Raw genomic sequence first — 57,671 nt, forward strand, 5'->3', positions numbered from 1 at the left:
GCAACAGGAGAATTGGCGTGACCGTCCGATGAATCAACGCAATCCGCTGTGCGCCGGCCTGTCTTCAGCCGGCGTCACTCATTCGCGCCCGCTTCTCACACTCCCTTCTCACACACGTTTCGAGCTGCTCGTAAGTAGCTCGCCCATGGCTCGTACGCTCATTTCACATTCAGCCGCAGGCTGCCCACAAACGCCGCGATCCGCTCGCAGGCCTCCACCAGACGCGCTTCGTCGACCACGAAGCCGAGCCGCACGAAGCCCGCCGCCGTGTCTCCGAATGCACTCGCGTCGAGCAGCGACACGCCCTGCGCGCGAAACAACTGCCAGGTGAAGTCCACCGTATCGAGCCCGCAACCGCTGACATCGACCATCATGAACATGCCCGCCTCGGGCAACAGGCAGCGCAAACCGGGCACCCGGCTCAGGCGTTCGTAGACCACGTCGCGGCGGCGCCGGTAGACCTCACGCATGTCGGCGACGATCTGCGCCTTGTGTTCGAATGCGGCAATGGCCGCCTCCTGCACGAAGCCGGGCAAACCGTACAGCATGCACAGGGCGAGCCGCGTGAGATGTCCAATCAGCGTTTCCGGCCCGATCACCCAGCCCACGCGCCAACCCGCCATCGCATGGGATTTGGACAGGCTCGCGACCGTCACGGTACGCTCGGCCATGCCCTCGAGCGCCGCGATGCTGACATGCTCGCGTTCGAACGTGAGATCGGCGTAGACCTCATCGGACAGCACCCACAGGTCATGCTCACGCGCGAGTTGCGCAATGCGTTCGAGGTCGGCGCGCGGCATCACGACGCCGGTCGGATTGCATGGCGTCGCGAAGAAAATCGCTTTGGTACGCGGGGTGATGGCGGCGGCGAGCGCGTCGCAATCCAGGTGAAAGCCACGCGCCGGATCGACCGGCACCGGGACCAGCGTGGCGCCGGAGGCGCGAATGCAGGCCTCGTACGTGAGGTAGAGAGGTTCGGGCACGATGACTTCGTCGCCGGCTTCGCACAGGCACAGCGAAGCCGCGAAGATACCGTTTTGCGCACCGGCGCACAGCACGACGTTCGCCGCGCTCACGGTGCGGCCGGTAGTCCGCGCATGTTCTTTCGCAATCGCTGCGCGCAACGGCTCGCGGCCGACTACGGCGGTGTAGTGCGTGTCGCCCGCGCGCAATGCATCGACTGCGCGCTCCACGATTGGCTCCGGCGTGGCGAAATCCGGATCGCCCACGCTCAGCACGATCACGTCTTCGCCGTTCGCACGCGCCACCTGCGCGGCATGATGAATTTCCCACGCGGACGTGCGCTTGCCCTGCAGGCGCTCGACCAGACTTGCATACTTCATCCCTTCGCTCCTCTCGCGTTCGGCAGAGGTCGCTCTGCCCGGCCATCAATGTAATGGGGCAGGCGTTGTACGTCTAGGTGGCGTGTGGGAAGAGGAATAGCACGGCAGAAACAGCACGGCGCAGGGGTGAAGCGGCGACGCCATAAACGGCAACGGCGGCCGGATTGCGCCGGCCGCCGTTTTTAATGCGTCTTCGATGCGACTACAACCAATCGCGTCCTTAAATCTGGCGACGCAATTCCGCCGGCGGCACCTTCATCAGATGGCGATACTTCGCCACCGTCCGACGCGCCACCAGCACGCCCTGCTCGGCGAGCATGCGCGCAAGCGTCACATCGGAGAGCGGATCGCTGGTGTTTTCCGCCGCGATCATTTCCTTGAGCAACGCGCGCACGGCGGCTGCGGAACACGTGCCACCGCTTTCGGTGCCCAGTTCACGTGGGAAGAAATGCTTGAATTCGAAAATGCCGCGCGGCGTGGCCATATATTTGTTGCCCGTGGCGCGCGAGATGGTGGATTCGTGCAGGCCGAGTTCTTCGGCCACGTCACGCAGCACCATCGGTTTGAGTGCGATCTCGCCGTACTGGAAGAACGCCTTCTGATGCGCGACGATGCACTCGGCCACGCGCTGAATCGTATCGAAGCGTTGCTGCGCGTTGCGGATCAGCCAGCGCGCTTCCTGCAACTGCTGAGCGAGCGGCGAACGGCTGGCACCGGCCGACTGCGCGAACAGCTCGGCATACATGCGGTGAATGCGCGCGCGCGGCTGCACGGCCGGATTGATCTGCACTGTCCACTTGTTGCGCACCTGACGCACGATCACGTCCGGCACGACATAGTTGTCTTCCGTGCGGCCATAGAAATTGCCTGGCTTCGGATCGAGCTTGCGCACCAACGCGCATGCCACCCGCAGCTCTTCTGCCGAGCAGCCAATCTGCTTTTGCAGTTCGGCCTGCTCGCGGCGAGCGAGTCGTTCCAGATGATGTTCGACCACTTGCAGCGCGACGTCCCGGCCCGGCACATCGGCAGGCATAGCGTGCAACTGCAGCGCGAGACATTCGGACAGCGAGCGCGCACCGAGGCCCGGACGATCGAGCGACTGCACGAGGCGCAGCGACACCAGCAATTCCTCTTCGGTCAGTTCCGGATCGAGATCCACAATGGCCGCGAGGTCGGCGAGGTCCTGACGCAGATAGCCGTCGTCATCGAGCGCCTCGATCACGAAGCGCGCCACTTCACGATCGCGCGCGTCCAGTCGATAGAGCCGCAATGCGTCGTGCAGCTGCTCGCGCAGGCTCGGCTGCGAGCGGGCCCAATCAGCGGGATCGCTGCCGTCCGAATCGCCGTTCTGGCGCGACGAACTGCGGCTGTACGAATCGCCGGAAAACTCGGACGCATAATCGCCGGAGTCACCCGACGAATCGTCGGAGCCCATGCTGTCCACTTCGCTTTCGCGCGAGTCGGCAGCCGGCGCTTCCATGATGGTTTCCGGCTCGCCGGCAGCGGAGATTTCGCCCGTCGAGACGGCAACGCTCTCTTCGCCTGTCGAGGAGGTTGCCAGCGCAACGTCTTCGGTGTCGGTCGAGTCGTATTCGAGGAACGGATTGGTGTCGAGTGCCGTGCGCAATTCTTGCTGGAACTCGAGGGACGACAGCTGCAGGAGCCGGACGGACTGTTGCAGGCGCGGAGTAAGCGCCAGCGACTGCCTTGTGCGTAGTTCGATTGACGGCATTGTAGTGAAGTCCTCTGAATAGATCGAAAAGGTGGTTTTCGCTCTATAGAGCAACTGTCGTACCAGCTCGCGCAAACCGCTGTTTTTCCACGGCTTTGTTTTTTTCGACCGGGCCTGAAGACTGCTGTGGCCGTCGCTTTTTACAAGCGGCCGGAAAAATGCGGACGGCGCCGCCAAGCCAGTGGACGGGCGCCGTCGGGCAACGCGACCCTTCCACGAGTTGCGCCGCAGCATAAGAGGGAGCGCTCCAAAATTCTGCCAGCGCCCCGCGCCACGTACTTCTTGCCGATCTCACGACGCCGCGTTTCGCGAACGATCACCGCTGCGATTGCTCAGCGGGCATGCCGTTTGCGAATTGAGCAGGTGTGGACGGATGCGGTCTTTCGCCCGGCTTCGCGCGCGCTGCGGCTCACTGGTGGAGTGATGCTGCAACGAGTACGGGCAAGAGGCTGACATCCGGTGTCGACAACGGGCCTGACGGAACCGTAGCGGCAGCGATCCCACGCGTGTCATCAGCGGCTTGCCCGAGTCGATTGAAATTGATTTAAGGCGACCGGCCGCATCGACCGCATAGGCAACAAGACCGCCATTTTTCAACAACACGAAGGAGCATTCATGAAGACCCTCCATATCCTCAAGGCCGCTGGCAGCATCGCCGTAGTCGCATTCGCTCTCAACGCCAACGCGCAGAGCGCCTCGGCACCGCCGGCCGCTTCGGAATCGATTGGCCAGCACGTCGATGACGGCACGATCACCACCAAGGTGAAAGCCGATCTGCTTGGCGCGAAGAACGTCAAGTCGACCCATATTCACGTGAAGACGCGCAAGGGCGTGGTGTGGCTCACGGGTACGGTGCCGACCTCGGATGACAAGGCCGCCGCTGCCGAAGTCGCCCAGAACGTGGGCGGCGTGGAAAGCGTCAAGAACCATCTGAAGGTGGTGGCTGAATAAGCGTCCTTTAACGGATGCATGCGCCCGCCGGTGACTCGCCGGTGACTGTTTAAGACTGCGGTTGATGCGGTCACTGGCGGACGCAGAAAAAAGAGCCGTGTGCGACGCACACGGCTCTTTTGCTTTGACACGATCGCTTTGGATTTAAACCCGCTTATGAAGCGGTCGCGCATTAGGGCTACACGATAGGGCTACGCGAACTACCTGCTTGCAGGGTCATGTGCCAAGGAAGCCAGTTCGCGACGGACGCGGCGGAGAACCACCGCATCGATCACGAGCCTCGCGACGAAGGCTTAGTGCTTCGCAGCCGCAAACTGGTCACGCAGATCGCGGATACGGTCGTGATTGCGGATCACGCCCTGGAACTGGCGATCCACCACCATACGAACGTCAGCCGGCAAGTCCTTCTCCAGCGCATCGCTGTAGTTCTTCTTGGCGACGTCCTCGCCCTTCTCGCACTCGGCCAGAATGTCGTAGTCGCTGCGGCCACCCACCGCCGACTTGATATCGGCCCAGCCACGACGCAGCGCGCCGCCCACGGTGCCGCCCGTCTCCGGCTTGCCGCCCAGCTTCTGCACCACATCCTGGAGTTCACGCGCGCCCTGCGTGCAGTCGTCCGCGCGCGAGACGAAGAGCGCCTTCAACTGCGCGTCGCGCGTGTCTTCCGCGGCTTTGCGAAAGCCACGCTCGCCGTCCTTCGACGTTTCAACCAGATCGTTCAGTACTGCGGTCACGTTGGTAGACATGCTGTTCCTCCGGGGTTTCATGATTGATCAACTGCCGCAGCCATTCGGCTACGGTTTGCCTCCATCAACGCCGCATGGGGCGTGCCCGATTGAGAGCGCCGCCGCTCACCGGCCACGCACCAGCCACCTCACCGACCACGAGGCGGATCGCAGCGCGGCCTCCGGCGTGCGGCAGCAAAAAACGGCAAACAAGTTTTCGAATGAGCGAGTAATTCTTCCAGGCCGAAATGACGCTCGAGGACGCCGAGCACCGCCAGACGGGCCTCGCAGCGGGATAGACGGCCAATTCGTGCATGGCACAGACGTTGCTTAACTAGTGCTGCCCACACGGCAGGGCACTGCAAAAAACAGCAGCCCGCCGCGAAATCGAAAAGTAACGGGCGCCAACGACACAGGGAGCTTGAACATGAAAAAAATCAGGAGAGCGGAATTTTTGCTGGCCGTGGCGATTGTCACTTCCGCTGTCGTGTTGCAGGTCCGTGAATACATGCTCAAGGCGCCGACACAGGAACAAGGCAGCGTTGCCACGTTGTCGTGTGATTCCACCCAGCCGGGCCTGGCGCCCGCTTCATGCGCGACGCCCCGCAACCAGCAGCCTGTGGATGGCGCTGGCCGCCCGCATCACGCCACCTCACAAATCTGGGTTTAATCAGCTTAGGCGCGCGGCGGCCAGATGGCAGGCCGCCGCTTTTTGTTTCCGCGCTCTTTATTCCAGCAATTTGTTTGTGCAATATCCCGCGATTTCTCAGGCGCGCCTCTCGACAAACTCGTTGAGAGGCTTCGGCGGTTGCGTCGGATCGAAGTCGGCCCAACGACCTTGCTGCCAGCGTCCCGTGGCACGCTCGACGGCAGCACCACCCGCGTCACGCAAAATACGCGCGGCGTCATACTGACTGTCCGGCGTGACGTGAACCGCAATCAGCACCCCCGACTCACGAATCTCCTGGTCCGGGGGATCGCGTCGGCCAAGCACTCCGCCGCTACGCGTGTGCGACATGGCGCCGACCAGTGACCCCACATAAGCGCCGACGCCCGCTGCAATCAGCGAGACCAGCATCGGCGCGCTGAAGAACGCGAAGATACCCACGCCGACCACCGCGCCAACTGCTGCGCCTATCGTGACGCCCTTGCCCGCGCCTTTCGGCGCTTCTCTTGCGTTGGCATCAGTACCGGTGTCACCGCCGAGCGGGTGACGTGCGTGCTGTCCGCGTGGATTGACGAAGAACAGCGTCACGTCCTCTTCGACGAAACCGCTGTTGAACAGTCGTTGCGCGGCGTCTTCAGCCGCGGGGAATGTGGTGAAACGTGCTGCGACGATGAGTGACATAAAACCTCCGTTCATCGCTGAAGTTGGGGTCGAGTGCACGGCCAGCGCGATGGAGCCGTGCCACTCGCGGCCCTCTGCTCAGGGCCCTGCGCAAGCGTAATAACGGTGACGACGATGCGCGTCAGGCAGCATGTCCATGACCTGCATCGAGGTCTTCGATGCGAAACAGTCCGCTATGCAGCACGACGCTCTCGCCATCGTTCTGGTCGAGCGCCTCCGCGCACACCGAACGGATGCGCAGGCGGCCGCGCTGGAATGCGGCCAGCAAGGCATCTTCCAGCGCGGATGGCGCGCCGAAGTGATCTTCGAGTGCCTCGGCAGTGATCGCACAGATCACCGGCTCACCGTCCACGGTTGCCGTGAATTGCACGCTCAGACTCGAGCCGTCAAAGCCGGGCGTTTCGTCAGGAAAAGTAATGCGCATGGTGGCGTCCTCATAGGCCGGCCGCAAAAGAATCGCGTTCATGTGTTGCTCTGCTCGCAGAAGACTCCGCTCGGGGACGACGCATGCCGGTGCCTGTGCGACCTGCACGGCGCTCTCGTACGCGCGCTGCGTCAAACCCGCGTCGCGCACAGCGCTTTCGTACGCGCCTGCCTGCATACGCGTCGCAGCAGCCGTCTCTTGTAGGGAATACCGGAATCTCATGCACTTTCTCCCTGGGTTAGCGCTCTTGCACTATGCCTGGCTTCGCGTCTGGCTTCGTGTTTGGCTTCGCGTTCGGCTTAGTTGTGCGATCAACGTTCGGTTGAAGGCGGGCAGGTCATCGGGTTTGCGGCTGGTGATGAAGTTGTCGTCCTCGACCACCTCCTGATCCACCCACGTCCCGCCTGCATTGCGAATGTCATCCTGCAGGCTTGGCCAGCTCGTGATCGTGCGACCCTTGATGATGCCGGCCGACACCGGCAACCATGCGCCGTGACAGATGACGGCGATCGGCTTGTGAGCGTCGTTGGCCGCCTTTACGAACGCCTGCGCCTGCGGCAGCGTGCGGATCGCGTCGCCGTTCACCACACCGCCCGGCAGTACGACCGCGTCGTACTCTGCGGCGGTGGCCTTATCGAACGTCACATCCACATCCACCGCATCGCCTTTGTCCACATGCCGGAAGCCCTGAATCTTGCCGCCCTTGGCGGAAATCACGTGCACCGTGGCGCCCGCTTCGACGAGCGCGCGTTTCGGATCGTCGAGCTCTGCCTGCTCGAAACCATCGAGCGCGAGGACCGCAACCTTGCAGCCTTGAAGTGCTTTGTCCATGTTCGTTTCTCCATCGCGCGGAGCTGGGGGCAATGGGCCACGCTTCACTTGCTGGCCGCTGTTGCACTGCAGTTCCGCTTCGTCAATGTGTCGTGATGCGCTCAGCAATTGGCTCTTGATTGGCTAATTCAGTTAGCCGAATGCGGCGCCAGTTGCTGCACCGGTTGCTGCATCAGGGGTAAAGGGGCAAAGGCCCGCTGCATCGTTCAAAACCCGCTCAAAAGCATTAGCAGCAAAACCTATGCCCAACGTGCATCAAGCCTCGCCCGGGTCGAGCGTTTCGTCCATCTCGTCGGCGTCGGTGGTGCCGTCCGGTTCATCGGGGACGAGCAGATCGTCGACCCGGTCCGGTTCGATGTCGGCGTTAGGCGCGAGCGTGCCGTCGCCATCGGCCGCAGCGCGCTCCCCGGTGCCGTAGCGATCTGTATCGCTGCCGAGTTCGGTGTCGCCTGTTTCGAGCGCGTGGTTGTCCAGTTCAGAATCGACATCGAATGCATGACGCTTCGCGCCCGCCACGTCGCTGCCGCTGTCCGAGGAATCGCTCGGCCCCAGCGCACCCGTGGTGCTGCCGGTCTCGTGGATCTGCTGTGTTTCGCTCTGCGGTTCGTCATCGGGATTCAAGGTGCTGCTCATTGCAACCTCCGTGGTGTGCGTGTCAGTCCAGTCGTCGTGACCAGGCGTCGCCTGCGAACGTGGACATTCATCGTTCATCGGGAGAGTTCGCAAGGACCGTTCCGCGCAATGCGACGACACCACGGCGACACCACGGCGACACCGTTCGACCCCACGGGCACCGCCCTTGCTTTGAGCTAGACGTCAGCGACCGCCGTGATCCGGCGTTTGCGGCACTAGGCAGGCGTTTCATGCTTTGCATGCGCCTGACACGCCGCCTAACCCGCAGCGATTACCGGCAAAACAGGCACAACCATGAATACACCGTCCCGTTCCGCTCAACGCTCGTCCGATGCCGCCGCCGCGGCCACCGACGCCGCCATCGTCCACGCCGTGATGCCCACCGGCCTGCGCCATGCGGACGACACGCGCCCCGGCTATAGCCGCAAACAGCTCAAGGACGGCTTCGCCTATTTCGACGTGAACGGCAAACGGATCGACGACGCGGATGAAATCGCCCGCATCAATGCGCTGGCCATTCCCCCTGCGTACGCCGACGTGTGGATCTGCCCCGACCCGCGCGGCCACCTGCAGGCCACGGGGCGCGATGCGCGCGGGCGCAAGCAATACCGCTATCACCCGCGCTGGCGTGAAACGCGTGACGCGGACAAATATGAGCGGCTCGCCGCGTTCGGCCGGGCACTGCCCAGAATCCGCGCGCGCGTGGCGCGTGATCTGAAACTCGACGGCATGCCTTGCGACAAGGTCGTGGCGGCAATCGTGCAGTTGCTGGATTCCACCTTGATACGGGTCGGCAGCGCGGAATACGCGCGTGACAATCAATCGTATGGGCTGACGACGCTGCGCAAGAAGCACCTGAAAATCAAGGCCGGTCAACTGCGCTTCCAGTTTCGCGGCAAGAGCGGCATCGAACACGACGTGAGCATCGACAACCCGCGCGTCAAACGGATCGTGCGACGCTGCGCCGAATTGCCGGGCCACGATCTGTTTCAATACATCGACGACGATGGCACGCGTCACACGGTCGGCTCGGCGGACATCAACGACTACCTGAAGCGCGCGAGCGACGCCGACTTCACCGCCAAGGACTACCGCACGTGGGCCGGCAGTGTCTACGCCTTTGCCGCCTTGCGCCGGTTGCTCTGCACGAGCGCGGCGGAAGCGCGGCGCCATCTGGTGGCAACCGTCAAGGAAGTGGCCTCGCTACTGCGTAATACGCCCGCGGTGTGTCGCAAGTGCTACATCCACCCCGTCGTCATCGCGGCATTCGAAGCCGACGAGCTGCAAGGCATCGGCGCCTGCCGTCCGCGTCGCGGCCTGCGGGTCGACGAAACAGCGTTCGCGACATTGCTTACGCGCACCGCCGCACGCGCCACTAAACAGGCCGCGCGGCAGACAGTGAAACGTGCGGCGAATGCCGCACAGGGCGTACGCGGCAAGCATTTGCGCGCGGTCGCCGAAGCGGGCGTCAAGGCATCTAATGGTTGCGATGCCATCGCGGCGGCCGCCGAAAAAGATCTCACAGCACTCCTGAAGAAATCACGCGCGGTGCGCAAGAACGCTTCCGGCAAGGGCACGGCGAACAAACGGCCTGCGCGCGGCGCGCAGGCGCCGGCCGCCTCCTCACGTGGTGCGGTACGACCCGCTTCCACCTGACTCCGACAGTCGACGTGCATTTGGACTGAATTCGAGCTGATTAACGAGCCCGCTTGAGCGGTTCACGTCGCTCCGTCATCAAAGCATGCGGGTGGCAGGCGCAGCATGAACGGGGCCGCTCGTGCTGCTCGTGCTACATGAACGGCACAGCATCACCATCGCCGCATGCCCACAGCCGCACTCAGGCGATTTACCATAGCGGGTAAGTTGCCCACACGCCTACCACTCATGCCCTGCTCCGGAGAGCCCCATCATGCGCATTGAAACCGCTTTTCTGTTCGACCTCGACGGCACCCTGGTCGACAGCGTTTATCAACACGTGCTTGCGTGGAAGCAGGCGCTGGATCAGGAAGGCATCGAGTTATCGGTGTGGCGCATCCACCGCAAGATCGGCATGAGCGGCGGGCTGTTCACCAATCAACTGCTGCGCGAGACCCACAGCGAGATGAGCGCCGAGCGTATCGAGCGGCTGCGGCAGGCGCACGCCGAGGCGTATCAGCGGTTGGGCAGTCAGGTCCGGCCGCTGCCCGGCGCGCGCGAACTGTTGCTGGCGCTTTCCAAGAGCGGCACGCGTTGGGCCATTGCGACGAGCGGCCGAATGGAAACCGCCGCGGTCAATCTGAAGGCGCTCGGTGTCGATCCGAACCGGACCGTGGTCGTGACACGCGACGACGTCAAGTACGCAAAGCCCGATCCGGATCTGTTCATCGCGGCGGCGGACCGCCTTGGCGTGCCGATCGATCACAGTGTGGTGGTGGGCGACAGCATCTGGGACATGCTCGCGGCACGCCGCTGCCGGGCGTTGGGGGTCGGGGTGCTGTCCGGCGGCTACGGCTCGGATGAACTGGAGCGCGCCGGCGCACTACGCGTCTATGAAGACCCGGCTGATCTGTTGCTGCATCTGGACGAGGTGGCCGCCCGGCCATAAACCGTATTCAGGCAACAGGGTCACGCGGGCAGGCTCTGCTTCGGTTTTGAAACCGGCCTTGACGCGTGCTACCGCAGCCCGCACGGCGCGATCAACAGCATGGCGACATCCGTGGCCAGCAGTCCGAGCACGAACATCGTGCCGGACAGCGCACTCACGCGCGACAGGAACCAGTCGCGCTCGGCCCGCGTGCCTTTCAGCGCAGCGGGAAAGCGCCATGAAATCTGCGCCGTGCGCCACAGATTGCGCCACGCGAGCGCCGCGCCCGCAACCGCAAACACGAGGCAAACCAGGCTCGCCACGCCGAGGCCAAGCGGCGTCCAGGGCATGCTGCGCGCGAGGAACATGGGACCGGCGGCGTGGCATCCCCGCTCGAGGACGAGTTCCGCCATTGCCACCTGCGCGAGCCAGGCGAGCGGCGCGACCAGCAGCGCGAACAGGGTCCGTGGTGCGCTGATCGTCGCGCTGGTAGTGTTGGTAGTGTTGGTCGTGCCGCTGGAAGGTGTGTCTCGCGCAGTGCGGCGGTCGCGCGCATTCTGGATGAGCTGCGGTTGATGAACGGTGCGATGGTCTGGGCCATGCCGCGAAGGGGCGCGAGGGTGGTATCGGTCCGCGGTCATGCTTGATCCGGTGGAATCATGCGAAAGCTCTGTCGTGCAAATACGTGCAAATGCCCTTTGATACGAAAGCGCCCGGGCGGACGAATCCGTTCAGACGTGCAAACCGACCCGCTCAGTCCTCGATGTCGGACCTGGTGTCGGGTCTTCTTGCATTGCAGTGCAGCAAGATTCGGGCCGATTCGGGCCGTCTTTGCGGTCGGCGGCCTCCGCACATGATGAGCGGCACCCTGTCAGCCTTATGGAGCAAGGCGCGGCAGTACGCCTCGACGCTCACCGTCGCGCTTCCAGACGCTCGCTTTGGCGTCTTCGGCCTCGAATAATTCGCGCTGGCCCACCTGCAATAGCTGCAATCCGCGCAAGAATTGCAATGCTCCCGGCAGCGCTTACCGGCCGGTTTTCACGCTCAGTTTTCACACACACCAGGAACATGCGTTGCTGAATTCGGGGTATCTCAACCTTCGACTGGAGCACATCATGCCCCTGCTCAACCAGACACCCGGCGCACATGATGAGGTGGGCGCGAAAATCGTTGGCGCAGGCGGCGCGAGTGGAACGGGCTCGGGCCCGGGCCCTGAAGTGATGGCCGCGAGCACGCTCGGCGGCGACAAGGTACTCAGCACGGAAGGCGACGACATCGGCAAGATCAAGGACATCATGCTCGACGTGCGCTCTGGGCGGATCGCCTACGCGGTGCTGTCGAGCGGCGGCTTTCTCGGCATCGGCGACAAGCTGCTGGCCATTCCCTGGCACGCGCTGACGCTCGACACCGCCCGCCAATGTTTTCGCGTCGCGATGTCCTCGGAAAGCATCCGTAACGCACCCGGTTTCGACAAGGATCACTGGCCCTCGATGGCCGACGAAACCTGGGCTACCTCGATTCATCAGTTCTACGGTCGTGAACCGTACTGGAATCGTAATTCGGACCCCGTAGCAATTCGCGAGCGCAACGACCTCGGCGTCGAGCCGATTGCGCCAGGCAGCTCCGATGCACCCGAAGCCGGCGGCGTGAAGTTGTGATAACTGCTTTTGGACCTTTTGACAAGGCACGCAGGACGGTCCACGCTCACGTCGACGAGGCACATCATGGTTAGCAGGAAATCGAAGCAATCCGCGAAACGACCAGCGAAGCATCCCGCCGCTCGCGCACGTTCGGGCCGGCCACCCCGCCAGCGACATGCTCAGGCGCACGCGCACCGGCGCGCGAAATCAGCAGGCGGTTCCACGTCGCAACGGTCACAGCAGTCACAGCAGTCGCGGCATGGCTCGGAAAAGTGGTCCCATCAGGTCATGGAGACCAGCGATGCGATGGACCTCGAAGCGGATATCTTCAAGACGGGCAGCGCCCATGCCATCGCGGAGTCGTTGAAGCGCTCGTCGACGCACAGCCGTCGCCGTAAAGGCACGCCGTTTCAGTCGGCGATGTCGATGCTGAACTTCTACATCAATCGTGCGGGCAAAAATCTGCCCAGGACACGCAAGGCTACGCTGGAAAAGGCCAAACGCGAGTTGCGCATTGCGTTTGGCCGCGCGCCTTGAGCGCTGCAAACGCGGAGTGACGAAGACACTTCGAGCGGACCTGGCCGCATGGAATAATGGACTCCTGTTCGAGCAACTCGAGGCGAGTCCATTCAATGCCGTCATCCCGTGAACACCGGCGCGCCGCGCAGATCAGTGCCGCCAATTCGCTGTTTGCGTTTCTGAAAGCCATCCCCCTGCCGGACCGGCTGATCGAAGGCTGCATCATGGCTTTTCAGGCGGTGGTGGGCGCAAGTGCCGCGTACTGGATCGCGACGATGCTCAACGCCGAACAGCCGTTCTGGGCCGCCATCACCGCCATTGCCGTTTCGCAGCACAGCTATGTGGATACTCGCAAGCTGTCGCGCGACCAGTTCATTGGCGCGATGGTCGGCGGCGTCTGTGGGCTGGCTGGCGCGGTATTGGGCGGCGATCATTTTGTCGCTTACTGCGTGACGGTGGCCGCCGCGATCATTCTCTGCTGGGCGTGGAATATCGGCAGCGCGGCGCGGCTGGGCGGCATCACGGCCACCATCATGCTGCTGGTGCCGCGGGTCGGGCCGCCCTGGCAAGTGGCGCTGTTGCGGCTCGGCGAGGTGACGCTCGGCACGGTCTGCGCGATGCTGGTGTGCTGGATCATCGGTTGGACCGAGCGTCGCTGGTTCAAACGCGCCGAAGCGGACGAAGCGGCAGAGCGAACCGCGCCCTAAGTGCTTCCAGAGCGTGTGAGACGTCTGGCTGCCGCGGCGCAAACCCCCACACCCCCCTCACCCGCGGCTCGCCTTGATCTGATCGCGACGAATCTCGCCCTGGCGCTCCAGCATCCAGCCCGGATACTCGGACGGCAACGCGCTCACCGCATCGAGCTTCGACAGTTCGTCGGCATTCAGTTCGACCTGTGTCGCGGCGATGTTGTCGTCCAGTTGCTCGACCTTCTTCGCGCCGACGATCACCGACATCACCGAGCGCTGATGCAGCAGCCAAGCGAGCGCGACCTGCGCCACCGAAACTTTCTTCGTTTCAGCGATACCGCGCATCACGTCGATGCAGTCGTAAGCACGCTCCTTGTTCACCGGCGGAAAATCGAAGGTCGTGCGGCGGCTGCCCTGCTCGCCTTTCTGTTCGCGGCCGTACTTACCGCTCAGCAAGCCGCCCGCGAGCGGGCTCCAGACCATCAGACCGAGTCCTTCGGCGACGAGCATCGGGCCGAGTTCGCGTTCCAGATCGCGGCCCGCGATCGTGTAATACGCCTGCAGCGTTTCGAAGCGCGCGAGCCCATGACGTTCCGCGATACCCAGCGCCTTGACGATCTGCCACGCCGCCCAGTTCGAGACGCCGACGTAGCGCACGTGACCGTGCTGCACGAGGGTGTCGAGCGCGCGCACGGTTTCTTCAATCGGCGTGGCCGGATCGAAACCGTGTATCTGGTACAGATCGATGTGATCGAGTTGCAGCCGCGCAAGGCTCGCCTTGATGCCGTCCATGATGTGATAGCGCGAGGCGCCGCGCATGTTCGGCCCCTTGCCGGTCTCGCCGAATACCTTGGTCGCCACCACCACCTTGTCGCGCGGCACCTTGAGGTTTTTCAGCGCCTGGCCGGTGATCTGTTCGGAAATGCCTTGCGAGTACACATCGGCGGTATCGATGAAGTTGATGCCGGCGTCGAGTGCGCGACCCACTAGGCGCTCTGAATCGGCCTGCTGGAGATCGCCGATCTGCCGCCAGATGCCCTCGCCGCCGCCGAATGTCATGGTACCGAGGCAGAGTTCGGAAACAAACAGGCCCGTGCGGCCTAGCTGGTTATAACGCATTGCATGCACTCCATTGACGGGTGGGATTTTGCAGAATAGTGCATGTGCGGCGTTCCGGCTGGCGATATGCAAAATCCCATTCGAGCTGCTTCGCGCATCAGTCAAAACTGAACGCGGTCTGCGGCCATGTCGTCGTAGCACGGTCATTTGTGCCGGAAGCGCCGTGAGCATCGCCAGTGCCGTGCCGTTCTCGTTGCCGCTGCGCTGCGCGCACCCTCGACGGCAGGTTTGGCGCGCGCCGCCGAAACCTGCGAGACTGCTGATTCAACCTGCAACCGGACGGCCGCCCCGCCGCCCTCTGGATATGGCTCGCCGCGCCCCCAACTACGTGAGCATGACTCCCGCCTCGTCCGTACCCTCCGCGAGCGACGTGCTCGACAGCTTTCATCCCGTTGTCGCCGCCTGGTTCCGCAACGCGTTTCCCGCGCCGACGGATGCGCAGTTGGCCGCGTGGCCGGCGATCCGCAGCGGCCGCTCGACGCTGGTCGCGGCGCCGACCGGCTCCGGCAAGACCTTGACGGCCTTCCTCTCGGCGCTGGACGAACTGGTCCAGCAGGGCCTCGCCAACGGCGGCGCGCTGCCGGACGAAACCCTGGTGGTGTACGTCTCGCCGCTCAAGGCGCTCTCCAACGACATTCGTCTGAACCTGCAACGGCCGCTGGAGGGCATCGCCGCCGAGCTGGCGCAGCGCGGCCTGCCGCCGCTCGCGATCCGCACCGCCGTGCGCACCGGCGACACCACGCAGCAGGAGCGCACCGCGCTGCGCAAACGCGCGCCGCACATTCTCGTGACCACGCCCGAGTCGCTCTACGTGCTGCTCGGCTCGGAGTCGGGCCGGCGCATGCTGTCGACCACGCGCACGGTGATCGTCGATGAAATTCACGCGCTGGCCGGCAGCAAACGCGGCAGCCATCTCGCGCTCAGTCTGGAACGGCTCGACGCGCTGTGTGGCCGGCGCCTGCCGCGCATCGGCCTGTCGGCGACGCAAAAGCCGATCGGCGCAGTGGCGCGCTTTCTGGTAGGCGGCGCAAGCGTGACGAGCGAGACGCCGGCGGATTGCGCGATCGTCGACGTCGGCCACGTCCGTGAGCGCGATCTCGCGCTGGAGATTCCGCCGGTACCGCTCGAAGCGGTGTTGCCCAACGAAGTGTGGGAGCTGGTCTACAACCGTCTCGCCGAGCTGATCGCGCAACATCGCACCACGCTGATTTTCGTCAACACGCGCCGCATGGCCGAGCGCGCCGCGCGTCATCTGACTGAACGGCTCGGTCGGGACGTGGTGGCCGCGCATCATGGCAGTCTCGCCAAGGAGCATCGTCTCGATGCCGAGCAGCGGCTCAAGCGTGGCGAGCTGCGCGTGCTGGTGGCAACGGCGTCGCTGGAACTGGGCATTGATATCGGCGATGTCGAGCTTGTCTGCCAGATGGGTTCGCCGCGCGCCATCGCGCCGTTTTTGCAGCGCGTGGGCCGCTCGGGGCATCACGTGGGCGGCATGCCGAAGGGGCGGCTGTTTCCTGCTTCGCGCGACGACCTGATCGAATGCGCGGCGCTGCTCGATTGCGTGAGGCGCGGCGAACTCGACGCGCTGCGCATTCCGCGCGCTCCGCTCGACGTGCTCGCGCAACAGATCGTGGCCGAGGTGTCGAGCACGGAATGGAGCGAGGACGCGCTGTTCGACATGCTGCGGCACGCCGCACCCTACGCGGAGCTGTCGCGCGAGCAATACGATGCGGTGCTGCGGATGCTCGCCGAGGGTTATACGGGCCGCCAGGGTCCGCGTGCCGCGTATCTGCATCGCGACGCCGTGAGTGGCACGCTGCGCGGACGGCGCGGCGGCAAACTGTCGGCCGTGACCTCGGGCGGCACGATCCCCGAAAACTCGGACTACACGGTCGTTCTCGAGCCGCAGGCGGTGAATATCGGCACCGTCAACGAAGATTTCGCGGTCGAGAGTCTGGCGGGTGACGTGTTCCAGCTCGGCAATGCGTCGTACCGGATTCTGCGGGTGGAAAGCGGCCGCGTGCGGGTGGAGGACGCGCAGGGACAGCCGCCGAATATCCCGTTCTGGCTCGGCGAAGCGCCGGGACGCAGCGACGAGTTGTCGTTCGGCGTGGCGCGCTTGCGCGCGAAGATCGACGAGTTGCTGGACGATGACGGCCTTCGAGGCGACGCTGAGGTGGTTACGCCGCCTGCCGGGCCTGGCGTGAAACGCGCGACGCGTCGGGGGCGGCGCCTGGCGGTGGTGGAGGCGTCGAACGTGGCATTGGCCTCGGCGTCTGCTGCAACGGCTCAGACTGCTCTGGTCGCGCCACCCACGAGCGCGCAAGATTCCGCCCTTCCCGTTGCGATGACCGCCGCCCCCGGCATTGAACGCGCGATCGACTGGCTATGCGGCACGCTCGGGCTGAGCGAAGCCGCCGCGCGCCAGATCGTCGATTATCTCGCGCGCGCCCGTGCTGCGCTGACGGCCCTGCCCACTCAGGACACGCTCGTCATGGAGCGTTTCTTCGACGAGTCCGGCGGCACGCAACTGGTCATTCATGCGCCGTTCGGCAGCCGTGTCAATCGCGCATGGGGCCTGGCGCTGCGCAAACGCTTTTGCCGCACCTTCAATTTCGAACTGCAAGCCGCCGCAACGGAAGACGCCATCATCCTCTCGCTGACCGGCGCCCACAGCTTCGTGCTGGATGAAGTGTGGCGTTATCTACATTCGAATACCGCCGAACACATCCTGATTCAAGCGCTGCTCGACGCGCCGCTCTTCGGTGTGCGCTGGCGCTGGAACGCCACGACCTCGCTCGCGCTGCCGCGTTACAGCGGCGGGCGCAAAACCGCGCCGCAATTGCAGCGCATGCGCAGCGAGGATCTGCTGACGGCGGTGTTTCCGGATCAGGCGGCGTGTCTGGAGAATATTGTCGGCGAGCGCGAACTGCCGAGTCACCCGCTCGTCGATCAGACCGTGGACGACTGTCTGCACGACGCAATGGATGCCGAAGGCTGGCTGCACCTGCTGCGGCGCATCGAGCAGGACGAGGTGCGGCTGATCACGCGCGAGCTGCCGGCCCCCTCGCCGCTGGCAGCGGAAATTCTCACCGCAAAGCCGTATGCGTATCTGGACGACGCGCCGATCGAAGAACGCCGCACTCAGGCCGTGTTGAACCGGCGCTGGTCCGATCCGGCTTCGGCGGACGACCTCGGTGCGCTGGATGCGAATGCCATCGACGGCGTGCGCGAAGAGGCGTGGCCGCAGCCGCGTAGCAGCGATGAAATGCACGAAGCGCTCACGGGTCTGGCCTGCATCAGCACGAGCGAAGCGCAGCAAAACGCCGGCTGGCCCGCATGGCTCGCGGGCCTGGCGCAATCTGGCCGGGCCACGCTGATGCACGTGAGCCCCGAGGTTTCGCTGTGGCTCGCAGCGGAGCGTCTGACGACGCTGCGCGCGCTCTATCCGGACGCTCGCATCGAGCCGCCAATCCAGCCGCCCAAGGGCTTTGCGGATACATGGAGCGCTGACGAAGCGCTAGTCGACGTGCTGCGGGCGCGCTTGACCGGCTTCGGCCCGCTGCCCGTCGCGGAGATTGCCGGCGCGTTGGCCTTGCCTGTCGCGCCGGTCGAGCAGGCGCTCATCACGCTCGAAGCCGAGGGCTATGTGATGCGCGGCCGCTTCACGCCGGGCGTGAGCGTGGAGGAATGGTGCGAACGGCATTTGCTGGCGCGGATTCACCGCTACACGATGCGCCGGTTGCGCCGCGAGATCGAGCCGGTGGAACGGCACGACTACATGCGCTTTCTGTTCCAGTGGCAGCATCTGACGCCCGATACACGCGGCGAAGGACGCGAAGCGCTCGCGGCCGTGCTCGAACAACTCGCGGGCTTCGAGGCTGCCGCCAGCGCATGGGAAGAAGACATTCTGCCGGGCCGCCTCAAGGACTACTCGGGCACTTCACTGGATGAACTGTGCCGCTCCGGCAAGCTCGTCTGGACGCGCCTGACCGAACGCTCGCGTGCTGCCGCCGCGCCCGTACGCAGTACGCCCATCGTCTTGCTGCCCAGACGCGACATCGCATCGTGGAGCGCGCTGATCGAGCAACCACAAGACCTGCAACTGTCACCGCGTGCGCAAGCCGTCTACGATGCGCTGACGCAGCACGGCGCGATGTTCTTCGACGAACTGCTCGCGGACCTGCGGGTGCTGCGCATCGAACTGGAGAACGCGCTGGGCGAACTGGTGGCCGCCGGGCTGGTGAACTCGGACAGCTTTGCGGGGCTGCGTGCGTTGCTCAAGCCGGTCGCGCGGCGCAGCGCACATCATGCGAGCCGGCGCGGCGCGCGTGCCGGGGCGCTGATCGGCGGCATGGACGATGCGGGACGCTGGGCGCTGGTGCGGCGCCGTACCGCTTTGGTGGATAACGCGTCCGCGGCAGGTGATGAGATCGCGGCGAGGACCGCACCGCCGCGCGCCAGCGGACGCCCCACGCCGCTCGCCCCCGAGGTGCTCGAACAACTGGCGCTAGCGTTGCTGCGCCGTTATGGCGTGGTGTTCTGGCGTGTGCTGGAACGCGAGGCGCAATGGCTGCCGCCGTGGCGTGATCTGCTGCGGGTCCTGCAACGGCTGGAGGCGCGCGGTCTGGTGCGCGGCGGACGGTTTATCAATGGCCTCGCGGGCGAACAGTTCGCGCTGCCCGAAGCGATTCCCGTGCTGCGTGAAGTGCGCCGTCATGCGAATGACGGGGCGTTGGTGTGCGTGGCCGCCACCGACCCGCTGAATCTGGTCGGCACGCTGCTGCCCGGCGACAAGGTGCCGGCGGTGGCCGGCAACCGCGTGCTGTTCCGCGACGGCGTCGCCGTGGCGACACTCGTGGCGGGTGAGTTCAACTATCTGATTGACGCGGACGGCGCCACGAAAGACACACTGCGTATGCGGCTCGCGCACCGCTATTGATCGGTGTGCCTAGCGGGAACTGCCTTGCCAGCGCCGCACCTGCTCCTCTGGCATGCCCACCGCTCGCGCCGCGTCAGCAATCTGCTGCCAGGTGTTTGGGTCGACCGGCACGCCGTGCGCCTCGCGTTCCGCGCGCGTAGCCCGCTCGGGCTCGCCAGGCTCCTGGATGTGCGCAGTTCCTTCGGCCAGCGGCGAGGCCTTCACCCAGTCGACGAAGGCCTGTGCTTCGGCCTCGGCGTTGGGTGCATCGAAGGCAGCCGGGTTGATGATGACCGACAGCATGCAATTGATGATGGCGTTGTTGGTGCCCAATGTGTCCGCATGGGTGGTAAAGCCGCCGGAGAGCGCGCCGCCGAAAATTTCGCACATGGTTGCGAGACCAAAACCCTTGTGTCCACCGAATGGCAGCAAGGAGCCGTTGGGCGGTTCCACCATGTCTTTCGGTTCGATGGTCGGCTGACCCGCGTGATCGATCAGCGCACCCGGCGGAACCTGCTTGCCCTGGTTATACGCCACCCGTACCTTGCCGAACGCCACCGCGCTCGTGGCGAAGTCGAGCACCAGCGGCGCTTTGCCGGCCCGCGGATAAGCCGCGCAAAACGGATTGGTGCCGATACGGCGATCGATACCGCCAAACGGCGCGACCAGCGGATCGCCCGCCACATTGACGAAGTGAAACGAGACGAGGCCCGCCCGCGCACATTGCTCGGCCCAATGTCCGATACGCCCAATGTGATGGGCGCCGCGCAACCCCACCGCGCAAATGCCGAGTTGCTGCGCGCGTTCGATGCCCCGCTGCATGGCCTCGTACGCCACCACCTGACCAAAGCCCTTGTTGCCTTCGATGGTCAACACCGCCCCCGCATCGCGCACCACCTCTGCATGCAGGTTCAGCTTGAGCTCGTTGTCGCGCAGCGAGCCGACGTAACGCGGAATCATGCCGACGCCGTGCGAATCGTGCCCCGTCAGATTGGCAGCCAGCAGATGATCGGCGACCAGTTGCGCCTCACGCGGCGCACTGCCCGCCTGTTCCCAGATGGCGCGCACGTAGGCATGCAGAGCGTCGGCGGGGATCCGCAGGGGCGCGCCTTGAGCGACGCGCTGGCCAGCGGGGATCACGTGGATATCGGTCATCGATGCGCGCACCTCGTCATGGGTCCGGGTGGATCAGGGTCGATCGGGGTCGATCAAGGTGCAGCGGCGATCACATCCGCCACTGCGGCCGTCAGCTTTTTGCCGTAAGGCACGTGCAAAAACTCGTTCGGGCCGTGCGCATTCGACTTCGGTCCGAGCACACCGCACACCATGAACTGCGAATGCGGGAAGCCTTCCTTGAGCGTGTTCATCAGCGGGATCGTGCCGCCCTGCCCCATGTACGCGCAGTCCGCGCCGTAATGCTGGCGGGACGCATCGTTCAATGCTGAGGCCAGCCACGGCGCGAGATCCGGCGCGCTCCAGCCGGTGGCGGCGGCCGCTTCCGGCTTGAACGTCACCTTGGCGTTGTAGGGCGGATCGAACTCCAGCAGCGCCTTGAGTTCGTTCACGGCCTTGACCGCATCGACCAGCGGCGGCAGGCGCAGCGACAGCTTGAACGAAGTGCGCGGACGCAGCACATTGCCGGCGTCGGCGATGGACGGCAAGCCCGCCGCGCCCGTCACGGAAAGCGACGGACGCCACGTGGAATTGAGCAGCGCTTCCTTCGGGTCCGTGGTGGTGGGCAACACCTGACGGCCGTCCTGACCGCATGCCCACGGGATTTTCTTCCAGACGTCGTCGCCGAGAATCTTCGCCGTGGCCTCCGCTTCGAGCAACCGATCCGGCGGAATCGGGCAATGGAAGCCCTTGGGCAGCAGGTTGCCGTTCGATGCGTCTTCGAGACGGTCGAACAGTTGCCGCATGATACGGAAGCTCGAGGGCGCAATGCCGCCGTAGCCGCCCGAGTGAATGCCCTCGTCGAGCACGTGGACTTCGAGCTCACCCGCCACCACGCCGCGCAATGACGTGGTCAGCCACAGTTGATCGTAATTGCCCGCGCCCGAATCGAGGCACACCACGAGGCCGACCTTGCCGAGCCGCTCGCGCAACGCATCCACATACGGCAGCAGGTCGTAGCTGCCCGATTCCTCGCAGGTTTCGATCAGGCCCACGCAACGCGGACGCTCCACGCCTTGCGCGTCGAGCGCGGCGAGCGCCGTCAGGCTGGCGTAGATTGCGTAACCGTCGTCCGCGCCGCCACGGCCGTAGAGCTTGTCGTTTTCCAGCTTCGGGGTCCACGGGCCGAGATCGTTCCGCCAGCCGTCGAACTCTGGCTGCTTGTCCAGATGGCCGTAAAGCAGGATGGTTTCGGTGCTGCCCGAGCGCGTGGCCGGGGCTTCGAAAAAGATCACCGGCGTGCGGCCCGCGAGGCGGATCACTTCCAGCTTGAGGCCCTTCACCGGCTGCTGTTCGGCCCACTGCGCCGCGTCCGTCACGACGCGCTCGATGAAGCCGTGCTTGACCCATTCAGGATCGAACGCCGGACTCTTGGCCGGCACCGCGATGTAATCCGTGAGCGCGGGGACGATTTCGTCGTTCCATTTGCGATCGACGAACTCGCGCAGTGTGTCGTGATCGATGGCCTTGGCTTGATGAAGGGTGTCGGCGGAAATCATGGTAGCGGTCCGGAACGGTCGAAACGCACATGATAGCCCTCCCGGCCTTCGGTCTGAAGCCCCCATTCGGCTAAACGAAAGGCCAGGGGCATGGCATACCCACAATCAGACGAGCCGCGCGGCAAAGACCCTCTGAAGCGGGAAAATGTGCAGATTGGCTGCGCGAATCGGGTAATCGCGAGACAATCGAGACGATCTATTACATTTTCTGGAGCGCCGTCATGGGAAGCAGCATCGTCGTACAGGCGATCGGCGCGGTGGTGGCGCTGACTCTGTACTTCCTGCCGGCGATCATCGCCGACAGGCGCAAACGTCACGACCTGCTGACCCTGGCGCTCTTCAATGCCTGTCTCGGCTGGACCGGCTTCGGCTGGCTGGGCGCGCTGTATTGGGCGGTGCAGCCCAATCCGCCGAAAGACGTTGCTGTAGAAGTGGAAAAGACGCGCCGCACCGTGCGCATGAAAACCTTCTCCGTGATGCTGGTGCAGCGCGTGCAGAGCCGTGCAACGCGCGGCTTGCGCGGCAAGAGCGAATAACCGCGGCGCCGCTCATCGGATCACATCATTTCAGACGCACAAGCAACGCAAACGCATCCAAACTGAACACCCTCAACGCAGCCCCGGACACTCCACATGCCTGAACTCGCCAAACTATTGACCTTCGGTCTCGTCTCCCTCGGCATGGCGCTCACGCCTGGCCCGAACATGATCTACCTCGTTTCGCGCTCCATCTGCCAGGGACGTACCGCCGGCATGATTTCGCTGGGCGGCGTGGCGCTCGGTTTCGTGGTCTACATGCTATGCGCCGCGCTCGGCATCACCGCGTTGCTGCTGGCCGTGCCGTACGCCTACGACGCGCTGCGCTTCGGCGGCGCGCTCTACATGTTGTGGCTCGCGTGGCAAGCCGTCAAACCGGGCGGCCGTTCGCCGTTCCAGGTGCGCGACCTGCCGGCGGACAGTCCGCGCAAGCTGTTTGCGATGGGCTTCGTGACCAACCTGCTGAATCCGAAGATTGCGGTGCTGTATCTGTCACTGCTGCCGCAGTTCATCGACCCGCAACACGGCAACGTGCTCGGGCAGTCGATCGTGCTGGGGGCGGTGCAGATTGGCTTCAGCCTGACCATCAACTGCATCGTCGCGTTGATGGCAGGCTCGATCGCGGTGTTTCTCGCGAAACGTCCCGCGTGGCTCGTCGTGCAGCGCTGGTTGATGGGCACCGTGCTGACTGGCCTCGCGGTGCGCATGGCCACTGAAGCCCGGCGATAGTCGATCGCGCAGGTTTGCAGTCAGGTCTTGCAGCAGGTCGGGGCAGAAAGACAGGTGGACAGGCAGACGGCCGGGAGCCTTCCCGGCCCGATTTCAGGCAGATTGCGCGAACCCTCTGACGTGGCGCAGTTTCACCGATCCGGCAGGGATAGAGCGCGGTTCGAGGCGAACCTGGGTCTGCTCGAAGCTTTCCTGGCGCAACTCGCCATGTTCGTCGAACCACTCGCACATCACCCAGCCGTCCGCACTCAGTGCGACCGGACCGACGGCGGTCACCGTCATGCGCAATCCGCCCGATTTCAACGTGACGACGTCGCCGACGTTGAATGAGGTCATGGATGGCGTATCAAAGGCATCGAGCGTGGCAGTTAGCATGTGAATCCCCGGTGCGAAAGCGTGGCGATGTATTAACCCATTGCGGAAGGTGACCGATGAGCAAAAGAGGTTTTAGAGTCTGCCAAGGTTATCAATCGAATTTAATGCTCGCAAGTGATTTTTAGCTGAACCGTTTTCAGCAACAGGCAATTGCGATTTTGAACATCCGCCCGTGCGGCGAGATTATGCTCGATTGAGTGAAAACCCTTGCGGTCGACGGGTTGAGGCCGGGTCAAAGGCGCTTCCAGCGGGCATTATTTGCTTTGCGCCGCCGGGCAGATGTAAAACATGCCTGACTCATTTGTCAGGCAGCCGATTTTATTTTTTAAATGCCTGACGGATTTTTTATATGAACAATTATTGTCAAAACCACCAATAAATTTTTCGATCAACCGTGAATAAAGCTGGCATGCGGGAGAATGCGATTAAATGCTGTGCTGCAATACGGGCGTCATAATCGTGCCGTTTATATGGGTTGCCTACCCCTTACTCCCACCGTGATTTACCCAGCAAGTTGCGGACCTCAGCGGCTTCTGAGCTCTTGCCGGTAGCGCCAGACGCAATTCGACCCGCGCCGATTGCAGCGCAGCGAGAGGCCGAAGGGCTTTAAGGGCGAGCGCGCCAGCCGCTCGCCCGAGCCATGCTTATTGGGGTCGCCGGTGGTGGCGGCCCACTGACGCTCAGGTTTCGAGCGTCGCATCCATCGTGATGGTCGCCTTCAGCACCTTCGAGACCGGGCAACCCGCCTTGGCGTCAGCGGTGGCTTTGTCGAACGCCGCCTTGTCGCCGCCAGGAATCTTCACTTTGACGTCCAGATGCACGGCCGTGATCGCGAAGCCGCCGTCCACCTTGTCGAGCGTCAACGCCGCCGAGGTGGCGATGCGTTCCGGCTTGATGCCCGCCTTGCCCAGTTCCGCCGAGAGCGCCATAGAGAAGCACCCGGCATGGGCCGCCGCAATCAGTTCTTCCGGATTGGTGCCGATGCCGTCCTCGAAACGCGTCGCAAACGAATACTGGGTGTCTTTCAGAACCCCACTGTCAGTAGAAATCGTGCCCTTGCCGTCCTGCAGGCCACCTTGCCAGACCGCTGATGCCTTGCGCTTCATCGTCCTCTCCTGTGTCGACCGGCGTGAGCGCGTAAGCGCCTGTTCCGGTCCTGACCTGCCAGCGCTGTTCTGCATTCGACCATGCTGCCTGCCGCAACGGTCCAGCCCGGGTGCTTGCGGTTGCGATGTCGCTTCGATGCTGGTCAATGCGGTTTACACGACGCGAACAGGTGTGGGCGTAGACCGGGTTTCATCATAGGCGCATATCACATTCAGCGTTGGGGGCCCTGGCGGACGGCCTGTTTATACCTTAGCATTGGTTCGTAAGGTATAAATTTGCGGCGTCACAGTTTATACCCTATGATCGTTTCATAAGGTATAAATTCGCGTCGGCGGCTTATACCCTATCGTCTAATCACAAGGTATAAACCGGCCACTCCCGATGACCGACTTCCACAACGACGCCCTTCAGGCGCTGTATTCCTCCGTTACGGAGCGGGCCGGCGCGCTTGCGCACGTGCCGCTGCATTCGCCGGGCTCCGCGGCGCGCAAGACGGTGGACGGGAAAACGTATCTGTATTGGCGGGTGTATCTGGCCTCCGGCAAGCACATGGAAACCTCCCTGGGTCGTGACGGAGAACCCGCCACGGAGGCCGCCCTCGAAGCCAGGTTGCAGGAGAGCGCCGAAATGCGCACCCTCGCCGCAGATGTGCAGCTTCTGCGCAAGGCGGGCTTCGCCGCGGCGGACAATTCGTCCGCGCTCACCATTGCGACGCTCTTCAACGCCGGCATCTTCAGTCACGGTGGCGTACTGGTCGGCTCGCATGCCTTTGGCGCGTTGCAGAACAGTCTTGGCGTGCGGCTCGCTGCAAGCTACCGCACGGAGGATATCGACATTGGCAGTGCGGGGAATATCTCTGTGGCGATTCCGCAGAATCGCAGTTTCCTCGAGATTCTGCGTGACAGCAGTTTGCCCTTTCTCGAAGTGCCGGATCTGGATTCCCGCAAGCCCGCCACCTCGTTCAAGGCACGCGGTCAGCATCTCAAGGTCGACCTGCTCGTGCCGGGCACCAAGGCCTATGAGACCAAGGCGCTGCCACATCTGCGCGCGCACGCCACGGGGCTGCCCTATTTCCGTTATCTGATGTCGAATACGTCGCGCGGCTTCGTGCTCGGCAAGGAGCACGCCGTTCCGGTGATGCTGCCGGACCCGGCAAGGTTCGCGCTTCACAAACTGATCGTGAGCACGCTGCGCACGGCGTCGCACGCGCTCAAGGCGGACAAGGACCGGCGTCAGGCCGCCGTGCTGATCGACGCGTTGCTGGAAAAGTTTCCGGAGTGGCTCACGGCGGCCGTGGACGCACTCGAAGCCCGTGCCCGCCCCAGAGTCGCCACCGCCGCTGGCCGGACGCTCAATCTCACGCTCGGCCTCTCAGAGCGGGCGCAGGATTTTCTGGCCGATCTGGCGGCTCAGTCGTAGTTTTACTTTGCCCTCACTGCTGCGCAGTTCCGCGTGCGTCGAAGGATGCCCGCGGAACTGCGCGCGTCACGTCAGGTCACGTCAAGTCACGTCACGTCACCTGGGCGGTCACTCCGCGAACGGCAGGGTGTCCTGACCGTGCGCGCGCATGTCGAATACATTCAGCGTCATCGCCACCAGCGCGTAGTAGCCGAGGAGCCCAACCAGGTTGATCGTCACCTTATGCCCGAAGCGCGCCACGGTCGCCGCGTAGGTCGGATCGGAGACGCGTCGGGCGTCGTACAACTCGGTAGCGAAGGTGTAGATCAGCGCATCGTCGGGGTCTGAAAAAGCGGGAACCTGACCCACGCGGATCGCCTCGGCGTCGTGCGGCGAGACGCCTGCTTCGAGCGCGATCGGATAGTGGATGTACCACTCCGCCTGCGCCTGCCAGCGCGCGGCCGTCACGAGAATCGCCAGTTCGGAGAGGCGCAGCGGCAAACCGGTGTGATAGCGGCAAAACGCGCCCAATCGTTGCGCCTGTTGCGCGAGTTCCGGGCTATGAATCCAGCCCAGAAACGGCCCATTCAGATTGCCACGCGGACCCGACAGAATCTCCTCGAGAACCGCCTTCTGCTCGGGCGTGGCGTACGATGCGTCGAAATGCGGCAAACGGTCAGTCATGGAAAGTCTCACTAGTCATGGAGAAGCGCGCTACGGGTGTCCCTGGTTCGGCTCACACAGGGTCACGCCGCAGCACGGGTCACGCCATATCACGCGCTGTCACGCTTCACGCGGCATTGAGCGCGCCGCTGGAAATCAGCGCGACGTCGATGGCATCCGCGAGGCGGCTGACAATGGCGTCGATGTCCTGCGCCGTGCAGATGAACGGCGGCGCGAGCAACACATGATCGCCCTCTTTGCCGTCCACCGTCCCGCCCATCGGATACACCATCAGGCCGCGCGCGAAGGCCTCGCGTTTGATGGCCGCATGCAGTTTCAGGCGCGCGTCGAACGGCTGTTTGGTGGCGCGCTCGCGCACCAGTTCAACGCCGACAAAGAGTCCCCGCCCGCGCACGTCACCGATATGGGGATGCTGCGCATAACGCGCGCGCAGCGCCGCGCGCAACTGCTCGCCACGCGCCTGCACGTTGTCGAGCAACCTGTCTTCCGCGATGACCCGTTGCACCTCGAGCGCCGCCGCGCACGCAGTAGCGTGACCGATATACGTATGTCCATGCTGGAAAAAGCCCGAGCCGCCGACGATGGTCTGATAGATGCGATCACTGACGAGCGTTGCGCCAATCGGCTGATAGCCCGCGCCGAGCCCCTTCGCGATGGTCAGCAGATCGGGCGCCACACCGTCTTCCTCGCACGCGTAAAGATAGCCCGTGCGCCCCATTCCCGACATGATTTCATCGAGAATCAGCAGCACGCCGTAGCGGTCACACACTGCGCGGATCTTGCGGAAATATTCACGCACTGGTGGCACGGCGCCGGCCGTTGCTCCGACCACCGTCTCCGCGACGAACGCGGCCACGGTGTCCGCGCCGAGTTCGAGAATCTTATGTTCGAGTTCGTCGGCGAGCCGCTGTGCAAAAGCCTCTTCTGTTTCGTCCGCGCGTTGCTCACGGTACGCGTAACACGGGCTCACGTGATGCGCTTCGATCAGGATGGGCAGAAACGGCTCGCGACGCCACGCGTTACCGCCAATGGCCAGCGCGCCGAGCGTGTTGCCGTGATAACTCTGGCGGCGCGCAATGAAATGACGGCGTTGCACCTCGCCCTTCTCGACGAAATACTGCCGCGCCAGCTTCAGGGCCGCTTCCATCGCTTCAGAACCGCCGGAGACGAAGTACACATGGTTCAACCCCTGCGGTGCGTCGGCCACGAGGCGCTCGGCCAGTTCTTCAGCGGCCTGCGTCGTAAAGAACGCCGTATGCGCATACGGCAGTTGCTGCGCCTGACGCTTGATCGCGTCGATCACGCGCTGATTGCTATGACCGAGACACGACACTGCGGCGCCGCCCGAAGCGTCGATGTAGCGCTTGCCAGTGGAATCGATGATCTCGATGCCGTCGCCCGCAACGGCAACGGGTAAAACCTGTTTCGGGGCACGGTGAAAAACGGTGGACATGAGCGTTCCTTATCGCATGAAGGTACGGGGCCGCAGCGCGTTAGCGCGGCCCGGTGGGCGTGTGAGCGGTGTTCGGGATAAACGTATCGAAAGCGCAATGGCTCTGCTGGTACACCTGCATCGCCACGCCGTCCGCTTCGAGGCGAAAGAGCGCGGTGGCAAGGGTGTTTTCGTCGTCGGGGTCGTTGGGGTCGTCGCGGTAGATCGGCAAGCCAGCCGGTGCCCGATCGTGCAGCACGCGCAACAGTGCCTGGTCCGTCACGCTGCCGCGCAATGATGCGAGCAAGGTGTCGACGCGTGCCTGCCGGTCGCGCGACGAGTCGGTCACGATCTGCGCTTCGGCTTCGCAACCTGGATGGATCATGTGATTGGCGTGTCCCGACAGCGTGATGTCGGTCACGATCGAGCAGCGCGCGGCGCTAGCCTCGATGCTCAGCAAACGGGAATCGCCCGCGCTGCCCAAGGTGTGGTGAAAGCCGCTCGCGCGAGGCGTGTCGCGCAGCAGGTGGACGGCTTCATCCAGTGAACTCGCGTCGAGTACGGCGCGCGCGAGCAGCATGCGCGGTACGCCCGCAGCCGGTTCGCGAATGCGCAGATTGTTGATGGCCTGCACGAGGCCCGCGCGACTCGCGGCGAACGTGTGGCCAGGCAATGAACCAGGGTAGTAGAAGCTGACGAAGCCGGGTTTGCCCACTGGCTGCACGTCCACCAGAAAGCAACGCGAACGCAGATACGGGTCGCCGTCTTCGTTATGCGCAATGAGGCGCGCATGCTCCGACGCCGCCGCGAGCGTGGTGCAGCCGTCCGGCGCGTTGTGGATCAACTCGCCACGGCAGTTCCAGAGAAACACGTCTTCGACGGACCAGCCCAAGCCGGCGGCCATGCCTGCGAGTTCGGCCATCAGCCCTGGAAAATGCGCTTCAGCCGCGTCGCGCAGCGCGTTCACAAAAGGATGGCCACGCCATTGACTGACCCGCTGCCAGGCCGAGCTTTGCTGCATGTAACCGGCCATGATCGGCCGCGCCAGTTCGCCCAGCCGGTAACCAATATCGTCCGGCTGACCCGTCACCCGGAAAAGACTCCATTGCTGCATCGACACTCGCCTCGCTTACGTCACGTTCCTGATTGATTGCTCACTGGTTGATGGTGCATGCATCGCAGTATCTGCAACGCTGAAACCCATCAATACGATCAATTCAACACTCGATACTAATTTATACATACAAACAACATATGTTGTCAACGTGGATATGCGCGTGCACGTGAGTGAGTCACGCAGGTTTAATTCAAGGCTTAAGGAACGTACGCGCCCTTGGCATGGAGCGAGCGCTCGGCAATCTCGAGCTGGGCGACCGCATCGCCGCCTTCGAGCGCGAGCAGATGCGCGACCAGCGATTCGGCCAGGCCCGTGGCCGCCACCAGCGAGGGGAAAAACGAGGGACTCTCGTGCGAAAAGATCAACACCTTGTCGGCATTGAGGGCGATCGGCGCGACCGCGCTGTCAGTGATCGCGATCAGTTTGCTGCCCTTCTCCAGCGCCGCTTCCGCCACCCGCGCCGCTTCCATCGAGTACGGCGCAAAGCTGATCACGATGGTGGCGCTGTCACGCGTGATGCTGCGCAACTGCATTTCCAGCGTGCCGGCTTCGCCAGTCAGCAGCGAGACGGATGGGCGAAACAGCCGGTAGCCATACACGAGGCCGAAGGCCACCGCATAACAGGAGCGGAAGCCGGCGACGTGCACGTGAGACGCGCGTCGCAGCAGACGCGCCGCCTCGATCACGACACGTCCGTTGTGCGCTGCGGTGACATCCAGATTATGTTGCTGTGCAACCAGCAGATCGTTGGCAAGCGCGTCTTTGGCATTGGCCTTGACGAGCGAACGCGCGCGCGTGGTGAGCGGCTCGGGACGCGTGCGAACGCGTGCCACGAAAAGATTGCGCAGCTCGTTCCAGCCAGGAAAGCCGAGTTGCTGCGAGAGCCGCACCAGCGACGCCGGTTGCACCTGAGCGCGCTCGGCCACCTTGCGCATGGACGACACGGCGACTTCGTCGGGATGGTCCAGCAGGAACGCCGCGCCCATCTGGAACTGCGGACTCAGTTCGGAAAAGCGCGCCCGGATCAGGGCGGCGAGCTGGTCGAAACTGTCGGGCATGCGGTGTTTCCGGGAAGTAACTTGACAACAAATGTTACCACCCGGCGTGCGACTGGAAGCGTACGGTTGAGGGGGGCGCCGCTCATTGCGAGGCGATCCCCGGCACCTTGCTGACCGCCACGGTATCGTTCGCGCTCCACCCGCCTCCCAGTGAGCGATACAACGCCACCGCCGCCAGCGCCTTGTCCCGACTCGCCAGATTGAGCGCATCCGAGTCGCGCAAAAACACTTCCTGCGCGGACAGAACGTCGAGGAAGTCCGTCGCGCCGCCCTTGTAAAGCTCGTTGGCAAGCCGCAGCGATTTGTCCGACGCACCCAGTGCCGACCTCAGGTTGGCCGTCTGGTCGTTACGCCCAATCAGGTCGGCGCGTGAATCCTCGACCTCGCGCAGCGCCTGCAGAATGGTTTGCTGGAGATTCAACTGCGACTCCTGCATCCTGCTTTCGCTCTGATTGATATCCGCCGTGATTCGCCCGGCGTTGAAGATCGGGCTGGTGGCGCTAAGCGCGGCGCTGAACAGGTTGTCGGTCAACGTCGGTGCGCCCACATACGAGGCAGCCAGCAGGCCATCAGCCAGATTCAGATTGAACTTCGGATAACGCTCTGCCTTGGCTACGCCCACCTGGGCCGCCCGTTGTTCGACACGCGCGTACGCGGTGAGCACGTCGGGCCGCCGCAACAACGCTTCGGATGGCAACGTGGTGGGTGCCGTGCCGGCTGGCGTCGGAATGGCCGCGGGCGTGGACAACACCAGCGCATCCACCGACTCAGGCGTTCTGCCCGAATACACGGCGATCAGGTCGAGTTGCTGCTGGATGGTGGCCTGTGTCGGTGCGATGCGCGACTTCAGCGCATCCAGTTGATTCTGAGCGCGGCTGACGTCGAGCTCCGTGGAGAGACCGAAGTGCAGGCGCTCCTGCGTCAACTGCAAGGCGCGGTTGCGAATCTCCAGATTGTCCTGGAGGATTTTCATTTCCGCCTGGGCCCAACGCAGGTCCACGTAGGCGGCGGCGGTATCGGCGGCGAGCGCGAGTCGCACTTCGTCCTCGGCGTGCTGCTGCCCCACCAGGGTGGATTCGGCCGCAAGCAGGTCGAGACGTTCGCCACCAAACACGTCGGGCGACCAGTTCAACGCCAGTCCGACACCGCCCTGGCGCACGTATCCCAACGGCGGCGGCGTGTTCTGCCGGGCATCCGCCACCTGGGCCGTCGCGTCGAGTTCCGGCAGTAGCACCGCGCGCTTTTGCGTGGTGAGCGACTGCGCCTGCTTCACGCGTTCCTCGGCTGCCTTGAGATCCAGATTGCCGGTCAGCACGGTGTCGATCAACTTGTCGAGCGTCGGGTCGTTGAACTGCGCCCACCAGACTTTCGCATCCGTACCGCTGGCCGGTACATCGACCGACCACGTGGACGGCGCCACCGTCGATACGGTGTCTTTCAGTTCGGGATGGGTGGCCGGCTGCACGGCACACGCCGCCATCAACAGGCTTGCCGCCGCAGCGATCAAAAGCTTTTTCATGACTGACCTCGATTAATGTGCGTCCGGCGGAGGGGCCGAATTGGAGAACGGATTCGAGAAGAACACGCTGAACACCGCGACGACAAAACACAGGGACAGCACGTAAAAGGTGTCCGAGAAAGTGAGCGTGAGTGCTTCGCGATAAATCAGATGCTGCAAGGAGGCGAGACCGGACTGCGATGCGTTGACCGCATCGCCCGCCGTCAGCGCCCAGTGCTGAACCTGCTGATTCAGCACGCTCACCACTTGCGGCGCACCTGCGGTAACACTCTCGTTCAGCCGCAGATAGTGGAAATTCAGGCGGTCGTTGAGCATGGTCGCGCTGACCGCAATGCCGATCGCGCCGCCGAGGTTTCGCATCAGATTGAACAGGCCGCTGGCCGACTTGAGACGCGAGGCAGGCAGCGAGCCGAGCGCCATCGTCACGATCGGTGCAATACAGAACTGTTGTCCGATACCGCGCAGCGCCTGCGGCAGCAGCAATTGCTGCCAGCCCCAGTCGTGCGTCAATGGCACGTACAGATAACAGCCAATGCCGAACAGCACGAGCCCGAACACCATCAGGACGCGCAGGCTGATGTAGCGGGTCGCGAACGCGTACACCACCAGTCCCAGCAACTGGAATCCGCCTACTGACAGCAACGCAATGCCGATCTGCAGCGAATTGAAGCCGCGAACCTGCGCGAGGAACAGCGGCGTCAGGAACACCGACACGAAGATGCCGATCCCGGTGATGAACGACAGCAGGCTGCCAATCCCAAAGTTACGCACGAACAACGCGCGGATATCGACGATGGTCTCTTTGGCCGTGAAGGCGTGCACGATGAACAGGAAACCACAGATCGCCGAAATCCACGTACAGGCGATGATGATATGGTCTCCGAACCAGTTCTTGCGTGGCCCCTCTTCCAGCACATACTCCAGACAGCCGAGAAAACCCGACATCAAAAGAATGCCCAGATAGTCACCCGACTTCAGCAGCTTCAGATCCGGCGCATCGATATTGACGTACTTCGGTACGAGCGCGGCGACGAACACACCAGGGATGAGATTCAGATAGAAGAGCCAATGCCACGACCACTGATCCGTGATCCAGCCGCCAATCACCGGCCCCACGGCCGGCGCAAGCGACGCCAGCGCGCCGATCGTGGTCGAGGCCACGATGCGTTGCTTGCCGGGAAACAGCACGAACGCCGTGGTAAAGACGGTCGGGATCATCGCGGCACCCAGCGCGCCTTGCAGTCCGCGAAACAGGATCATCGAGTTGATGTCCCACGCAATGCCGCACAACATGCTGGTGATCGTGAATCCCACCGCGGACGCGACGAACAGCCAGCGCGTCGAAAACACTTTGGACAGCCAGCCCGACATCGGAATCACGAGAATTTCCGCGATGAGGTAGGCAGTCTGCACCCAGGACAGCTCGTCCTGACTTGCCGACAGTCCACCGCCAATGTCGCGCAGGGACGAGGCCACGATCTGGATATCCAGCGTTGCCATGAAAAACCCCAGGCACATCAGCGCGAAAGCAAACACGCGTTGCTTTAACGGCTGTAAGGCGGGGTCAGCGAATTGGGTCGTCATGATGGGCTCCGGGCTTCTCAGTTGCCGCTCATTTGCCGTTCAGTTGCCGCTCTGCTCATCACCGCCAACCGTATGGACGGTGACGACCGACGAGAGTCCGGGGCGCAGCACCGCTTCCATGCCTCGCGGCGTATCCAGATGGATGCGCACCGGCACGCGCTGCACGATCTTCGTGAAGTTGCCGGTGGCGTTTTCCGGTGGCAGCACGCTAAAGGTCGCGCCCGTCGCCGGCGCGAGGCTTTCCACGCGGCCATGAATGACGAGGCTCGACGCGTCCAGTTGCACATCCGCCGTGTCGCCCACGCGCATCTTCTTGAGCTGGTCTTCCTTGAAGTTGGCGTCCACCCAGAGACCTTGCTCGGGCACCACGGAGAGAATCGGCACCCCCACGTTGGCCAATGCGCCGATACGGGCCGTGCGGTTGCCGATGTAGCCATCCACCGGGGCGCGAATGACGGTGTATTCGACGTTCAGTTGGGCGACCCACTCAGCGGCCAGGCTCGTATTGACCCGTGCGTTGGCATCGTCCAGTTGCGCTGCCAGCACGTCCAGTTCGCGTTTGGCCGCCGCGACCGCTGCGTCGCTCTTCTGCACGGCCGCCTGCGCCTTCGAGAAATCCGCGTTGGCGCGCTCTACGATCTGGTTGGACACGGCATCGTCCTTCACGAGTTCGCGGTAACGCGTCTGGTCTTCGCTGCTGCGTGTCAGCTCGGCCTTCGAGGCGGCGGTCTCCGCCTCGTTCTGATTGATGATGGCTTGCTGAAGCACCTGCCTCGCCTTCAGCTCTTCTACCGCCGAGCGCGCGCTCTGGACCTCGGCGCTCGCCTGCGCCAGCTTCGCGTCGTAATCGCGCGAGTCGAGACGCACCAGGATCTGGCCGGCTTTCACGTGCTGATTGTCTTCAACCAGAATCTGGTCGATGAAGCCGCTCACCTTGGGCGCCATCACCGTGACGTTGCCGCCCACATACGCGTCGTCGGTGCTTTGCTGAAAACGCAGCACGAAATACCAGTAGCCGGCGGCCGCGGCCAGCACGACCACGACCGCCAGCACCGCCAGCTTCATCCACGGCAGCGGCCGGGCTTTGGCCGCTGCCGTGGCCGGGACAGTGGCAGCGTCGGAGACAGGAGTTACCGGGGTATTCATCAGGACACCTATAAAATGGATGGGGATTTTTTCGAAAATTTCTAACCAGAAGCTGCGCGGTTTACTCGTGCGGCGACAGTTCCGTGCCGATCCGGAACAACTCTTCTCGCAGACGCACTGCCGCCGGCGCGCCGAACCGCTCTTCGAACTCCATCTGTGCCGCCTGCCAGTACTGCGCCGCCTCTTCCTGCTTCGCCCGGCCTTTTTCGGTCAGGCTCAGCAGCAACCTTCTGCCGTGATCTTCGGCGGCGCTGCTGACGTAGCCGCATTTCAGCAGAGGTTTCAAGGCACGAATCACGGTGGTGCGTTCCATCACCATCGTGGTGGACAGGCATTGCATCGTCTGCCCCCGTTGCAAGCCCAGCGCCGTCAAAATGCTGAACTGCGTCGGGGTAACGCCGGCTGCGGATAAATGACGTTCGTAGAGCTGGGAGACCTGCCGCGCGGCTTGCCTGACAGCAAAACAGTCGTCGTTCTGGAGGATTCGAGTGTGCATAAGCACACTGTACGGGGCGAGCGGGACCACATCAACGCGATCCGCTGCATCTGATTCTCACCGTTTTGACAAGAATCGCTGCATTAGCGCATCTGAACCCGGCGGCGCCGGGATGCCCAAAGCTCCGGCGCTGGCCCGTCAGGCGTGGTCGGCGCCTGCCAAGGCCTCGTAGAACGCGGCCGCGTGCTCGATGAACACGCGCACTTTGGCCGGCATCAGCGTGCGGGTGTTGTACGCAAGACGAATTTCGATGGCGTCGTCCATGAGCGGAAAATCCGGCAACACGGGCACCAGTTTGCCCGCGTCGAGTTCGTCCTGTACCAGCGCCTGTGGGATGACGCCCAGCCCGAAACCTTCGAGAATCATCGTACGGTTGAACATGGGACTGTTCGACGATACGTCGCCGTTGAGCGGCACCGTCACCTCCTCCTCACCGATCCGAAACCCCAGTTCCTGCTTGCGGATGGCTGGCGACATGGTGACGAACGTATGTCCGGCGAGGTCCGCCGGGTCGCGCGGCAAGGCGTGGCGCTCCAGATAGGCGGGCGCGGCGACGAGCAGCTGCGGGATGCGTTCGAGCAGCCGCGTGACGGTCAATTCGCTGGAGAGCATGTAGGGGACGACGATCCCGAGATCGTAGCCGTCCGCGACGAGATCGACGGGACGTTCGGACAGCGTCACATCCAGAATCACCTTGGGTTGCGCGCGCTTGAAACTGGCGATGAGCGGCACGAGCCGGTTGACCGTCGCCGTGGTGTGTGCGACGAGCCGCAGTATGCCGGTGGCTTCCGCTGTGTGACCGGTGGCGTCGGCCTCCAGCGCGTCGATTTCGTCGAGCACGCGAATGGCCCGCTCATAGAGCCGCTCGGCCGCTTCGGTGGCGGACATCTGGCGCGTGGTCCGGTGAAAGAGCCGCGTGCCCAACTTTGCTTCGAGGCCGGCAATGGCCCGCGACACGACCGGCGTCGTGACACTCAGCATGTCCGCCGCCTTCGTGAAGCTGCCCGCTTCCATGACGGCGCGGAAGTGCCGCAGGTTTTCGATGTAGTCCATCGTCGTGATTCCCAATGAGCACGGGTATGAAACTCGGGTGGCAAGGTATAACCTGTGGCTTGAGCATGCCCGCTCGCGAGTCCCGCCCGAAGCCAGCGCTGGAGATGCTCAGCGTCGAGGTCCGTATCTTAGCGTGGCGGCGGCAGTTCTGGCGACAAGCGCGCTTGCGCAATGTTCACAACCCCCGCGGCCTCCGCAACCTTCGTCGTCTCCACAGCTGCAAGGACACATGCGCATGAAGGAATACGATATCTCCGTCAACGGCATCACGTTGCACGTAACCGAGCAAGGCGATGGCGAGGCCGTGCTGTTCTGCCACGGCTTCCCCGATACGGCCTACACGTGGCGCCGTCAGATGGAGACTGTCGCGCAGGCGGGCTACCGCGCCATCGCGCCCGACATGCGCGGTTACGGACGCAGCTCGGCGCCCGCTGACGCGACGCTCTATACCCCGCTTCACACCACTGGCGATCTGATCGGTTTGCTGCACGCGCTCGAAATCCCGAACGCAGTGCTGGTTGGCCATGACTGGGGCGCGAGCCACGCGTGGAATGCGGCCCTGCTGCGGCCGGACAAATTCAGGGCCGTGTTTTGCCTGAGCGTCCCGTATGCGCCGCGCGGGGAAGTCAGCGTGCTCACACGCATGCGCAGCGCAGGCCACGAGAACCATTTCTATATGTTCGCGCAGATCAAGCCTGAGGCCGACGAGGTCTGGTCGAATGCCGCCGTGACCATACCCGGCGTGCTGTACTGGGCGTCCGGTGCGGCCCCAGAGGAGCAGCGCTGGCATCCTCTGGACCCGGCACGCGGGCTCGACCGTCCGGCACCCGGTCCACTGCCGGCATGGGTCGCGCCCGACTATCTCGCGCACAATATCGCGGAGTTCACGCGCACGGGCTTTCATGGCGGCCTCAATTACTATCGCGCGGTTGATCCTTACTTCGAGTTGTCTGCGGCGTTGAAAGGCGCCAAGGTCACGCAACCGTCATTTTTCATGACGGGGAAAGCCGATGGTCTGGGCGCGTTGTACCCGCCACTCGAGAAACTACGCGCGGGCCTGCCCGGACTCGTGGGTCTGATCGAACTCGATGACGTGGGACACTGGGTGCAGCACGAGGCATCCAATGAAGTGAGCTCCCATCTGCTCGAGTTTCTTCATACGGTAGCGCCGGTTTGAACGCTCCGCACCCTTGAGGCAGCGCGCGCGCCGCAGACCCACGACGCGCCCCCACCCCGCTAAAACAGATGCCGCAGCCCGACCCGGAACAGGAACTGGTGATTGCCGTTCGCGTCGCCCACATTGCCAATGTCCGCGACCGCGCTGCCGCCCGTTGACGAGATGCCCGAAGCCCGTTGATACGCACCTTCCAGATAGACGTCGGTTGCCTTCGAAAGCAGGTAGTCGCCCATCAGGCTGAACTGGTTGTAATGCTGATTGCCGATTTTCACACCGCTGCTCGTCGTCACGCTCTCGCCCTTCAGATAATCATAGGCAGCTGACAGCGAAACGGCGGGTGACGGCAGGTACTTGATGGAAAAATCGAGGTTGTTGAAATGCGCGCTCTGCCCGTTGAATCCCGCATTCATGTTGCCGTACTGGATGTTGGTGTAGGCAGTGGCCAGCGAGACCGTGCCAACCGTATACCCCGCGCCCAGCCCTATGACCTGATAGGACAACGCGCTCGTATAGCCGTTGTTCAACGAGTTTCGCAGGCTCGTGCTTCCGTTGGCATTGCCGGTAAAGAAACCCGTACCGGCCGTCGTCGAAGTCGGATCCTTGAAGTATTCATAGGCCACGGCCAGCCGGACCGATCCGTTGGCATACGACATCCCCATCGAATAACCGCTGTTCGCCGTGACGTCGCCCGCCTGGCCGCCCAGGCTATATTCGCCGCCGACGGTGAAGCCGCCATAACTCGCGCTGATGTACTGCACGGCGTTGTTCGCGCGCAGTGAGTTGGCGGTGTTGTCGAGATCGCCGGGATGAGCGAACGCGGTCGATCCCGCCTGGCTTCCCACGGAGGTGAGAGGCTGGATGAAATACAAAATCTCATCGTACTGACGGCCGAGCGTCAGGGTTCCATACTGATCGCTGCCGAGGCCCACGAAGGCGCGCCGTCCGAAGAAGGTTCCGCCCTGCCCCGCCTGCCCCGTGTTGAGGTTGACGCCGCCTTCCAGCGTGAAAATGGCGTGCAGCCCGCCACCCAGATTCTCGGACCCTGTCATGCCCCAACGGCTGCCGCTCATGCCGTTGACCGAATCTACCGTAATCAGCTTGCCGCCGGCAGCACCGCCCGTGTGGCTCAGAAACATCAAGCCCTCGTCTAGCACGCCGTAAAGCGTCACGCTGTTCTGGGCATGCGCGCAGGGAATCGCCGCGCCGGCGACCGCCACGGTAAACACTGATTTCCTCATTTTTCAGCTCCTTTCTCCATGTTTTATATTTATCCAGTACAACGAATTATCTAGATCACGCTGCGAGCGCAAATGTGATGACGCTGCTGCCTTTCTTTTCGAAAGCGCGGTCTGAACTCCGGCGCATGGTCGCTGCGGTTGGAGACGACGCGCCTGCGCAGAAGGTCTACGCTAACTTTGCCTTCGGGGACGCCGCAAAGCCGCGTGTCGGGCGCAGGCCCGCGTAGCGCTGTGCGAACGCACGTTTGCCGCAGCATCGGCGCTGCCCCAGTCGTGCAGTTCCTGCCCCGCGAGCTGCGTGAGTGCCGTCTCGGGCAGTGCCAGCACCGCCACCAGCGAAATCACCGCCGTCAGGGCGACGCATATGGCGATGCCAATCGAGCCGCCGTGCGCAATCTGAATGAGCTGGATGGAGAGCACACTGAAGATGCCGCTGCCGATCAGCGCACCCACCTGCCAGATCAGCGCGATACTGGCGAACGCGGCGAGCGTGCCGACAAGCGGGTTCTGGCTCGGAAAGAACAGCTTGCCGAACACCAGCGCCGCCGCCGTGCCATACACGAAGAAATCGTAGTACTCAGCGATCGTGCCGATGGTCGATGCAAGCGCTACACGATATGACTCGGACAACGAACTATTCGATCGCTGCATAAGCATCTCCTGTGATTCTCGATCTGGCGTTTCTTCAGACTTTTAGCCTGAGCAATACTACCATACAAGAATTCAGGATAATCCCTGTTGCGGCTTTGCGTCACTCGTTTCAGAACACCGTTGACCACAACCCCCAAACAAAAGCGCCCCGCCCCCGTCATGGCGGGCGAGGCACTTTGTGCACCTCTTTGTGCACCTCTTTGTTGACCTGATACTTAGGCCAACTCAACTCACGAGCGAGGCGTCACGGGCAGTTGGATCCTCAAAGCAGCGCGATCACCCGTACATCCCCCTGCTCCGCGGAGGCCACCACCTTGCCCGCCACTCGCCGGAACGTGATGGTCACGCTCGAATCGCCAACGCGCATGTCGCCGATCTCCAGCCAGTCGATACCCTCCGGCAGCATGGGCTGCTCGATCAGCACCTCGCGCCGGACGGCATCCACCGTCACGCCAAGGCACGCTTCGAGCATCATGAACGGCGAACCCGCCGCCCACGCTTGCGGCAGACACGCAACCGGATAGGCGGTGGGCGGCTCACCGCGCCGACGCGGGAAACCGCAGAACAGCTCCGGCAGACGCATGTCGAAATTGACCGCGGCCTGGAACAGCGCCTGCAACAGGCGCACGGCTGCAGCCTTGCCGCCGTAGCGCGCCACGCCACGCGCGCACAACGCGTTGTCATGCGGCCAGACCGAGCCGTTGTGATACGCCATCGGATTGAAGCGCGCCTGGCCGGCGGCGAGCGTGCGCACGCCCCAGCCCGTGTGGAACAGCGTCGACTCCAGACCGCGCACCACCGCTTCGCCACGCTCGCGCGACGGCAAGCCAAAGGCCAGTAGATGGCCGGCATTGGAAGCCATCACGCGACACAGTTCGCCATGGCCGTCCAGCGCGATACCGTAAAAGCCGGACTCTTCCATCCAGTACTTTTCTTCAACGCATTGGCGGATCGCGCTCGCGCGCTCCTTGTATGCCTTGGCCTCCTGGTGCTGGCCGCGCAGCGTGGAAAAGTGCGCCATCGTGTCGAACGCGGCGCTCGCGTAGGCCTGCACTTCCACCAGCGCGATCGGCCCGTCGGGGAAGCGGCCGTCCGCGTGAAAGACCGAGTCGTGGCTGTCCTTCCAGCCTTGATTGGCGAGCCCGCCATCCGACTCGCGCTGATAGTCGAGCAGGCCGAAGCGGTTCTTGTCGCACACACCCGCCACCCATTGCGCGGCGCGTTCGAGCGCCGGCCACAGTTCGTCGATCAGACTCACGTCATTGGTGCGTGCCACGTAAGCACCGGCCAGCACGATAAAGAGCGGCGTGGAATCCACCCCGCCGTAATAGAGCGCGAACGGCACCTCGCCGGTGGCCGCCATTTCGCCCTTGCGCATTTCGTGCATGATCTTGCCGACGGCGGCATCGCGGAACGCCGAATTCTCGCGCGCCTGATGCTCGGCCAGGAAGCGCAACACGCCGCGCGCGAGACCCGGTTGCAGCCACAGCGTTTGCAGCGACGTGATCAACGCGTCGCGGCCAAACGGCGTCGAGAACCACGGAATGCCGGCGTACGGATACGGACCGGTTTCGAGGTCGGTGGTCAGCAGACCAAGATCGGCCAGCGAGCGGTCAATCCAAGCGTTGAAGAGCGGATTACTGGAGCGCACGCGCGCCGTAGCACGGCGGCGTTCACGCATCACCAGGTGGGCATCCACCAGTGCCGCGCGCACGGCGGCCCGGCCCACTCGAGGACGCGCCGCGTCGATCTGCGACAGATGCGCTTCGCTCACCGCATGCACGGGCTTCGCAACCCCCGTGTTGGCGCCCGGCTGTTCCGCCTGCACCTTCACGGCCACCGCGAGGTAGATGGACACGCACGCCTGCGCCGGCAGTTGCACCGTGTAGTCCGCGCGATTGGCCAGCAGCTTGTCGGGGCTCGGCGAGAACGCCAGTTGCACCTGCCGCTCCACGTTGTCGAGCCCGACGTAGCCGAACACCACCTCGCCGTTTTCCACCTTGACCGTTTCGATCTTGCCTTGCTTGTCGCGTTTGAGGCCGCGCACTTCGAACATATCGCGGAAGTCGCTAGCAAACGAAATGGACAGCGGCACCACTGCATCACTCGTGCCGTAGTTGGTCAGCTCGATGGCCTCGTTGAGCACGGTGCCCGACAGCACCCGCACGCGCTCGACGTGGATCACACCTTCCGGCGTGCTGTCACCGCCGAGCGGCGGCAGCGGACGGTTGGTCAGATGAGCGGTGAATGCGGTGTTATCGCTGCTCACGCTGCCGGACAGCAGCGAAGGCGCGCGCCCGCCGAAGGTCAGGCGCAGTTGGGAGAGCACACGCGTGTCGTTGACGAACAGGCCGTCGTCGCGGCCCGTGATGTCGCCGAGCGGATCGTTGACGATAAACGTGTCGCCCGACTTGAGCACGAACTGCTGGGCCGCGGCGACATTCAGATTTTCCGGCGGGATAAAAGCACCGTCGGCTTCGTGTTGATCAACATGATCCGCACCGCTCGAGTGCGAGATTCCGCCAAGTGCTTCTGCTTGCTGCATCAGCTTGCTCCTGTGTGCTAAGGGCTTCGTTCCGGAAGGGGCCTGGGGCCATCAAAAGAACTTAACACAGGAGTGTGGTGAATTCACGCCCGCGCGCGTCCCGGAAGGCGTAACAAAAAGCTACGGGTCCGCGTGAGACGCAAGGCGCGAGCTATTGGCACGCGTCGTGCAGTTTTGCTGGCGGCGGATTGACCGTGAAACTACAGAATTGACGGCGCGCTTTCTTGATTCGACGCGTAAACGAAGGGCGGGCGCCGCTCCGGGATCGGGAGACGGCGCCCGCCTTGACACGCATTTAACGAATGCTTGACGAACGCTTGGCGAAAGATCGAACCGCACGCGAAGCGTGCGGTCCCGTTCATCTCATGAACACATTAACGCTTGTCGACCGGCTTGGCTTCACGCGGCGTGTTGCCAACAAATAGCTGACGCGGACGGCCAATCTTCTGTTCCGGATCCGCAATCATTTCGTTCCACTGCGCAATCCAGCCCACCGTGCGGGCCATCGCGAAGATGCACGTGAACATGGCCGTCGGGATGCCCAGCGCGCGCTGCACGATGCCCGAGTAGAAGTCGACGTTCGGGTACAGCTTGCGCGACACGAAGTACTCGTCTTCCAGCGCGATCTTTTCCAGTGCCATGGCCAGCTTGAACAGCGGGTCGTCGTGCAGGCCCAGTTCTTCCAGCACTTCGTGGCAGGTTTCGCGCATCAGCTTGGCGCGCGGATCGTAGTTCTTGTAGACGCGGTGACCGAAGCCCATCAGCTTCACGCCCGAGTTCTTGTCCTTCACCTGCTTGATGAACTCGGGGATGTTGTCCACCGAGCCGATCTCTTCCAGCATGTTCAGCGCCGCTTCGTTCGCGCCGCCGTGCGCCGGGCCCCACAGGCAGGCGATACCCGCTGCGATACACGCAAACGGATTGGCGCCCGACGAACCCGCCAGACGCACTGTCGACGTGGACGCGTTCTGTTCGTGGTCAGCGTGCAGGATCAGGATACGGTCGAGCGCGCGCACCAGCACGTCGTTGACCTTGTACTCTTCCGCCGGATTCGCAAACATCATGCGCATGAAGTTCGCGCTATACGACAGGTCGTTCTTCGGATACACGAACGGCTGACCCACCGTGTATTTGTACGCCATGGCTACCAGCGTGGGCAGCTTCGCAATCATGCGCGCTGCGGACACTTCACGGTGCTGCGGGTTATTGATGTCGAGCGAGTCGTGATAGAACGCCGACAATGCGCCCACTGCGGCAACCAGAATCGCCATCGGGTGTGCGTCGCGACGGAAACCGCGGAAGAAGAAGTGCATCTGCTCATGCACCATCGTGTGCTGCGTGACGGTGTTGACGAACTCTTCCTTCTGCTTTGCGTTGGGCAATTCGCCCTTCAACAGCAGATAGCAGGTTTCGAGGAAGTCGGCATTTTGCGCGAGATTTTCGATCGGATAGCCGCGATACAGCAGTTCGCCCTTGTCGCCGTCGATATACGTAATGGCCGAGTTACATGCCGCCGTCGACATAAAGCCCGGGTCGTACGTGAACTTGCCGGTCTGGCCATACAGCTTGCGAATATCAATGACGTCCGGGCCCATCGTGCCCTTGTAGACCGGCAGATCAATTGTCTGATCGCTATCGGAGAACTTCAGTGTGGCGTGTGTCGTAGAGTCGTTCATTTACGCTTTCCTTTAATCGCATTGCACGCGTACCGGACTACGAGTGCGTGAGAGACAGAATCGGACAACAGCCTGGCCGCGCCGCAGCGCGCGTTGCCCGTCAAGCATGCCACTAACTTGTGATTGGCTCTGTCATTGGCTCGTCTGACTCCGGTGATGGCGCCCATTTTACGGCGCGCATCACGATTGATTGCGCCGATTGAACGCAACAATTCATCTCGACCTTTGCAATATTCACCGGCAGTCGAGTTTTAAATCAGGAGAAAGACTCAGATACGGCGCGAAATGACAGCTAGCCAAATGAAAGACAAAGCCATTATCGCAACAATCTGTTGCAACAGGTGTGCAGCGCAACATGTCCGACTCTGCGATACTGAATGCGTGTTATTGCTGCCCTGCAAATCACACGGTTGTTCAGGCTCGCCGTTTTGCGGCGAGCTTTTTTCTTTAGTCTAGAAGAACAGGAATACTCGATGAACGCCTCACTCGAAACGCTGTTTCCGGACCACAACCACACCGAAGACAGCATCGTCACTGCGCTGAACCACCAGGACATAGTAGTGGCCTTGTCGGCGGCACTGAAGACGCAAAACGTCGCGGTGCTGCACATGCTGTATCCGCGTACCGACGCGCGCACGCACCGCAGCCTCGACGCTCTCGTCGACAAGTTGCATGGTCACGGGCTGCATCAGGTGGCGACCCTCGTCGCCAACGAAGCGCACTACCTGCTGTTCAAGGAACCGCAGAAGGCGTGGAAGGCGCTGCACGAAATCCGCAACGACTCGCTCGCCATTGGCGTGCATCTCTACTATCACGGCCTCGTTGGCGAAGCGGCGGAACATGCGCTCGACGCCGACGCGCATCGCAAGAGCCGCGCGTAAGCACCGACGGCGATCACGCGGAGAAGGCAACGCACGCGGCGCGCCTTATGTGTGATTGGGCGCCGCCGGATACGGCCGCGAACGGCCGCATACGGCCGGTATGCAGTTAGCCGCACTCAGGCGCCCGCGAGCGTGCCGCGAATGAAGCCGTCGATGTAGCGATTGAACGCTGCGGGATGCGCCAGATTCATCCCGTGCGAGGCGCCCTGCACCGTCGTGCGCCGCGCATCGGGCAACCATGATGCGAGCGCGGTCACGGTGCGCCGGAACATGTCCGGACTTTTCTCGCCGTCGATCAACAGCACCGGCGCGCGTACCTCTGTGGCCAGTTCCTCCGTATAGGCCGGCAGCGGATCGCGGAACTGACGCGCGAGCGTGTGCGCGTTGTCGATCGCCATCGTGCGGAACGACAGCGTGCTCTTCGCCCAGAAGCCGGGACGGCTCACGGAATCGACGAACAGTTGCAGCCCTTCGTCCACCTTGCCCGTCTCGATCAATTGAGCCGCGCGTGCGCGCAGCGCGTTGACGGTCTCCGGCAAACGCGCGGTCGAACGTCCGGCAATCTCCAACGGGCCGCCTGGATCGGCCAGCGTCAGCGTGCGCAGATGCTGCGGAAAACGCCGTGCGAAATGAAACGCGACGCAGCCGCCACGCGAATGACCCACCACGTGCGCCGGGCCCGCACCGAAGCGCTCGACAAACTTCCCCAACTCGTCCGCGTGCGCGCTCCAGCTAAATGGCGCATGCGCAAGCGCGTCGCTTGATGTATCGGTTTGCGGCCAGTAATGCGTGAGACTCACGGCGACGCAGCGGTACTGGCGCGCGAGACCGGCGAGCTGCGGTTGCCAGTAACGGTAATCGCACAGCGAGCCGTGCACGAACAGCAGCAGTTCGCCCTCGCCCGCCTCGACATAAGGCATGCGCAGGCCGCTGGATAGTTCGATGTACAGAGGAGATGGAACGGAGTCGGCGGGAGTCACGGGGAAAGACCGGGGAGCAGGCGGCTACGGAAGCCAACGGGAAGCCAATGAGCGGCCATTGTCACACAGCCGCGGCAAACACGCGGCCAGCCTCGACACGCGCTTCGTCGCCTCTACGAATGCCTGCGTCAACGCCTACTCGTACATCCACTCGTCCAGCAGACCCGCACCGGCAGCCGTCCCCGCACCGCGCACGGCGCAGGTGAGTGGCTCGTCGGCCACGCGCACGTCGAGCCCGATCTCGCTCGTGAGACGCCGCCCCAGGTTACCCAGTAGCGCCCCGCCGCCCGTCAGCACGATGCCGCTATCGGCGATATCCGTCACCAGTTCGGCGGGTGCGTTTTCCAGTGCCGCCTTCACGGCGCCGATCACGTGACGCAGCGGCGCCTCGATGGCCTCCGCGATATCGTGATTGCTCAACTGCACGGTGCGCGGCAGCCCGTCTTCGACGCTGCGCCCGGTTGCATTGAGACGCTCGATCGGCACGTCGAGCATGGCCGTACCGATGGTCTTTTTCACGTGCTCCGCGGTTTGATCGCCGATCAACACGCCGTACAGATTGCGCACGTAGTTGACGATCGCTGCGTCGAACTGGTCGCCGCCCACGCGAATCGAGCCGCTATAAACCATGCCGCCCAGCGCGATCACGCCCACTTCCGTGGTGCCGCCGCCAATGTCGACCACCATCGATCCGGTCGCCGAACTCACCGGCAGCCCCGCGCCCACCGCCGAGGCCAGCGACTCGCCGATCAGGCTCACCTTCCAGGCACCCGCTGCCACCGCCGCTTCCTTGATGGCGCGCCGCTCGACCTGAGTGGCGCCCGCCGGCACGCAGATGGTGAACGCCGCGCGCCGGCCGAAGAACGGCCGGGGCCGCGCCATATCGACGAACTGACGGATCATGTGTTCCGCGGCCGGAAAATTGGCGATCACGCCATGCCGCATGGGCCGCACGGTTTCCAGGTTGCCGGGCGAGCGGCCGAGCATCTGCTTGGCCTCGCTGCCCACCGCCGCGACCCGCTTGGGCCCCGCCGTATCGTGCTTCTGGAAACATACGACGGACGGCTGATCCAGCAGGATGCCGCCGTCCTCGGTATAGATAAGGGTATTGGCCGTGCCAAGGTCGACCGCCACGGTGTGACGGGAGAAACCCCTGAAGAAAGGGTAATACGGCTTCGGTCTGGCCATAGGTAGGCTCTGCGTGTGTCGTTATAGCCCCTCGCGGGGCGTTGCGATTGATTCCCCCGGCCTCACTGCGCCGTGCTGACGTCCCCCAGGACGCGGCTGGCGATCGTGCGGCGCGCGTGATTTTCACGCTTATGAACCATTAACGGCAAGCCGTTCAAATTACTTTAGATCGCTCGTTCGAATATCTTCATATTTCTGATTATTTCGATGACCCCGAGGCCGCCGCCACACTCGCAGCCGGCCCGGTGAAACCGCGCACCAATGCATCGCGGCCCAGCACGAGGCCGTCGGCCGAAATCGTATGACCGATCTCGGGCAGCGCGAACGCGGCCACGGCAAATCCCGCGTCGCTCAGCGCGTTGGCCGCGCGCTCGAGTTCGAGCACGGGAATCACCAGATCTTCGACACCATGTACCAGCGTGACCGGCGTGCGCGTGCGTGCGGCCACGGTGGATGCCAGGCGCCCCGAGTAGGCCACCACGGCGGCGAGCCCCTCCTCGCGCGTCGCCACGTGATGCAGCGCCATGATCGAGCCTTGCGAGAAGCCCACCAGCGCGAGGCTCGAGAAAGTCAGTTGCCAGTGCTCCAGTTCGTTTTCCAGCATGCGGCGTAGCGCCGGATAGGCGTCCACCACGCGCGCCGCCCGGTTGGTCTCGTTGACTTCGCGCAGACTGAACCACTGACGGCCGGCACCGCCGCCGTCGAAGGGCTGGCTGCCGTCGAACGAAACGAACGCCACATCCGGCAACGCCTCGCGCCAGCTATCCGCGAGCGGTAACAGGTCGCGTGCATTGCTGCCCACGCCGTGCAGCAGCACCACCAGTGCGCGCGCTGGCGTAGACGAATCAGCCGGCGCGAGGCGCCAGCCGTGTTTGAATTTTTGCCATGCCATGCTGATCTCCCTTTGCGGTTCGCCTGCGTCGTCTGCCTGCGCGGTTGGCCTGCGCGGTTGGCCTGTCTGGTCCAGCCTGCCCGTCTGAATACGCGGTTCGAACAGGTCATGCGCGGGTCGTTGTTTGTCGGATTCCTGCGTGGCTCGCGCGCTTCGCCTGAATCGTTTCGTGCGGGCAGACGCGTGCACAGCCGCGAGCATACGCTGACCGTCATTTTTTTGCCGCAATTCGTGGGAAGCCCGCGTGGGAAGCCGGTGAGAGCAGCCCGTGGGCGGGCCGCCGCGGTTGTGCACGGCGGGCAACGCAACCCGGAGAATCCGGTATCCTGAAGCCGGTTTGCTTCTGGCGGGCTCTGTCCAAGCCGTGTCACGCCACGTCGCGCCACGTCGCGCCACGTCAAATCAAGCAACGCGACTTCATCGCCTGTCACCCTGCACCGGAGAAACGCTTGAGCCAGCCTGACTCTGCGGCCGCTTCACCTACGCCCCCCACGCCACCTTCGCCGCCGTCGCCACCCGCCGCTCCGCCGCCGTTGCAAGGTGGCCAGCTCGTGCTCGCGACCATCGCCGTGGCGCTCGCCACCTTCATGAACGTGCTGGACACGTCCATTGCCAACGTCGCGATTCCCACCATCTCCGGCAACCTCGGCGTCTCGGTGGACGAAGGCACCTGGGTCATCACCGTGTTCGCCGCTGCGAACGCCGTGTCGATTCCGCTGACCGGCTGGCTCACGCAGCGCATCGGTCAGATCAAGCTGTTCGTTGGCGCGATCCTGATGTTCGTGCTGTCGTCGTGGCTGTGCGGTATCGCCCCCACGCTGCCCGTCCTGCTGGTTGCGCGGATTCTGCAAGGGGCCGTCGCCGGTCCGCTGATTCCGCTCTCGCAGGCCATCCTGCTGGGTTCGTATCCCAAGGAGAAGTCGTCCACGGCGCTCGCACTATGGGCCATGACCGCCACGGTCGGCCCGATTGCCGGCCCCGCGCTCGGCGGCTGGATCACGGATAGCTACAGCTGGTCGTGGATCTTCTATATCAACATCCCGGTGGGCATTTTCGCGGCGGGCGTCACGTGGATGATCTACCGCACCCGCGAGTCGGCCACCCGCAAGCCGCCCATCGACGTGGTCGGTCTTGGCCTGTTGATTACCTGGGTGGCGTCGCTGCAGATCATGCTCGACAAGGGCAAGGATCTGGACTGGTTCTCCTCGCCGGTCATCGTCATACTCGGCATCACCGCCGTGATCAGCTTCGCCTTCTTCCTCGTATGGGAGTTGACGGAACCGAACCCGATCGTGGATCTGCGCCTCTTCACGCAGCGCAATTTCCTGGGCGGGACGATTGCGATTTCCGTGGCGTACGGGGTGTTCTTCGGCAATCTGGTGCTGCTGCCGCAATGGATGCAGGAGTATCTGAATTACCGCTCCGTGGATGCGGGTCTCGTCACCGCGCCGCTCGGCGTGTTCGCCGTGATTCTTGCGCCCGTGATGGGCCGCGTGTTGCCGCGCTCGGATGCACGCGTCATCGCGACGCTCGCGTTCATCGGCTTTGCGATCGTGTTCTATATGCGCTCGAAGTACGTGATCGAGATCGACACCTGGCATCTGGTGCTGCCCACGCTGCTGCAAGGCATTCCGATGGCCCTCTTTTTCGTGCCGCTCACCGCGATCATCCTCGCCGGACAACCGCCGCAGAAGATTCCAGCGGCGGCGGGCCTGTCGAATTTCGCCCGCGTGTTTTGCGGCGCGGTGGGCACTTCCATTGCGGGCAACGAGTGGAACAACCGCACCGTCCTGCATCACGCGCGCTTGACGGAGCGCGCCAGCATCAATAATCCGCTCTTTAACCAGCAGATGGATTCGACCCAGTCACTGCTCCAGTTGAACACGCAATCGGCGCATGCGATGTTCGATTTCACTGTGAACACGCAGGCCGCGATGATGGGGCTAAACGATATCTTCTTCGTGTCCGCGATCATTTTCATTCTGATCATTCCGCTCATCTGGATCACCCGGCCCGCCAAAGGCGGTGGCGGACCGGACGCGGCGGGCGCGCACTGATCGCGCACTGGACTTCGTGCAAAAAAGCGGCGGCGCCATGTCGAAGATGGCGCCGCCGGTTTTTGTGAACCACTTTTGTTGCTGCATCACTGCTTCTTTTGCGGGTTTTTCACGCCGGCTTTGACCCGACGCTAGCTTCCTTATTGCGCCCGCTTCACCAACTCCTCCATCACCACCTTATAAGACGTCTCGCCGATCACGCGCTCGTGCACGCCATCGGCTTCGAATTCGATCCAGCCGCTGTTGAAGCCGTCGATCATCTCCATGCGCGGCAGCGGCCACGCCGTGCCCTGCGACTGAAACAGCGCTTCCCACTGCTCTCTCGGCACGATCTGCGGCTCGACGGTGCGCCCCAATGCAGCGCCCAGCGCCGCGGCAATGTCGTGCTGTGTATAACGCTGCGGCCCCTCGATCTCGATCACGCGGCGGCCCTGCCACGTTTGCGTGAGCGTGCGTGCAATGACCGCCCCAATGTCCGCCGTGGCGATCATCGGATAGGCACGCTCCAGCGGTTGCAGGAAGCTCGCCATCTTGCCGGTCGCGCGCGCCGGGCCGACATCCCACAGCGAATTCTCCATGAACCACGCGGGCCGCAGCAGCGCGGTGGGAATCGACAACTCAGCCAGCGCCTCTTCGAGGATATGCACCTGCGTGATGAGACCGAGCCCCGAGTCGTGCTGCCCGCCAATCGACGACAGCGCCACCACCCGTTGCGGCTTCGCGGCGGCCAGCGCCCGCGTCAGCGATGCCGCTGCGGCCCGTGCACCCGGATAACCCGGCTGCGGCGCGAAGTCGGGCGGCACCATGACGAACACGCCTTCAGTACCCGCGAAGGCCGCCTGCAACGCGGCCGTATCCTGCACCTCGGCAATCGCCACCTCCGCGCCGCGTTCCAGCCAGGGCGCCGCCTTCGACTTGTCGCGCAACACCGCGCGCACCTGATGCCCTGCATCCAGTAAGGCGCGAGCCGCCGCGCCGCCTACCTGTCCACTCACTCCACTGATCGCAAACATGCTGTCTCTCCGTTTAAAGAGCGGCCGGGGCCGCGTTGAGAGACATTCTGGGCAACGGACCGACATTTCACGAGAGCATCAGCGTCATTAGATTAATGACATGACGTCATTGAAACGATGGGATGGGGCTGGTAGATGGAAATCGCTTGACCCAAGTTCTGACGGACCGGGCAACCGTGGCGAGTCCACCACCATGCCGCCCCAAATTTCGTGTTTGACAAACTATCTTTAGATATATATCTTAAGACACATCTTTAGACACAACGGAGCATTGAGATGCGCCATTCACATCATCACCATCATCATCACGCCCATCACGGGCGCCACGAGCAGGACTTCGACCGCGCGCCGTGGGGCGACGCCGACGAGCGCTTCACGCTGCATGCCCTGTGGCACGCGCTCGAGCGCCATCAGTGGCGAGGCCACGGCCGCCACCATGAGCGCTTCGCGCGCGGCATGGACGCGTTTGCTGGCGAAGGCCGCCACCGCCGCGACGAGATGTCCGGCGCGTCCTACGGCGAGCGCTTCTATGCCGACCGCTTCTCGCTGCATGCACTGCGTCACGCCATCGGCCGTCATTTTGGCCATCGCGACGGCAGCGGACCCTTCCCGGGAGGCCGGGGCGGACGGGGTGGCTTCGGCGGCGGCGATGGCGACGGTTTCCCGCGCGGCCGCAAGTTCACCTCGGACGACCTGCAACTGCTGTTGCTGTCACAACTGGATGCCCAGCCGAGCCACGGCTACGAACTCATCAAGGCACTGGAGGCGCGCTCGAACGGCTTCTACAGCCCGAGCCCCGGCATGGTCTACCCGGCCCTGACCTACCTCGAAGAACTCGGCTACGTGACCGTGCAGCTCGAAGGCAACCGCAAGCGCTATGAACTCGCTGAACCCGGCCGCAAGCACCTTGCCGACAACCGCGAGCGCGTCGAGCTGATGCTCGCCAAGCTCACCCATATTGCCCGCAAGATGGATTCCGTGCGCCGCGCCTTTGCCGGTGAAGAGCCGCTCGATCCGAGCGAAGGCGGCTGGCTGCCCGAGCTGAGTGAAGCACGGCGGGCGCTCAAGCTCGCGCTGCTGCGCCGTGACAGCGCACCCGCCGACGAGCAGCGCCGCATCGCGGCAATCCTCGCGCGTGCCACGGCGGAAATCGAAGGTACGGGCGCCAATCAAACGCAGGACCCAAAACCGGGTGACGGCGAAAACGGCCCGGAAAACGCAACGCCCTGAACGCACAGGTGCCTCGGCAATACGCCATGACGCACCGAGCCACGCCACCGAATACTGGAAACTGGAGAGCACACCCATGCAAGCCCGATCCGATCTCGCGGTCACCCGCGTCCGTCATCCGCTGAAGTTTCGTCTGCTGCAGGTCACGCGGGTCCAGCCGCTGACACCGCACCTGATTCGCGTCACCCTCACCGGCGACGATCTGGACGATTTCGTGTCCGCGTCGTTCGACGATCACATCAAGGTGTTCTTTCCCGCGCCGGGCGAGGACAAGCCCGTCGTGCCGGTCGCGGGTCCGAACGGTCCGGTGTTTCCCGAAGACCAGCCGCGACCGGTGGCGCGCGATTTCACGCCGCGCCGTCATGACCGCGCCGCGCGCGAACTCGATATCGAATTCGCCATGCACGAGGCGGGACCCGCCGCGACGTGGGCGGCCCAGGCCAAGGTAGGCCAGTTCCTCGGCATTGGCGGCCCGCGCGGTTCGCTGGTCATTCCAACGGCCTTCGACTGGCATCTGCTGATCGGCGACGAAACCGCGCTGCCCGCCATCGCGCGGCGTCTGTCGGAACTGCCGGCCGGCGCGCGCGTGGCAGCGGTGCTCGAAGTGGCCGATCCGTCCGCGCGCATCGCCTTCGACACCGCCGCCGAGCTGCACGAAGTCTGGTGCTATCGCAGCGACACTTCGTACCGTGGCGACGCCCTGCTGCAAGCGGTACGCGACACGTTCCTGCCGGATGGCGCGGGCTATGTCTGGGCCGCTGGTGAAGCGGCCTCGATGCGCGCGGTGCGCTATCACCTCGTGACCGAGCGTGGCGTCGACAAGGCACACATCCGCGCCGCCGCGTACTGGAAACAGGGCGCCGTTGCAGTCCACGAAAATCTCGACGATTGACATGCGCGTTGGCGGGCCGTACAACGTCCGCCGTGTTTGCTGCATTTGCGCTTTTGCCCCGCTTGCCGCATTCGGGGCATTTGGGGCATTCGCTGCATCTGCTTCATTTGCCGTATTGGCCACTCCGCCCGCCACCGCTGACGCCTCGCTCGTCGGCGGTCGGCGTTTTAGCGGTTAGCATTCGGTGATGAGCGGCGCGCGACGCGCTTTTCCCTCTTTCAAGGATTCTTGCCGATGTACACCATCAGCACCACGCACGAGCGGCGCCTTCTGTGGCTGCTCGCGCTGACGCAATTCACCATCATCATGGACTTCATGGTGATGATGCCGCTCGGCCCGCAGATCATGCACGCGTTCCACATCGTCCCGGCCGCATTCGCGACGGCGGTGTCGGCTTACTCGTGGTGTTCGGGGCTGTCGGGTCTGTTTGCCGCCACCTATATCGACCGCTTCGACCGGCGCAAACTGCTGCTCTTCATCTATGCGCTGTTTGCGTTGTCCAACCTCGCCTGCGCGCTCGCCACCACCTTTCCGCTGCTGCTGGTCGCGCGCGCCTTTGCCGGCATCACGGGCGGCGTGCTGGGCTCGGTGATCATGGCGATCGTCGGCGACGTCGTGCCGGTGGCGCGACGCGGCGCGGCTACCGGTACGATCATGACGGCGTTCTCGATGGCGGCTATCGCGGGCGTACCGGCCGGCATCATGCTCGGCGCGCATTTCACGTGGGCTGCGCCGTTCGTCCTGCTGGTGGTCCTCTCGGTACTCGTATGGATGGCGGGTTTTCGCATCGTGCCGCCGCTCGCCCAGCATCTGAGCCGGCGGCCGCGCCCGCTCGGCGAGATCCTCCCCGAGCTGGGCCGGCTGCTGCGCGATCCGCGTCACATGAAGGCCTTCGCGCTCACCTTCACGGTGATGATTTCGCAGATGCTGGTGATCCCGTTCGTCTCGCCGATGCTGGTTGCCAATCACGGCGTGGAGCCCGCGCGGCTCTCGTGGCTGTATATGGCGGGCGGCGCCGCGACCCTGTTCACCTCGCGCGCAATTGGACGTCTCGCCGACCGCTACGGCAAGCACTACATGTTCCGCGTGATGGCCGTGCTGTCTGCGATTCCGGTGCTGTTCGTCACGCATCTGCCAACCATTCCCTTCGCGGCGATGGTCCTGTTCTTCCCGTTCTTCATGGTGGCCATGTCGGGCCGCATGGTGCCGATGCAGGCGCTCCTCACTACGGTCCCCGAGCCGAGCCGGCGCGGTGCGTTCCTCAGCGCCAACAGCGCCTTGCAGGCATTGGGGATGGGATGTGGCGCGTGGCTGGGCGGTCTGATGCTGAGCAATACCGCCAGCGGACAGATTGCCGGTTATGGCACGGTCGGCTGGGTGTCGGTGGCGCTGGCGATGCTGGCCGTCGTGTGGGTGAGCCGTGTGCATGCTGCGCATACGCCTGGCACGCCTGACGCGCATGGCGTCGGGCCGAGCCCGGTGGGTGAGGCTTGAACGTGGCTTGAACCGTCAGGAACATCGTGGGCGCTTCGGCGCCCGCTTTTCTTTCACGGCCTGCGACTAAAGGGTCCGTTGCTTCACGCGCCGTGCTTCACAAGCTCTTACTTCGCAGTCCCCACCTTCTCCGTCCCCGCCGTCAGCTCCGGAAAATCCTCTTCCCAGTACTCGCCCTCCAGCCGCGCCGGCTCCGCTGCGCGCTCCATCTCCCGGCGCCGCAACTCCACGCGGCGGATCTTGCCGGAGATGGTCTTGGGCAACTCGCTGAACTGCAGGCGTCTGATGCGCTTGTACGGTGCGAGCTTTTCGCGCGAAAACTGGAACACGCTGCGCGCCAGTTCGGGACTCGCCTCATAACCGTGTCGCACGGTAACGAACGCCTTCGGCACGCACAGCCGCAATGCATCTGCGCTCGGCACGACCGCGGCCTCGCCGATCGCCTCGTGCTCGATCAGCACGCTCTCGAGTTCGAACGGGCTCAAGCGGTAGTCGGACGACTTGAACACATCATCGGCGCGGCCCACGTACACGTAGTAGCCGTCGTCGCGCCGCAGCGCCACGTCCGACGTGTGGTAGTAACCGTTGCGCATGGCCTGGGCAGTCGCACTCGCATTGTTCGCGTAGCCCGTCATCAGACCCATTGGCGGCTCGGCGAGCGGCAGCGCGATTTCGCCTTCGCTCGTCGCATGATCGTCGGCATCCACGAGTTCGATCTGGTAGCCGGGCAAAGGCCGTCCCATCGATCCCGCCACCACCGGCTGACCCGGCGAATTGCCGATCTGGCAGGTGGTTTCGGTCTGGCCATACCCGTCGCGGATGGTCACGCCCCATGCGTGCTGCACCCGCTCGATCACCTCCGGATTCAGCGGCTCACCCGCACCGACGATCTCGCGCAGGCTCACCCGGTAGTCCGCGAGCGGCTCCTGCACCAGCATGCGCCAAACGGTGGGCGGCGCGCACAGCGTCGTGACCTTGCAGCGCACCAGCACGTCGAGCGTCTGCTGCGGCACGAAGCGTCCCTGATTGAAGACGAACACGCAGGCCTGCGCATTCCACGGCGCGTAAAAACAGCTCCACGCGTGCTTGGCCCAGCCGGGCGAACTGATGTTCCAGTGGATATCGCCCGGTTGCAGACCGATCCAGTACATCGTCGAGAGATGCCCGACCGGATAGCTTTGATGGGTATGCTCGACGAGCTTGGGCTTCGAGGTCGTGCCCGAGGTGAAGTACAGCAGCAGTGGATCGGTGGCGCGCGTGGGACTGTCCGGCACGAACTGGGGCGAGGCGTCGCGGGCGTCGGCCAGATCGATCCAGCCCTCGCGCGGCGCGCCCACCGAAAGCCGCGTGAGCGGCATGTCCAGTTGCTCGAATTTGCCGGTTTCGGCGCTGTCCACCACGACGAAGCGCGCCTCGCCGATCTGCACGCGGTCGCGCACGTCGTCGGCGGAAAGCTGGGTGGTGGCCGGCAGGACGAGCGCGCCGAGTTTCATCGCCGCCAGCATCACGTCCCATAGTTCGACGCGATTGGGTAGCATCAGCAGCACACGGTCGCCGCGTCCTATGCCCACGCCGCGCAGAAAATTCGCCATGCGCGCCGAGCGCTCGGACATCTGCGCATACGAGAGCTTCAGACCGGGACCCGCGGGATCATCCACGATCCACAGTGCCGGCGCGTGATTGTCCTGCGCGATGACGTCGAAGTAATCGAGCGCCCAGTTGAACGTATCGAGCCGGGGCCACGTGAACCCGGCATAGGCGCGCTCGTAGTCGGTGCGATGGCGCCACAACAGGTCGCGCGCCGCCAGAAATGCCTGCGTGGACGGGGTCCGCTCGGTCATCGTCGTCTCCTGTGTCGATTCGCGTGGGCGCGTGGGCGCTCTCTCCGCTTCCTGCCAGCCAGGCATTCCTTCGCGCCCGGCATGGCTGACGTGCCTTGGGGCGCCGGGTCGTGCCTGCTGCCTGCCTGCTGCGCACCGCCCAGGCATTCCACAGACGGTCTCAATCCGACCGCCTCATTCTGCACTCAAACGTTGCGCGCAATCACCATTCTTTGTATTTCGCTCGTCCCTTCGTAGATCTGCGTGATGCGTGCATCGCGATAGTGGCGCTCCACCGGATAGTCTTCCAGATATCCATAGCCGCCGTGAATCTGGATGGCCTTCGAGCAGATTTCCTCGGCGATTTCCGACGCGTACAACTTGGCCTGCGACGCCTCCGACAAACACGGCTTACCCGCGGTGCGCAACCGCGCGGCGTGATGCACGAGCAGGCGTGCGGCGTTCAGGCGGGTGGTCATGTCGGCCAGCATATTGGCGACGCTCTGGTGCTCCTTGATGGCCTTGCCGAACTGGATCCGCTCATGCGCGTACTGACGCGCTGCATCAAAAGCCGCGCGGGCGATGCCCACCGCCTGCGCCGCAATGCCGATGCGGCCGCCTTCGAGATTGGACAGCGCAATGCGCAGCCCCTCGCCCGGCTCGCCCAGCAGATTGGCTTCCGGCACCGCGCAGTCTTCCAGCGTGATCGGACACGTATCCGACGCGCGGATACCGAGTTTGTGCTCGGGCTTGCCGACGTTGAAACCCGGCGTGTCGGTGGGCACGATGAACGCCGACAGGCCGCGCTTGCCGAGTGCCGGGTCTGTCACCGCGAACACGATGGCGAGATTCGCACGGGTTGCGTTGGAGACGAACTGCTTGCTGCCGTTGAGCACCCATTGGCCGTTGCGCAACTCCGCGCGCGTGCGCAGGTTATTGGCTTCGGAGCCCGCTTGCGGCTCGGTGAGGCAGAACGCGCCGATACTGCGCCCCGTGGCGAGGTCCTGCAAATAGCGCTCTTTTTGCTGCGCAGTGCCAAAGTTCAGAATGGGCCCGCAGCCCACCGAATTGTGCACGCTCATCAACGTGGCGCAGGAGGCGCAGCCGGCCGCCACTTCTTCAACCGCAAGCGCGTAGGCCACGTAGTCGGTGTACGAGCCGCCCCACTCGGACGGCACGATCATGCCGAGCAGACCCAGTTCGCCCATCTGCTTGATGACGCTGTCGGGCAGGTGCGCGTCGCGGTCCCATTGGGCGGCGAACGGCGCGAGGCAATCGACCGCGAAGTCGTGGGCCGCATCGCGGATCATCCGCTGGTCGTCTGTGTAGAAATCATCCATGAATGCGCCTGTCTCCGTGTATCTGTGTTGGCCGTGGCCATTGCTGTCCCGCCGCGTTCGGCATCCTGCGCGTGCCGTGCCGGTGCCTTGGGGGTGCCATGTGCGCACCTTGAGGTTCCATGAGCGTACCTCGCGGGCGGGACAACGCCATTTCCGCACAGTGTAGGCAACCCGCTGGACAGCTTCGATGCTCTGCCCGATCATTCTGCGTGAGCGCATTTGCCATGTTAACGCAGCCGGCAACACGCGGGCG

The 57,671-nt window shown here is 63.7% G+C and carries 48 protein-coding genes and 1 pseudogene; 17 read left to right on the plus strand and 32 right to left on the minus strand.

What is annotated here, in order from left to right:
* Positions 1-158: 158 nt before the first annotated feature.
* Together D0B32_RS26445 and D0B32_RS26450 are read right to left on the minus strand one after the other, a co-directional pair.
* Entirely contained in the window at positions 159-1,343 is a 1,185-nt protein-coding gene (locus D0B32_RS26445; RefSeq protein ID WP_117337279.1) for a pyridoxal phosphate-dependent aminotransferase, read from the minus strand.
* Positions 1,344-1,563: 220 nt separating this feature from the next.
* The gene (locus tag D0B32_RS26450) at positions 1,564-3,075 is read right to left on the minus strand and encodes an RNA polymerase factor sigma-54 (RefSeq protein ID WP_117337280.1); all 1,512 of its coding nucleotides are present in this window, start codon (positions 3,073-3,075) and stop codon (positions 1,564-1,566) included.
* Positions 3,076-3,690: 615 nt separating this feature from the next.
* On the opposite strand from D0B32_RS26450, the gene D0B32_RS26455 reads away from it, so the two are divergent.
* Positions 3,691-4,026, plus strand: a complete 336-nt coding sequence (locus tag D0B32_RS26455) for a BON domain-containing protein (protein WP_117337281.1) — start codon at positions 3,691-3,693, stop codon at positions 4,024-4,026.
* 293 nt (positions 4,027-4,319) lie between these two features.
* On the opposite strand, the gene D0B32_RS26460 is transcribed toward D0B32_RS26455, so the two are convergent.
* Positions 4,320-4,772 (minus strand): PA2169 family four-helix-bundle protein, encoded by a 453-nt coding sequence (locus tag D0B32_RS26460; RefSeq protein ID WP_117337282.1) that lies wholly within the window; start codon positions 4,770-4,772, stop codon positions 4,320-4,322.
* A gap of 406 nt (positions 4,773-5,178) precedes the next feature.
* Here D0B32_RS26460 and D0B32_RS26465 point away from each other — a divergent pair, with 406 nt between their 5' ends.
* On the plus strand, positions 5,179-5,421 hold the full coding sequence (locus D0B32_RS26465) for a hypothetical protein (RefSeq protein WP_117337283.1): 243 nt from the start codon (positions 5,179-5,181) through the stop codon (positions 5,419-5,421).
* Between the two features lie 96 nt (positions 5,422-5,517).
* On the opposite strand, the gene D0B32_RS26470 is transcribed toward D0B32_RS26465, so the two are convergent.
* The 4 genes from D0B32_RS26470 to D0B32_RS32665 all read right to left on the minus strand — a co-directional run bounded on the left by D0B32_RS26470 (position 5,518) and on the right by D0B32_RS32665 (position 7,987).
* Positions 5,518-6,099 (minus strand): hypothetical protein, encoded by a 582-nt coding sequence (locus D0B32_RS26470; protein ID WP_117337284.1) that lies wholly within the window; start codon positions 6,097-6,099, stop codon positions 5,518-5,520.
* A gap of 121 nt (positions 6,100-6,220) precedes the next feature.
* Entirely contained in the window at positions 6,221-6,565 is a 345-nt protein-coding gene (locus tag D0B32_RS26475; protein WP_117337473.1) for a DUF1488 domain-containing protein, read from the minus strand.
* A gap of 210 nt (positions 6,566-6,775) precedes the next feature.
* On the minus strand, positions 6,776-7,354 hold the full coding sequence (locus D0B32_RS26480; RefSeq protein WP_117337285.1) for a type 1 glutamine amidotransferase domain-containing protein: 579 nt from the start codon (positions 7,352-7,354) through the stop codon (positions 6,776-6,778).
* Positions 7,355-7,609: 255 nt separating this feature from the next.
* Positions 7,610-7,987: a chemotaxis protein gene (locus D0B32_RS32665; RefSeq protein ID WP_181969913.1), complete on the minus strand. Its 378-nt coding sequence runs from the start codon at positions 7,985-7,987 to the stop codon at positions 7,610-7,612.
* A 294-nt stretch (positions 7,988-8,281) separates the two neighbouring features.
* Between D0B32_RS32665 and D0B32_RS26485 the strand changes: the two genes are divergently transcribed.
* Together D0B32_RS26485 and D0B32_RS26490 are read left to right on the plus strand one after the other, a co-directional pair.
* A complete protein-coding gene (locus D0B32_RS26485; protein ID WP_117337286.1) occupies positions 8,282-9,643 on the plus strand; it encodes a DNA topoisomerase IB in 1,362 nt (453 codons plus the stop codon).
* Positions 9,644-9,896: 253 nt separating this feature from the next.
* Positions 9,897-10,571: an HAD family hydrolase gene (locus tag D0B32_RS26490; protein ID WP_117337287.1), complete on the plus strand. Its 675-nt coding sequence runs from the start codon at positions 9,897-9,899 to the stop codon at positions 10,569-10,571.
* Positions 10,572-10,639: 68 nt separating this feature from the next.
* On the opposite strand, the gene D0B32_RS26495 is transcribed toward D0B32_RS26490, so the two are convergent.
* A complete protein-coding gene (locus D0B32_RS26495) occupies positions 10,640-11,191 on the minus strand; it encodes a hypothetical protein (RefSeq protein WP_117337288.1) in 552 nt (183 codons plus the stop codon).
* Between the two features lie 474 nt (positions 11,192-11,665).
* On the opposite strand from D0B32_RS26495, the gene D0B32_RS26500 reads away from it, so the two are divergent.
* The 3 genes from D0B32_RS26500 (at position 11,666) to D0B32_RS26510 (ending at position 13,416) form a co-directional block, all read left to right on the plus strand.
* A complete protein-coding gene (locus D0B32_RS26500) occupies positions 11,666-12,208 on the plus strand; it encodes a PRC-barrel domain-containing protein (RefSeq protein ID WP_117337474.1) in 543 nt (180 codons plus the stop codon).
* Positions 12,209-12,274: 66 nt separating this feature from the next.
* Positions 12,275-12,727 carry a DUF3175 domain-containing protein gene (locus D0B32_RS26505; RefSeq protein ID WP_117337289.1) on the plus strand — a complete coding sequence of 151 codons (453 nt, stop codon included), beginning with the start codon at positions 12,275-12,277 and terminating at the stop codon, positions 12,725-12,727.
* Between the two features lie 95 nt (positions 12,728-12,822).
* Positions 12,823-13,416: an aromatic acid exporter family protein gene (locus tag D0B32_RS26510; protein WP_117337290.1), complete on the plus strand. Its 594-nt coding sequence runs from the start codon at positions 12,823-12,825 to the stop codon at positions 13,414-13,416.
* A gap of 57 nt (positions 13,417-13,473) precedes the next feature.
* Here the strand turns inward: D0B32_RS26510 and D0B32_RS26515 are convergent, their stop codons facing one another.
* On the minus strand, positions 13,474-14,517 hold the full coding sequence (locus tag D0B32_RS26515) for an aldo/keto reductase (protein WP_117337291.1): 1,044 nt from the start codon (positions 14,515-14,517) through the stop codon (positions 13,474-13,476).
* A 334-nt stretch (positions 14,518-14,851) separates the two neighbouring features.
* On the opposite strand from D0B32_RS26515, the gene D0B32_RS26520 reads away from it, so the two are divergent.
* Positions 14,852-19,459 (plus strand): DEAD/DEAH box helicase, encoded by a 4,608-nt coding sequence (locus D0B32_RS26520; protein ID WP_259295160.1) that lies wholly within the window; start codon positions 14,852-14,854, stop codon positions 19,457-19,459.
* Between the two features lie 9 nt (positions 19,460-19,468).
* On the opposite strand, the gene D0B32_RS26525 is transcribed toward D0B32_RS26520, so the two are convergent.
* Together D0B32_RS26525 and D0B32_RS26530 are read right to left on the minus strand one after the other, a co-directional pair.
* A complete protein-coding gene (locus D0B32_RS26525) occupies positions 19,469-20,593 on the minus strand; it encodes a malate/lactate/ureidoglycolate dehydrogenase (RefSeq protein WP_117337293.1) in 1,125 nt (374 codons plus the stop codon).
* 53 nt (positions 20,594-20,646) lie between these two features.
* The gene (locus D0B32_RS26530; RefSeq protein WP_117337294.1) at positions 20,647-22,110 is read right to left on the minus strand and encodes a M20 family metallopeptidase; all 1,464 of its coding nucleotides are present in this window, start codon (positions 22,108-22,110) and stop codon (positions 20,647-20,649) included.
* 221 nt (positions 22,111-22,331) lie between these two features.
* On the opposite strand from D0B32_RS26530, the gene D0B32_RS26535 reads away from it, so the two are divergent.
* Entirely contained in the window at positions 22,332-22,646 is a 315-nt protein-coding gene (locus D0B32_RS26535; protein WP_117337295.1) for a superinfection immunity protein, read from the plus strand.
* 96 nt (positions 22,647-22,742) lie between these two features.
* Positions 22,743-23,375 carry a LysE family translocator gene (locus D0B32_RS26540; protein WP_117337296.1) on the plus strand — a complete coding sequence of 211 codons (633 nt, stop codon included), beginning with the start codon at positions 22,743-22,745 and terminating at the stop codon, positions 23,373-23,375.
* Positions 23,376-23,468: 93 nt separating this feature from the next.
* Here the strand turns inward: D0B32_RS26540 and D0B32_RS26545 are convergent, their stop codons facing one another.
* Both D0B32_RS26545 and D0B32_RS26550 read right to left on the minus strand, forming a co-directional pair.
* On the minus strand, positions 23,469-23,750 hold the full coding sequence (locus tag D0B32_RS26545) for a YodC family protein (protein WP_117337297.1): 282 nt from the start codon (positions 23,748-23,750) through the stop codon (positions 23,469-23,471).
* 680 nt (positions 23,751-24,430) lie between these two features.
* Positions 24,431-24,856 (minus strand): OsmC family protein, encoded by a 426-nt coding sequence (locus tag D0B32_RS26550; protein WP_117337298.1) that lies wholly within the window; start codon positions 24,854-24,856, stop codon positions 24,431-24,433.
* A 382-nt stretch (positions 24,857-25,238) separates the two neighbouring features.
* Here D0B32_RS26550 and D0B32_RS26555 point away from each other — a divergent pair, with 382 nt between their 5' ends.
* A complete protein-coding gene (locus tag D0B32_RS26555) occupies positions 25,239-26,276 on the plus strand; it encodes a GSU2403 family nucleotidyltransferase fold protein (RefSeq protein WP_117337299.1) in 1,038 nt (345 codons plus the stop codon).
* A 108-nt stretch (positions 26,277-26,384) separates the two neighbouring features.
* Here D0B32_RS26555 and D0B32_RS26560 read toward each other — a convergent pair whose 3' ends face one another.
* From D0B32_RS26560 to D0B32_RS26600, 9 genes are all read right to left on the minus strand, one after another.
* Complete coding sequence (locus tag D0B32_RS26560; RefSeq protein WP_117337300.1) at positions 26,385-26,939, minus strand: carboxymuconolactone decarboxylase family protein; 555 nt, start codon at positions 26,937-26,939, stop codon at positions 26,385-26,387.
* A 106-nt stretch (positions 26,940-27,045) separates the two neighbouring features.
* Positions 27,046-28,392, minus strand: a complete 1,347-nt coding sequence (locus D0B32_RS26565) for an aspartate aminotransferase family protein (protein WP_117337301.1) — start codon at positions 28,390-28,392, stop codon at positions 27,046-27,048.
* A gap of 40 nt (positions 28,393-28,432) precedes the next feature.
* Entirely contained in the window at positions 28,433-29,485 is a 1,053-nt protein-coding gene (locus D0B32_RS26570; RefSeq protein ID WP_117337302.1) for a C45 family peptidase, read from the minus strand.
* A 200-nt stretch (positions 29,486-29,685) separates the two neighbouring features.
* Positions 29,686-30,546, minus strand: a complete 861-nt coding sequence (locus tag D0B32_RS26575; RefSeq protein ID WP_117337303.1) for a MurR/RpiR family transcriptional regulator — start codon at positions 30,544-30,546, stop codon at positions 29,686-29,688.
* Between the two features lie 82 nt (positions 30,547-30,628).
* On the minus strand, positions 30,629-32,065 hold the full coding sequence (locus D0B32_RS26580) for an efflux transporter outer membrane subunit (RefSeq protein ID WP_117337304.1): 1,437 nt from the start codon (positions 32,063-32,065) through the stop codon (positions 30,629-30,631).
* A 12-nt stretch (positions 32,066-32,077) separates the two neighbouring features.
* A complete protein-coding gene (locus D0B32_RS26585) occupies positions 32,078-33,649 on the minus strand; it encodes a DHA2 family efflux MFS transporter permease subunit (RefSeq protein ID WP_117337305.1) in 1,572 nt (523 codons plus the stop codon).
* A 39-nt stretch (positions 33,650-33,688) separates the two neighbouring features.
* The gene (locus D0B32_RS26590; protein ID WP_117337306.1) at positions 33,689-34,795 is read right to left on the minus strand and encodes an HlyD family secretion protein; all 1,107 of its coding nucleotides are present in this window, start codon (positions 34,793-34,795) and stop codon (positions 33,689-33,691) included.
* A 61-nt stretch (positions 34,796-34,856) separates the two neighbouring features.
* Positions 34,857-35,291: a MarR family winged helix-turn-helix transcriptional regulator gene (locus tag D0B32_RS26595; RefSeq protein WP_117337307.1), complete on the minus strand. Its 435-nt coding sequence runs from the start codon at positions 35,289-35,291 to the stop codon at positions 34,857-34,859.
* 138 nt (positions 35,292-35,429) lie between these two features.
* A complete protein-coding gene (locus D0B32_RS26600) occupies positions 35,430-36,344 on the minus strand; it encodes a LysR family transcriptional regulator (protein ID WP_117337308.1) in 915 nt (304 codons plus the stop codon).
* Between the two features lie 235 nt (positions 36,345-36,579).
* Between D0B32_RS26600 and D0B32_RS26605 the strand changes: the two genes are divergently transcribed.
* Positions 36,580-37,521, plus strand: a complete 942-nt coding sequence (locus tag D0B32_RS26605; protein ID WP_220444965.1) for an alpha/beta fold hydrolase — start codon at positions 36,580-36,582, stop codon at positions 37,519-37,521.
* 59 nt (positions 37,522-37,580) lie between these two features.
* Here D0B32_RS26605 and D0B32_RS26610 read toward each other — a convergent pair whose 3' ends face one another.
* The 4 genes and pseudogenes from D0B32_RS26610 to gltA form a co-directional block, all read right to left on the minus strand.
* Positions 37,581-38,759 carry a porin gene (locus tag D0B32_RS26610; protein ID WP_117337310.1) on the minus strand — a complete coding sequence of 393 codons (1,179 nt, stop codon included), beginning with the start codon at positions 38,757-38,759 and terminating at the stop codon, positions 37,581-37,583.
* A gap of 462 nt (positions 38,760-39,221) precedes the next feature.
* Positions 39,222-39,410 (minus strand): annotated as a pseudogene (locus tag D0B32_RS33215) (MFS transporter); the annotation flags it as partial.
* Positions 39,411-39,672: 262 nt separating this feature from the next.
* A complete protein-coding gene (locus tag D0B32_RS26620; protein ID WP_117337311.1) occupies positions 39,673-41,955 on the minus strand; it encodes an amylo-alpha-1,6-glucosidase in 2,283 nt (760 codons plus the stop codon).
* 374 nt (positions 41,956-42,329) lie between these two features.
* On the minus strand, positions 42,330-43,631 hold the full coding sequence (gene gltA, locus D0B32_RS26625; protein ID WP_117337312.1) for a citrate synthase: 1,302 nt from the start codon (positions 43,629-43,631) through the stop codon (positions 42,330-42,332).
* A 473-nt stretch (positions 43,632-44,104) separates the two neighbouring features.
* On the opposite strand from gltA, the gene D0B32_RS26630 reads away from it, so the two are divergent.
* The gene (locus D0B32_RS26630) at positions 44,105-44,512 is read left to right on the plus strand and encodes a hypothetical protein (protein WP_117337313.1); all 408 of its coding nucleotides are present in this window, start codon (positions 44,105-44,107) and stop codon (positions 44,510-44,512) included.
* A gap of 116 nt (positions 44,513-44,628) precedes the next feature.
* On the opposite strand, the gene D0B32_RS26635 is transcribed toward D0B32_RS26630, so the two are convergent.
* The 3 genes from D0B32_RS26635 to D0B32_RS26645 form a co-directional block, all read right to left on the minus strand.
* A complete protein-coding gene (locus D0B32_RS26635; RefSeq protein WP_117337314.1) occupies positions 44,629-45,432 on the minus strand; it encodes an alpha/beta fold hydrolase in 804 nt (267 codons plus the stop codon).
* A gap of 195 nt (positions 45,433-45,627) precedes the next feature.
* Entirely contained in the window at positions 45,628-46,680 is a 1,053-nt protein-coding gene (locus D0B32_RS26640; RefSeq protein ID WP_117337315.1) for a rod shape-determining protein, read from the minus strand.
* Positions 46,681-46,879: 199 nt separating this feature from the next.
* Complete coding sequence (locus D0B32_RS26645; protein WP_117337475.1) at positions 46,880-47,572, minus strand: alpha/beta hydrolase; 693 nt, start codon at positions 47,570-47,572, stop codon at positions 46,880-46,882.
* Between the two features lie 449 nt (positions 47,573-48,021).
* On the opposite strand from D0B32_RS26645, the gene D0B32_RS26650 reads away from it, so the two are divergent.
* Positions 48,022-49,629, plus strand: coding sequence for a DHA2 family efflux MFS transporter permease subunit (locus tag D0B32_RS26650; RefSeq protein ID WP_117337316.1), 1,608 nt, complete (start codon positions 48,022-48,024; stop codon positions 49,627-49,629).
* Positions 49,630-49,769: 140 nt separating this feature from the next.
* Here the strand turns inward: D0B32_RS26650 and D0B32_RS26655 are convergent, their stop codons facing one another.
* Positions 49,770-50,642: an NmrA family NAD(P)-binding protein gene (locus D0B32_RS26655; RefSeq protein ID WP_117337317.1), complete on the minus strand. Its 873-nt coding sequence runs from the start codon at positions 50,640-50,642 to the stop codon at positions 49,770-49,772.
* Positions 50,643-51,098: 456 nt separating this feature from the next.
* Between D0B32_RS26655 and D0B32_RS26665 the strand changes: the two genes are divergently transcribed.
* From D0B32_RS26665 to D0B32_RS26675, 3 genes are all read left to right on the plus strand, one after another.
* Entirely contained in the window at positions 51,099-51,872 is a 774-nt protein-coding gene (locus D0B32_RS26665) for a PadR family transcriptional regulator (RefSeq protein WP_117337319.1), read from the plus strand.
* Positions 51,873-51,948: 76 nt separating this feature from the next.
* Positions 51,949-52,764: a siderophore-interacting protein gene (locus D0B32_RS26670; protein WP_117337320.1), complete on the plus strand. Its 816-nt coding sequence runs from the start codon at positions 51,949-51,951 to the stop codon at positions 52,762-52,764.
* Between the two features lie 234 nt (positions 52,765-52,998).
* Entirely contained in the window at positions 52,999-54,258 is a 1,260-nt protein-coding gene (locus D0B32_RS26675) for an MFS transporter (protein ID WP_117337321.1), read from the plus strand.
* A 107-nt stretch (positions 54,259-54,365) separates the two neighbouring features.
* Here the strand turns inward: D0B32_RS26675 and D0B32_RS26680 are convergent, their stop codons facing one another.
* Both D0B32_RS26680 and D0B32_RS26685 read right to left on the minus strand, forming a co-directional pair.
* Positions 54,366-56,099, minus strand: coding sequence for an AMP-binding protein (locus D0B32_RS26680; protein WP_117337322.1), 1,734 nt, complete (start codon positions 56,097-56,099; stop codon positions 54,366-54,368).
* 185 nt (positions 56,100-56,284) lie between these two features.
* The gene (locus tag D0B32_RS26685) at positions 56,285-57,418 is read right to left on the minus strand and encodes an acyl-CoA dehydrogenase (RefSeq protein ID WP_117337323.1); all 1,134 of its coding nucleotides are present in this window, start codon (positions 57,416-57,418) and stop codon (positions 56,285-56,287) included.
* Positions 57,419-57,671: the final 253 nt, after the last annotated feature.

The sequence above is a fragment of the Paraburkholderia sp. DHOC27 genome (genome assembly GCF_003429005.1).
GTDB lineage: Bacteria > Pseudomonadota > Gammaproteobacteria > Burkholderiales > Burkholderiaceae > Paraburkholderia.

Coding starts and splice junctions, on each gene's coding strand:
- D0B32_RS26680 (WP_117337322.1), bottom strand. CDS start 56,099: ATGACCGAGCGGACCCCGTCCACGCAGGCATTTCTGGCGGCGCGCGAC.
- D0B32_RS26475 (WP_117337473.1), bottom strand. CDS start 6,565: ATGAACGCGATTCTTTTGCGGCCGGCCTATGAGGACGCCACCATGCGC.
- D0B32_RS26505 (WP_117337289.1), top strand. CDS start 12,275: ATGGTTAGCAGGAAATCGAAGCAATCCGCGAAACGACCAGCGAAGCAT.
- D0B32_RS26460 (WP_117337282.1), bottom strand. CDS start 4,772: ATGTCTACCAACGTGACCGCAGTACTGAACGATCTGGTTGAAACGTCG.
- D0B32_RS26535 (WP_117337295.1), top strand. CDS start 22,332: ATGGGAAGCAGCATCGTCGTACAGGCGATCGGCGCGGTGGTGGCGCTG.
- D0B32_RS26630 (WP_117337313.1), top strand. CDS start 44,105: ATGAACGCCTCACTCGAAACGCTGTTTCCGGACCACAACCACACCGAA.
- gltA (WP_117337312.1), bottom strand. CDS start 43,631: ATGAACGACTCTACGACACACGCCACACTGAAGTTCTCCGATAGCGAT.
- D0B32_RS26500 (WP_117337474.1), top strand. CDS start 11,666: ATGCCCCTGCTCAACCAGACACCCGGCGCACATGATGAGGTGGGCGCG.
- D0B32_RS26455 (WP_117337281.1), top strand. CDS start 3,691: ATGAAGACCCTCCATATCCTCAAGGCCGCTGGCAGCATCGCCGTAGTC.
- D0B32_RS26470 (WP_117337284.1), bottom strand. CDS start 6,099: ATGTCACTCATCGTCGCAGCACGTTTCACCACATTCCCCGCGGCTGAA.
- D0B32_RS26575 (WP_117337303.1), bottom strand. CDS start 30,546: ATGCCCGACAGTTTCGACCAGCTCGCCGCCCTGATCCGGGCGCGCTTT.
- D0B32_RS26595 (WP_117337307.1), bottom strand. CDS start 35,291: ATGCACACTCGAATCCTCCAGAACGACGACTGTTTTGCTGTCAGGCAA.
- D0B32_RS26550 (WP_117337298.1), bottom strand. CDS start 24,856: ATGAAGCGCAAGGCATCAGCGGTCTGGCAAGGTGGCCTGCAGGACGGC.
- D0B32_RS26480 (WP_117337285.1), bottom strand. CDS start 7,354: ATGGACAAAGCACTTCAAGGCTGCAAGGTTGCGGTCCTCGCGCTCGAT.
- D0B32_RS26465 (WP_117337283.1), top strand. CDS start 5,179: ATGAAAAAAATCAGGAGAGCGGAATTTTTGCTGGCCGTGGCGATTGTC.
- D0B32_RS26510 (WP_117337290.1), top strand. CDS start 12,823: ATGCCGTCATCCCGTGAACACCGGCGCGCCGCGCAGATCAGTGCCGCC.
- D0B32_RS26515 (WP_117337291.1), bottom strand. CDS start 14,517: ATGCGTTATAACCAGCTAGGCCGCACGGGCCTGTTTGTTTCCGAACTC.
- D0B32_RS26620 (WP_117337311.1), bottom strand. CDS start 41,955: ATGCAGCAAGCAGAAGCACTTGGCGGAATCTCGCACTCGAGCGGTGCG.
- D0B32_RS26530 (WP_117337294.1), bottom strand. CDS start 22,110: ATGATTTCCGCCGACACCCTTCATCAAGCCAAGGCCATCGATCACGAC.
- D0B32_RS26520 (WP_259295160.1), top strand. CDS start 14,852: ATGACTCCCGCCTCGTCCGTACCCTCCGCGAGCGACGTGCTCGACAGC.
- D0B32_RS26565 (WP_117337301.1), bottom strand. CDS start 28,392: ATGTCCACCGTTTTTCACCGTGCCCCGAAACAGGTTTTACCCGTTGCC.
- D0B32_RS26560 (WP_117337300.1), bottom strand. CDS start 26,939: ATGACTGACCGTTTGCCGCATTTCGACGCATCGTACGCCACGCCCGAG.
- D0B32_RS26445 (WP_117337279.1), bottom strand. CDS start 1,343: ATGAAGTATGCAAGTCTGGTCGAGCGCCTGCAGGGCAAGCGCACGTCC.
- D0B32_RS26675 (WP_117337321.1), top strand. CDS start 52,999: ATGTACACCATCAGCACCACGCACGAGCGGCGCCTTCTGTGGCTGCTC.
- D0B32_RS26490 (WP_117337287.1), top strand. CDS start 9,897: ATGCGCATTGAAACCGCTTTTCTGTTCGACCTCGACGGCACCCTGGTC.
- D0B32_RS26605 (WP_220444965.1), top strand. CDS start 36,580: ATGAAGGAATACGATATCTCCGTCAACGGCATCACGTTGCACGTAACC.
- D0B32_RS26645 (WP_117337475.1), bottom strand. CDS start 47,572: ATGGCATGGCAAAAATTCAAACACGGCTGGCGCCTCGCGCCGGCTGAT.
- D0B32_RS26655 (WP_117337317.1), bottom strand. CDS start 50,642: ATGTTTGCGATCAGTGGAGTGAGTGGACAGGTAGGCGGCGCGGCGGCT.
- D0B32_RS26665 (WP_117337319.1), top strand. CDS start 51,099: ATGGACGCGTTTGCTGGCGAAGGCCGCCACCGCCGCGACGAGATGTCC.
- D0B32_RS32665 (WP_181969913.1), bottom strand. CDS start 7,987: ATGAGCAGCACCTTGAATCCCGATGACGAACCGCAGAGCGAAACACAG.
- D0B32_RS26540 (WP_117337296.1), top strand. CDS start 22,743: ATGCCTGAACTCGCCAAACTATTGACCTTCGGTCTCGTCTCCCTCGGC.
- D0B32_RS26585 (WP_117337305.1), bottom strand. CDS start 33,649: ATGACGACCCAATTCGCTGACCCCGCCTTACAGCCGTTAAAGCAACGC.
- D0B32_RS26525 (WP_117337293.1), bottom strand. CDS start 20,593: ATGACCGATATCCACGTGATCCCCGCTGGCCAGCGCGTCGCTCAAGGC.
- D0B32_RS26640 (WP_117337315.1), bottom strand. CDS start 46,680: ATGGCCAGACCGAAGCCGTATTACCCTTTCTTCAGGGGTTTCTCCCGT.
- D0B32_RS26450 (WP_117337280.1), bottom strand. CDS start 3,075: ATGCCGTCAATCGAACTACGCACAAGGCAGTCGCTGGCGCTTACTCCG.
- D0B32_RS26610 (WP_117337310.1), bottom strand. CDS start 38,759: ATGAGGAAATCAGTGTTTACCGTGGCGGTCGCCGGCGCGGCGATTCCC.
- D0B32_RS26485 (WP_117337286.1), top strand. CDS start 8,282: ATGAATACACCGTCCCGTTCCGCTCAACGCTCGTCCGATGCCGCCGCC.
- D0B32_RS26555 (WP_117337299.1), top strand. CDS start 25,239: ATGACCGACTTCCACAACGACGCCCTTCAGGCGCTGTATTCCTCCGTT.
- D0B32_RS26545 (WP_117337297.1), bottom strand. CDS start 23,750: ATGCTAACTGCCACGCTCGATGCCTTTGATACGCCATCCATGACCTCA.
- D0B32_RS26600 (WP_117337308.1), bottom strand. CDS start 36,344: ATGGACTACATCGAAAACCTGCGGCACTTCCGCGCCGTCATGGAAGCG.
- D0B32_RS26580 (WP_117337304.1), bottom strand. CDS start 32,065: ATGAAAAAGCTTTTGATCGCTGCGGCGGCAAGCCTGTTGATGGCGGCG.
- D0B32_RS26670 (WP_117337320.1), top strand. CDS start 51,949: ATGCAAGCCCGATCCGATCTCGCGGTCACCCGCGTCCGTCATCCGCTG.
- D0B32_RS26685 (WP_117337323.1), bottom strand. CDS start 57,418: ATGGATGATTTCTACACAGACGACCAGCGGATGATCCGCGATGCGGCC.
- D0B32_RS26495 (WP_117337288.1), bottom strand. CDS start 11,191: ATGACCGCGGACCGATACCACCCTCGCGCCCCTTCGCGGCATGGCCCA.
- D0B32_RS26635 (WP_117337314.1), bottom strand. CDS start 45,432: ATGCCTTATGTCGAGGCGGGCGAGGGCGAACTGCTGCTGTTCGTGCAC.
- D0B32_RS26590 (WP_117337306.1), bottom strand. CDS start 34,795: ATGAATACCCCGGTAACTCCTGTCTCCGACGCTGCCACTGTCCCGGCC.
- D0B32_RS26570 (WP_117337302.1), bottom strand. CDS start 29,485: ATGCAGCAATGGAGTCTTTTCCGGGTGACGGGTCAGCCGGACGATATT.